Below are 55,681 nucleotides of genomic sequence, written 5' to 3' on the forward strand. Positions count from 1 at the left end.
CAGCACGCGGCGGCCCCACCAAGGGCCGCCGCGTTGCGTTTAGCGCAGGTACACCGCGTGAAACGTAGCCACCGGCTGGTCTGTGGTGGCCGCATCGTACAACCGCAGTGTATCCGCGACAACTCGGTAGCTCCGGGTGGCAGTGAGTGCCGCCAGGAAGCGGGTTTCTTCCGGCAGTCGGGGGCAGGCCATGCGCGTCGCTCCCATATTGGCAAAAACCAATTCTCCCGTAGTCGGAGTTTGGTATTGCCCAAAAATGGTGTTGCACCCCGCAAATCCTTCTACCCGCGACTCGGATTGCCGCAGCAATAGGTATTGCTCACGGGAGCCATCGGGTGTCCGTACGGGCTGTTGGCCAAGTTTTGTCAGCACCCAGCGGGTGTTGTCGAGTGGGGCTGGAGGCCGGGCGTTGGTTGGGGTCGTTGCCGAGGCTTGGGTGGTTGAATCTGTAGACCGGCACCCACCACAGCACATGGCCGTGAACAAAACAGAGGCAATGAGGCTGGCAAAACGTGACATGCGCTGCAACATGAAGTGATAAGCTGGAACCAGGAATACGTAAAGCACACAACCGCCGGCTGGCCTGGCCAGCGGCGGTTGTGTGCTTGTTTATGGAGCAGGAAGGGAAAAGGACTTGAAAACGCTAGCTACAGGCTGCTTGGGTAGTTGGCAGCCGAACCGGCATTGCGCCAAGACCGAGTGCGCCCAACCGGCATCTGCGGATAAGCCGGGCTGTACCGCTCTTTGGCCTGGCGGGCGGTTTCGGGGCGCACCGTCTGTTTCAACTGCCGCAACTGATCCGATTGCTCGTTGTATTGCTCCACCAAATGCGAGTAAGCCTGGGTAAGGGCCTGAATCTGATCCTTCAGCACTTGCATTTCGTTGGCCGAAGCGTAGCGCGGGTCCATCGTTTCCGGGTCGCCAAAGCCGGTGGTGGTGCGGACTACCGAGGTAGCCGGGGTGCCCGATTGAGCGTGAGTGGCGAAATGCCCGATGAGCAGCAGGACGAGCAGGACAAGGAAACGGAGGAAGGCGGAGCGGTTCATAGCAGGTTTGTGGAATGCGGCGAATGAGTGGGACAAAACTAAGTCTGTTGTCCTCCGCCCACAATCACACAAACATGTGGTAACCTTCCAGAGAGTCGCGCTGTGCTGGCAAATCGGCCGCTATTGCGGCAAACGGATGCTCACGCCGCCACCCAACGTGGTAAGGCTGGGACCACTCAGGCTCCGGCCGGCCGCTGCATCGATGCGCAGGCCGGGAAGGGGGCGCCAGTTGAGGCCTGCCGTGGCGCCGTAAGCGTAGGTGCCACGCCCAGAGCCGTAACCCTCCGCAAAAAAGCCAAATTTATTGCCCAGCGGGCCGTTCAACGCCAACGTGTAGAGAAACTGCCCAACTTTGGTATCGGCAGCGGTAAAGCCGCTTTGGGTAAAGCCCAGGTTGGCCTCCAAGCCGTACCGCGTCCCGATTTGCTGCGACACCAGCGCGCGGGCCGATGCTACCGGCTTGGCAATGTTCATCGATTTGTCACCGGTATTAGGCAACGTCAGCTCGGTGAGGAACACCACCTGGGAGCGAGAGTCCTGCTCCCGCGACGCCAGCCACTTGGCCCCCACAGTCAGCGGGGCCATGCCCGCTGCCGCAACCGGCGTGCTTTCCAGCACCGAACGCGGCTGCGCGGCCAAGTAATTTTGCGTCAGGCGCAGTTCCATGTGGTTCCAGAAACCCACGCGCAGCAGCCCAGTGGAGTAGGAAGTAGCGGGGCCGCTACCCGGCATCCGGCGCAGGGTGCCGGCCTCAATCTGAAACTGGCCGGGCCGCAGCATACTGGTGGTTACCGTCTGGCCGGGGCGGTCGGGCCGAATGTTGCGCACGAAGGGCGCATCAGTGTTTTCAGTGGGGTCGGTGGTTTGGGCCAAGGTGCGGCCGGTGACGCCCAGCACGAGGGCGGCGGTCAACAGAGTGGTCGTGCGCATGCCATACCGACAGCCTTTCGCCTGGTATAGTTCAAATGGCTGTGCAAAACGCTTTTTTACGGGGCTAGCTACCCAAAGGTTATAGTCCGGAGGGTTTGGGTTGGACGAAACTGGCTTAATCGTCTTCGTAATCAAGGCCCAGCAACTGATTCAACGCTCCTTGCAGTTCGGAAGCCGCGTGCATTTGCCCGGCTTTGCGAGCTACTAGCAAGCCTTTGCGGTACACCTGTTCAGCATGCTGAGCGTCGCCTTGCTCGGCCAGCAGCTTGCCCGCGTGGTAGTAAGTGCCTACATAATCAGGGTGTTTGTTGAGCAGTTCCTGGTAGTACAGCCACGCCTGCGGCTGATTGCCGGCCGAGCGGTATTCGGTAGCAATGGCGTACACCGTAAACGGGTCGGCGGGGTCTTCTTCGTAAAAGGCGAGCAGTTGCTGCAGGCGGGTTGGCGCGGTTTCCATCGGCGGTAGTTTTCCAGTATCTTCGGCCCGAAATTAGGGCCTAGCCCGCATCTTCTGACCCATACCACCTACGGATGAAGTTTCTGGTCTGCATTAGCAACGTGCCCGACACGACCACCAAAATCACCTTCACGCCCGATAACAAGGAGTTCAACAAGGCCGGCGTGCAATTCGTCATCAACCCCTGGGACGAATACGCCCTCACCCGCGCCATTGAGCTGAAAGAAGCCCAGGGCAGCGGCACCGTGACGGTGCTGAACGTGGGCGAAGCCGACACCGAACCCAACATCCGCAAGGCCCTGGCCATCGGGGCCGACGACGCCATCCGCGTAAACGCCGCGCCGAAAGACGCCTACTTCGTGGCCCAGCAGATTGCGCACTACGCCAAAGAAGGCGGCTACGACGTTATTCTGATGGGCAAGGAAAGCATTGATTACAACGGCTTTCAGGTGCACGGCATGGTGGGCGAACTGCTCGGCATTCCCACGGTAGCCCCGGCCATGAAGCTCGACATGAACGGCAACACCGCCACGTTGGAGCGCGAAATCGAAGGTGGCAAGGAAATCGTGGAAGTAAACGCACCGTTTGTGGCCTCGTGCCAGCAGCCGATGTGTGAGCCCCGCATCCCGAACATGCGCGGCATCATGACGGCCCGCACCAAGCCGCTGAAGGTAGTTGACGCCGTAGGCGAAGGTGCCGCTACCGAGGTAGCCGAATACCAACTGCCGCCCAAAAAGCAAGGCGTGAAGCTTATCCCGGCCGAGCAGGCCGGCGAGCTGATCAAGCTGCTGCGCAACGAAGCCAAAGTCATCTAATTCAGAACTGGGATGTTCGAGCGCAGAACTTAGCATGCCAATGCAGGTTCTTTGCTGTGAACGAGCAGGACGTAATCGGCTCATTCACAGTTCCAAGCTCTAGCTTCTAACCTCTCCGAAAATGTCAGTACTCGTAGTAGTCGAATGCGATAAGGGCGAAGTGAAAAAATCTTCGCTGGAAGTAGCCTCGTACGGGGCGCAAGTGGCCCAAATGCTGGGCACCACCGCCACGGCCGTAGCCGTGGGCGAAGCCTCGGAAGCCAACCTGGCCACGCTAGGCGAGCAGGGCATCACGAAAGTGCTGTTCGACGCCGAGCCGCGCCTGAAAGATTTTGTGAACGGCGCTTACACCAAGCTCATTGCCGCTGCCACCGAGCAGGAGCAAGCCAAGGTGATTGTGCTGGCCAACTCCAACATCGGTGCGGCCGTGGGCTCGCGCCTCGCCATTCGCCTCAAGGCCAGCCTGGCTACCAACGTGGTAGAGCTGCCCAAAGCCAACGGCAGCAGCTTTACGGTGAAGCGCGGCGCCTTCTCGGGCAAAGCCTTTGCCGATGTGGTGCTGTCGGGCGAGCGGAAAATTATTGCCGTGAAGAAAAACAGCATCGAAGCACTGCACAACGCCGGCCAAACGGCCCAAGTGCAGGCCTTCTCGGCGAGCCTCTCGGATGCCGACTTCGCCGATGCGCCCAAGCAAGTGGTGATGCAGGACCAGGCCGGCGGCATTCTGCTGCCCGAAGCCGACAAAGTGGTGTCGGGCGGCCGCGGCATGAAAGGCCCCGAAAACTGGCACCTCATCGAAGACCTCGCAAAGGCGCTGGGCGCGGCCACGGCCTGCTCCAAGCCGGTTTCCGACGTCGACTGGCGCCCCCACCACGAGCACGTGGGCCAAACGGGCATCACCGTATCGCCGAACCTGTATATTGCCTGCGGCATTTCGGGCGCCATTCAACACCTGGCCGGGGTCAACTCGTCGAAGGTGATTGTGGTTATCAACAAAGATCCGGAAGCTCCGTTCTTCAAAGCGGCCGATTACGGCATCGTGGGCGACGTTTTTGACGTATTGCCCAAGCTGACCCAAGCCGTGAAGGAACTGGGATAATGTGCAAAGGTGCTAATGTGGTTGAATGTGCTCATGAGCCTAGATTTAGCCAGTAGCTTGCGCTATACATTAGCACATGAGCACATGCAACCACATTAGAACATTGCGTTTTCCTCTGTGAAGAAACTACAGCTCGAAATCCTGGGCCTCTCGTCCAGCCAGTCGCAATCCGGCTCGTTTGCCCTGATTTTGGGTGAAAAGCACGGCAACCGCCGCCTGCCCATCATCATCGGCATGTTTGAGGCGCAAAGCATTGCCATTCAGATCGAGAAAATCAACCCCAACCGCCCGCTCACCCACGACTTGTTCAAGTCGTTTGCCGAGCAGGTGCACGTAACGGTGCTGGAAGTGCTGATTTCCGACCTCAAGGAAGGCGTGTTCTACTCCAAAATCGTGTGCTCCGACGGCGCCACGACTTTCGACCTCGACTCGCGCCCGTCCGACGCCATTGCCATCGGCCTGCGCTTCGGCGTGCCGATTTACACGGTGGAAAGCGTGATGAGCGAAGCCGGTATCATTCTCTCCGACCTCGACGACGCGGCCGATGCCGACGACGAGGACGACGATACCGACGAGGACGACGGCGGGGAAGAAACTACCGCCAAGCCCGCCGCCGAGCCCCGCGACCCAAGCGGGCAAGTGTCGGCCGAGGAGTTGTCGAAAATGCTGGCCCAGGCCCTGGAGCGCGAGGATTACGAGAAAGCCGCCAAGATTCGCGACGAATTGAACAAGCGCAACGGCAACAAGGAATAACCCTTGCTGCGTGTAATAACAACGGCCCGTTCCTGCTGCAGGAGCGGGCCGTTGCCATTGGTAGTCCAGTGCTTCCATGCGGCACAAACGCGTTACTTTGGCCTCCGAAACCACCTCAACTTCCTTCTTGAGCATGACTGCTGCCACCGCCGACGACACCCTGCGCTTTCCCATCGGCCACTACACGCTGCCCAGGCAGCCGCTTTCGGCCGACGAGCGGGCCGCCTATATCCAGCAGCTAATGCGGCTGCCCACCGAGCTGCGGCAAGCCCTCGACGGGCTCAACGAAATTCAGTTTGACACGCCCTACCGTCCCGGCGGCTGGACGGTGCGCCAGGTGCTGCACCACTTGCCCGACTCGCACCTGAACTCCTACGTGCGCTTCCGGCTGGCCCTGACCGAGGACAACCCCACCATCAAGCCCTACGACGAAGCCGGCTGGGCGCAACTGCCCGACGTGGCCATCGTGCCGCCCGACGTGTCGCTCATCCTGCTCGACGCTCTGCACGCCCGCTGGGTGGTGCTCTGCAGCCAGCTCACCGACGAGCAATGGGCGCGCACCTGGTACCACCCCGGCATGCAGCAAACGGTGCGCCTCGACCAAGCTCTGGTGATGTATGCCTGGCACGGCAAGCACCACGTGGCGCACATTACCAGTCTGCGGCAGCGCATGGGCTGGTAACATTATATCTGACGCCTTGAAAGAAAAAGGCCGCTTCCAAACCCTGGAAGCGGCCTTTTGTATGTAGCGGAAACAAGGGCTAGACCTCCCGAGCCGGCTCGTTGCGAATCTGGTCGAGGCTACCGCCCTCGTCCTCCACACGCTTGGCGGCGCGCACGAGGCTGCTGCTAAAGATGAACTCTTTCAGCTCGGGCACTTGGGCGTAGAGGATTTCGTCCTTGTTGCCGTCCCACAGCTTCTGGCCTTTGTGGAGGAAGATGATATGGTCGCCGATTTCAACCACCGAGTTCATGTCGTGGGTGATGACGACGGTGGTGATGCCGTACTCGTGGGTAATTTCGTAGATCAGCTCGTCGATTTTGATGCTGGTGGCGGGGTCGAGGCCGGAGTTGGGCTCGTCGCAGAAGAGGTAGGTACAGTTGGGCGCAATGGCGCGGGCAATGCCCACGCGCTTCTTCATGCCGCCGCTGATTTCGGACGGCATCTTGTTGCCCGCGTTTTCGAGGCCCACGCGCTTGAGGCAGAACTCAACCCGGTCGCGGCGCTCTTCCCGGCTCATGTTAGGCGTGAGCATCTTGAGCGGAAACTCGGTGTTTTCGGCCACGGTCATCGAGTCGAACAGGGCCCCGCCTTGGAACAGCATCCCGATCTGCCGCCGGATTTCCTGCCGGATGTCCACTTTGTTGTTGGTGAACATGGTGCCGTCGAAGGTGATGGAGCCGATGTCCGGCTTCATCAGCCCCACGATGCACTGCAGCAGCACCGATTTGCCGGTGCCCGAGCCGCCCAGCACGAGGTTGCACTTGCCGGTTTCGAAGATGCAGTTGACGCCCTTCAGCACCGGGTTGCCATTGAAGGCTTTATGAATGTTATGAACTTCAATCATGTTTTTGGCTATTGGCCTTCAGCTAGTGGCTGTTAGCTTTTAGAATGAGCCTTCTGCTGCTGACCACGCGCTTACAGCCAACAGCCCGCCGCTGCTTACAGAAGCGTTTGGGCCAGTACATAGTCGGCCAGCAGGATGGCAATGATGGAGTTGGTTACGGCCTTGGTGCTGGCGGCACCCACCTCCAGCGCCCCGCCGCGGGTGTAGTAGCCCTGATAGGCCGAAATGGTGGACACCAGAAACGCAAACACCACCGACTTGATGAGGGCAAAAGCAATGTTGTAGGGAATAAACGCGTCCCGAATGCCTTCGATGTATTCCTGGCCCGACAAGGCTCCTGACAGCGTACCGGCGAGGTAGCCGCCAAAGATGGACAGCATCATGGCCAGAATAACCAGCAGCGGGAAGGTGATGATGGCGCCCAGAATGCGCGGCAGCACCAAGTACGAAGCCGAGTTGATGCCCATTACTTCGAGGGCGTCAATCTGCTCGGTGATGCGCATGGTGCCCAGCCCACCGGCAATGCTGGAGCCAACTTTGCCGGCCAGTACAATGCTGGAAATGGTGGGAGCGAGTTCGAGAATTGTCATTTCGCGCACCATAAAGCCGATGGTCGACTTGGGAATGAGCGGGTTGGTGAGGTTGTAGGCAATCTGCACGCAGGTAACGGCCCCGATGAAGGCCGCCACGATGCTGACGATGAAAACCGAATCGACGCCGATGAGAATGGCTTCGTCGATGACGCGCTTCCAGAGTACTTTTATGCGCTCGGTGCGGACGAGCATGCTCTGCATAAACAGCAGAAACCGGCCGAAAACTTGAATCATACAGGCTGGGGGTGGGAGAGTATACGGCGGCCGCGCGGCTGTCGGCCCCTTCGTTGGCACATACGTACGCAACGGCGAAACAATCTTACGGCTTATGCAGAAAACAATTGTGGTAACGGGCGGCACCAAGGGAATTGGGCGCGCCATTCTGGTCCGGTTTGCCCAGGCGGGCTACCGCCTCATCACCTGTGCCCGCTCGGCCGAAGACCTTACCACGCTTAACCAGGAACTCGGCCGGCAGTTTTCCGGCGTGGCGTTGCACACCCTGCCCGCCGACCTCAGCCAGCCCGGTGATACCCGCCGGTTTGCCGAGTTCGTGCGCGGCCTCGGCGGCTCCCTCGATGTGCTGGTGAACAACACCGGCGCCTTTCAGCCCGGCAGCTTGCACACCGAGCCCGAAGGTCAGCTGCGCCAGATGATCGAAGTGAACCTCTACAGCGCCTACGACCTCACGCGGGCGCTCCTGCCAACCATGCTGCAGCAACGTGCGGGCCACGTGTTTACGATGTGCTCGGTGGCCAGCATCAAGGCCTACGCCAACGGCGGCGCCTACAGCGTGGCGAAATACGCGCTGTACGGCTTCACCAAAAACCTGCGCGAGGAGCTCAAGGAAACCGGTGTGCGGGTAACGGCCGTGCTGCCCGGCGCCACGCTCACCGCCAGCTGGGAAGGTGCCGGCTTCCCCGACGAGCGGTTCATTCGGGCCGAAGACGTGGCCGAAGCCGTGTTTGGTGCCCACAGCCTCTCGCCGCAGGCCGTGGTGGAGGAACTGCTTATCCGTCCGCAGCTGGGGGATATTTAAGTTGACAAACGACCAAGCCGGAAATTTCAGGTTTGGCTACTGGGCGGGCCGCATGAAGCGCGTGTAAATAAACACGAACACGAGTAGCCAGAACACGGCCGTGCCCAGCCCGAGCACGGCCGAAGCGTGGGGCAATTGCTCGACGGTGAGATAGACGCCCGCGCTGTAGGTAACCACCCACAACACTTTTAGCACGTCTTCCAACGACTTGCTTGGTTTGCGCACGAAGCGCACGGCGTAAAGCAATACTACAGCGGCGAGACTAACGGCCAGCAGCCACGAGGCCCCCGGCCAGTGCTGAATTTTCCAGAGCAAGCTCACCAGGAACCCGGCCACGGCCACTGCCAGCGGCACAAAGTAGCGCCGGTGCTGCAGCAAGGTGCTTTGGTACACCACAAACCCGAGTGCCGTGAGGCTGATGAGTTGAAACACCGTCCGAAACGCAGCCGGGTCGGCGGTGCCGCGGGCCAAGAGAGTAGCCGCGGCCAGGCAGGCCATGCCCAGCAGCAACGAAGCAGTGCGCTTGTCCATCGGGGCGTGGTTATTCGGCTACGGCCCGGCCGCTGCCACTCACGTTGATGTCTTTCTGCCGCGGCGAACCAGCGTAGAAGACCGTGCCGGGGCCGGCAATGTCGGCGCTCAGGTAGTCGGTGGTGGTGACGTGGGCGTTGCCGTCGCCGTTGTAGTTGAGCGTCACGTTGGTGCGGCGCGCGGTCAGCGGTTTGGCGTAGAGGCTGCCCAGGTCGCCCACGGTGGCCACGAAAGCGTCGGTGCGGCCGGAGAGGCGCATGTCGCCCAGCTCGTACAAATCGACCCACAGGTACTTGCTGTCGACGGCAAATTCGATGTCGCCGGCGCGGGAGAGGTGCAGAAAGAGCGTGTCCTGCTGAAAAGTGCCGGCCGTGCGAATGGTTTTTTCGCCGACGTTAAACACGTTTTTGAGGTGCGGCACGTGCAGCGTCACTTGCCGGGGCACGTCGTAGCGGCGTACCCAGTTGCAGCGGCTGGTGTTGTACACGCGCAGGGCGTCGTCGCGCACGTCCAGCATCAGATCCTCCTGAATGTTTTCGCCGGTGCGCACTTCGGCGTAGGTGCGTGCGTCCTGCACCACGGTCACCTCGATGTTGTCGAACACGCGCAGGGTAGTAAAATCGGCCAGCTCGCGGGTTTGGGTGGTCACCTTGCCGTTGCTTTTGAAACAGTCCAGCTCATGGTCTTTGCGGCAGGCGCCCAGCAGGAGCGGGGCAGCCAGCAAGGCCAGTCGTGCGTATGCCCGTAGGTGCCGGCGGCTATCTTGCGCGGCGTTTGAAGTTTGCAACATCACCCTTTTTTCCACCCAACAGATATGGATCTGAACGGCAAGGTAGCCATAGTTACGGGCGTCAGCAAAGGTATCGGGCTGGCCACCGCGCAGTTATTGCTGGCGCAGGGCGCCGTGGTAGCCGGCTGGGGCCGCCACGCCCCCGAGGGTCTGACGCACGAGCGGTTCCAGTTTTTCGCCTGCGACGTGCGCGACGAGGTGTCGGTAACCGAAGCCCTGACCAACACCCAGCGCGAGCTGGGCCAGGAAATTCACGTGCTCGTCAACAACGCCGGCTTGGGTATTTCGGGCGCCATCGATGGGTTTTCGTCGGAAGACTGGCACCGCATGTTCGACACCAACGTGCACGGCCTGTTCTATTGCACGCGCGCCGTTCTGCCGCAGATGAAGCGCCAGCAGCTGGGCCACATCATCAACATCTCGTCCATTGCCGGCCTCACCGGCATCGAAATGATGGCCGGCTACTGCGCCACCAAGTACGCCGTGCGCGGCTTCTCGCACTCGTTGTTCAAGGAAGTGCGCTCCGACGGCATCAAGGTCACTTGCATCTACCCCGGCTCCACCCAAACCAATTTCTTCGACGACATTCCCGGCACCACCGCCAACCCGTCGATGATGCAGCCCGAAGACATCGGCAGCGCCATCCTGTACGCCATCCAAACGCCGTTCAACTTCCACATCGTCGACGTGGAAATGCGGCCTTTGCAGCCCAAGCGCGGGTAGCGTGTCATGTGGCTGATCTGGGCCGGTTCGATTTGGCTGGTGTGGTACGCGGTGCGGCAATGGCGCACGGCCCGGCCGCAGCGCCGCCGCACCAAGGCGCTGTTCATGCTGCTGGCCATTATTTGGCTGGTGATGCTGGCGGTGTGGGTTATCGTGCCGCTCATTGCCTCGTGGGTCGGCGAAACCGTGTTGCTGCGGAAATGAGTTGCCTGCGTCAGTTGCATTCGGGGAATGAGCTTCTAACGCCGTACTTTCGCCCTTCCTATGGTTGAAATCCAACATTTAACCAAACTCTTCGGCCCCCAGGCCGCCGTCAACGACATTTCGTTCACGGCCGGTCGGGGCGAAATCCTGGGCTTCCTCGGCCCCAACGGCGCCGGCAAGTCCACCACCATGAAGATTGCCACCGGATACTTGCCGCCCAGCGCCGGCTCGGTGCGCGTGGCCGACTTCGACGTGGTGGAACACCCGCTGGAAGTGCGCCGCCGCGTTGGCTACTTGCCCGAGCACAACCCGCTTTACCTCGACATGTACGTGCACGAGTACCTCGATTTCATCGGGCGGGTGCATGGCCTGTCGGGCGGCAACTTGCGCAACCGTGTCCAGGAGTTGGTCGGTCGCGTGGGCCTCACGCGCGAGCAGAACAAGCAGATCGGGGCCCTCTCGAAAGGCTACCGGCAGCGCGTGGGCCTGGCCCAGGCCCTGGTGCACGACCCGCAAGTGCTCATCCTCGACGAGCCCACCACCGGCCTCGACCCCAACCAGATCGGCGAAATCCGCACGCTGATTAAGGAGCTGGGCCAGGACAAAACCGTCATCTTCTCGACCCACATCCTACCCGAAGTGCAGGCCCTCTGCGACCGGGTCGTCATCATCAGCCGCGGGCAACTGGTGGCCGATGCGCCCGTGCGTGAGCTAGCCGGCCTTACCAAGGGCGGTGCGGTCATTCGGGCCGAGTTCGAGGGCCAGATCGACCCGGCCCCGCTCTGGCAACTGCCCGGCGTGAAGGCCGTGGAGCAGGGGCAAGGCGGCGCCTGGATTATCCGTACCGAGGGCAAGGGCGACCAGCGCCGCGCTATTTCGCAGCTGGCTGCCCAGCAGGGTTGGCTGTTGCTCGGGCTACGCCAGGAAGAACAGTCCCTGGAGCAGGTATTCCAGGAGCTGACCACAAGCAAGAAATAAGAACGTCATGCAGAGCCATAGGCGAAGCATCTCGCGTGCTGATGGCAGCTAGCCATTCTACTAACCAGCTAAACACGCGAGATTCCTCGACTTCGCTCGGAATGACGTTCTGGTATTGATCCTTACATCCCCGCTACATTCCCTCGAATGTTCGCCATTCTCCGCAAAGAATTCAACGCCTTCCTCAACTCCCCGGTAGCCTACGTGGTGCTGGGCGTGTTTCTGGTGGCTATCGGCCTGTTCGTGTGGGTCTTCCCCGATAGCTCGGTGCTCGACTACGGCTTTGCCGACCTGCAGACGCTCTTCAACCTGGCCCCCTGGATTTTTCTGTTCCTGATTCCGGCCCTCACCATGCGCACCTTCGCGGAGGAGAAGAAGGCCGGGACCATCGAACTGCTGCTTACCCGCCCGCTCACCGACGGCCAGCTGGTAGGAGGGAAGTACCTCGCCTGCCTGCTGCTGGCCCTGCTGGCGCTGGTGCCCACGCTGCTTTACTACTACTCCGTCTACCAGCTGGGCTCCCCGCAGGGCAACATCGACTCGGCCGCCTTTGCCGGCTCGCTCCTCGGGTTGGCTTTGCTGGCCGCCGTGTTTGCCGCCATTGGCGTGCTGGCCTCGGCCCTCACGCGCGACCAGATCATTGCCTTTCTCGTCGCCGTCGTCGGCTGCTTCCTGGTGTACTCCGGATTCGATTCCCTCGCCTCGCTCTTCGACGGCGGCCCGGCCTACTACATCGGCCAGCTCGGTATTGCGGCCCACTACCGCGACCTGAGCAAGGGCCTCGTCGATTCGCGCGACGTGCTGTATTTCTTTTCCGTGGTGGCCGCTATGCTGCTCGCCACCCGCCTCGTGCTGCAAAGCCGCAACTGGTAACCCGGACCTTCTGACGCATGGAAACCACTCCCGCCGCCACGCCCGCCCCCGTTGCCCCCGCCGCCGCTACCCCGCGCAAGCAGCGCGACCTGCTCCGCTTCGGCCTCATCATCCTTGGCCTCGTGGTCCTGAACTTCGTCGCCCAGCAGTTCTTCTTCCGCCTCGACCTGACCCAGGACCAGCGCTACAGCATGTCGCCGGCCACCAAGCAGCTGCTGGAAACCATGCCTGAACCGGTGACCGTGACGGTGTACCTGGCCGGCGACTTCCCGCCCGCCTTCCGCCGCCTCTCGCAGGCCACCCGCGAAACCCTCGACGAAATGCAGGTGCACGCCGGCTCCAAGCTGCGCTACGTCTTCGTCGACCCCTCCGCCGCCACTTCCGAAGCCGACCGCAACAAGGAATACCAGCGCCTCATTCAGAAAGGCCTGCGCCCCACCAACCTCGGCGCCAACGAAGGCGGCAAGCGCGTCGAGAAAATCATCTTCCCCTGGGCCACCATTGCCGTGGGCAACAAGGAGGAAAACGTGCTGCTGCTGCGCGGCAACCAGGCCGCGCCGCCCGACGTGCGCCTCAACCAAAGCATCGAAGGTCTCGAATACGAGCTGGCCGCGGCCGTGCGTCGCCTGCAGCCCACCAAGCGCCAGCTCATCGGCATCGTGGAAGGCCACGGCGAGCCCGACAACCTGCACTTGGCCGACCTCATCGGCACGCTGCAGCGCGACTACAACATCTACCGCATCGACCTCAACAAGGTCAAGGACCAGGACATGAAGTCCCTCGCGGCCGTCATCGTGGCCAAGCCCGAGCGCGCCTTCACCGACCCCGAGAAGTTCAAGCTCGACGAGTTCATCACCCAGGGCGGCCGCGCCCTGTTCTTCGTCGATGCCATGCGCGTGAACCTCGACAGCGCCAACCGCGGCGGCATGCTCTCGTTCCCGCTCGATTTGAACCTGACCGACCTGCTCTTCACCTACGGCGCCCGCCTCAACGGCGACCTGCTGCTCGACGTCAACTCCGGCCTCATCCCCCTCGTGACCGGCAGCACCGGCGATAAGCCTCAGGTGCAGCCCATGCCGTGGCCGTTCTACCCGCTCGTCAACAACTTCAGTCCGCACCCCATCACCCGCAACCTCGACGCGGTTTACCTCAAGTTCGTGGGCACCATCGACACGGTGAAGGCCGCCGGCATTCGCAAAACCCCACTCATGTTCACCTCGCGCTACACCCGCGTGCTGCCCGCCCCGGTGCCCATCAACCTCAACGACGCCCGCCTGCCGCCCGACCCCAAGCTTTACAAAAGCGGCCCGAAGCCCGTGGGCTACCTGCTCGAAGGCCAGTTCCGCTCCCTGTTTGCCAACCGCGCCAAGCCCGGCACCACCCAGTTCCTGCCCGCCCAAAGCCCGCTCGCCAAACCCAGTAAAATCCTCGTTGTGTCCGACGGCGACTTCGTGCGCAACGACGTGGACCCCAAAACCAACCGCCCTCTGCGCCTGGGCTTCGACCGCCTCGCCACCACCGAATTCGCCAACCGCGAGCTGGTGCAGAACGCCGTCGACTACCTCCTCGACGAAACTGGCCTGATAGACGTGCGCAGCAAGCAAATCACCCTCCGCCCCCTCGACAAGGTGAAAATCAACGCCGAAAAGCGCCAGTGGCAGCTCCTGAACCTCGGCGCCCCGCTGGCCCTGCTGGCCGTGTTCGGCCTGGTGCGGGCCTGGCTGCGGAAGCGGAAGTATGCGTCGTTTGGGGTAGAGTAGTCGATAAAATGTCCATAATAGTCTATGGTATTTAAGCTTCTATCATTTTTTGCGAAGGCGTTGCATAAGGTTGGTGCTCCGACTCCGATGAGTGGTTCGGTGGCGCTGTTCACCACCATGCAAATGTTTAGCGGCATTGCCCTAATAGTAGTTATCATGATGATAGGTCCCATTCCCTTCAACGATGCTTCCCTGCTTTGCCTGCTTGTTATCAATGGCGTGTTTAATCAATTCTTCTTCCTTGCAAAAAGCAGGTATAGAAAAATAGCCACCAGCTACACCGGGCCAATGGAAACAAGAGAATTGACCTTGGCATTTTGCATATGGTTTTCTTTTACGATTGGGCCTCTGATTGCGCTCTGGGCATTTTTCAAGGTGTTTGACCCTGTTTATAATTGAGCTAACTCTCTTCGACTGGCGCGGGTGTGGCGTGACTTGTGACCAACCCATACCGTGGAGTCGCTCCAGCGCCAAGAGCGAACCGAACCCCTCAACGGTCGGCGCCATCCTCCCGAAACCGCGCATAGTTCCCCAGCAGCCCCCGGATATTAGCCGCCCCCACGGGATTGGCCGAATGCACGTTGAAGCGCGGCACCAGCAGTTCCTGCTCCACCAGCCACTTGGCGCAGTCGTAGCCGCTTTTTCGCTCGCAGTTCAGCACCTCGTCCCAACCCAGGTCGTGGTCGAAGGAAATTTCCTCGGGCACGCCCAGTCGCTTAATAGTAGCCACGAACTCCTCGAAGCTGCGCACCACCACCCAGCCGCTGCTGCGGGGTGTGCGTAGGTCGTCGAGGTAGAGCTTGTAGGGAGCAGGCGTAGGTAGGAGAAGGACGGTTGTAGTGACGCCTATTTGCGTCTTGCTGTTGAAAGACAGCTGCCAATCACAAGGTCGGTACCTGCCATTGCAGGTTCAGCAGCACTCATTACAAGCATGTCAGCAGTCGTTGCAAGCTCGACACTGAGCATAACATGCTCGACAGAAGTCTTTACAAGCCCAACACGCTTACCACCGGGCGTTACAAGGTGTCTGGAGGACATTACACCCCTAGCATCTTCGGCCGCAACTGACTACTGCGCTGTATCGAAACCAACTGCCCGATTTGGCAATAGCGCCCCGAAAGCAGCACAAACAGCCTCCTATCAAGCGCCGGCGGTGTGGCATGAGGCTAGTGCGTTCAGGGCTTTAATTCCTCGCTCCACGCCCTGGTTCGATGCTCGTTGAATCCCCCACGTAAATCAATTGCAGGATTTTGCGGCCCACAAGCGGACGGTAGTGCGACTCTTCGTAGTAATGCCCTGGGTATTTGGTCAGCTCGTTTACCCCACTGAAATTATGAATATATCCCCGCCCGAACGTGCGCACCAAGTAGGCCTCGTCGGCGGGGTTCAGGCGTTCCTGTGCATAGAGCGGGCTGATGACAAAATGGAAATTGGTGTGGTTACGCTCCAGAATGCTGCGGATGGCTACCAACTGCTGTTGGGCTTCCGGCCCAATAACCGCCTTGCTCACCGGCTGCCGGGCCGGGCGCGGCGGCAGGCCTGGGTTGTGCGCATAAAAGCCCACTGAGTCGGCGGCAATCAGTTGCTCGACCTCGGGCAGGAGCATGTCGTTGGTGACGGGGGCAAAGCTCCCGCCCCGCGTGTTGAACATCCCTTCCATACCCGGCGTTACTGCGCCCGTCGCCTTTAGCTTCCAGTAGTGGAAAAAGAAGAAATTGCTGAGGTACGCCTTGAAAAACGAGAGCTGAAAGCGGAATGGCAATTCCCCGGTCAGGCGCGGGTCTTTGCGGAACAGGTGTGCGTCGATATCCCGGGTTTCCGAAAGCAGTTGCTGGTCGCAGATAATGAGCACATGCCGGAGCCTGGCGCCCTGGTCTTCTAGAAACTGTAGCTTCTTCCACACGCCATACAGCGACTCCGCCATGGCATCGTAATGGAAACCGAGTGGGTCGTGGGTGTATTTCGCCCAGTCGCTTACCAAGAAAGCCAGCGTGCGTGAGTTGCCGAGGATAAAGGACTGGTAAGGATGCTGCGGGTAGTTGTTCACAAACGTCTGGGTACTGACGTAGTCCCGGTTGGGAATCACCTGCGTGGTAAAGGCATCGTAGTGGTAGAGTACCTGAAACGGGTCCAGAATAAAGTAGCTGCCAACGACTGTGCTAAAGGGCAGGCTGAGCAGGAAGGCTTTGAGCAGCAGCTTGCCCGCGCCGCGCGTGGGCGGCCGGTGCGGGGGCACTGGCGTGGTCGTAACCGTTGGCATTGGGGTGAATTAAAACTGGAAGTAGATAAACTGCACGTGCTCGAACGTGCCGAGCAGCGCAATGAACAGCACGATACCGTAGTACAGCGCCCAGCGTACCGGCGTCTGCTGCCGGGCCACCCAGTTGCCCACGGCTACCCGCAGCTGCGCCGATTCTACCACCCCAAGCACCAACAGCGCCCAGGCCAGGGTCAGCCACTCGTAGCGTTGGTAGAACACCTTCACCGACGACAGTCCGTGGAAGAGCGTGCCCGCGCGCAGCGTCTGGCTCGCGTCGAACAGGTGCCCGACGACGTAGAGCGCGTCGTGCACGGTGTTGGCACGGAAGAAAACCCAGGCGAAGGTTACTAACGCGTACGTCAGCGCCACGTTGAGCACCGCGTTGCTCAACAGGGGCAGGCGCTTAATCAATCGGTTGCGGCCGTTACGCGTGAGTATCCTCACAACCAAGTATACCCCATGCAAGGCACCCCAGATGATGAACGTCCAGCTGGCGCCGTGCCACAGGCCACTTACCAGGAACACGAAAAACAGGTTGAAGCAAGCCCGCGGCAGCGCCACCCGGCTGCCGCCCAGCGGAATGTAGAGGTAGTCGCGAAACCAGGTGGAGAGGGAAATGTGCCAGCGGCTCCAGAACTCCTGAATGCTCCTGGAAAAATAAGGCCGATTGAAATTCGGCATCAGCTCGAAGCCCATCACGCGGGCGCTGCCCAAGGCAATATCCGAATAGCCCGAAAAGTCGCAGTAAATCTGGACGGAAAAGAAAACAGTGGCCACCAGCAGCGGCAGACCGCGGTAGTCGGTCGGTGTGTTGTACACGTCGTTCACCAGCAGGGCCAGCCGGTCGGCAATGACCATTTTCTTGAACAGCCCCCAGGCCATTAGCCGCAGCCCGCTCACCACGCGGTCGTAGTTGAAATACTGCCTCCGGTGAAACTGCGGCAGCATGTTTTGGGGCCGCTCGATGGGCCCGGCTACCAGCTGCGGGTAAAACATAACGTAAAGCGCGTAGAGGCCTAGATGCCGCTCGGCTGGATAATTCCCCCGGTACACCTCGATGGTGTAGCTCATGGCCTGGAACGTGTGAAACGAGAGGCCAATGGGCAGAATAAGGCTCAGGTACGGCAGTTCGTAGCGCGTCACGTGCAGCGCGTCGAGCAGGGCATTGACGTTGTCGATGAAGAAGTTGTAATACTTGAAAACGGCCAACACGCCGATGTTGGCCACCAAACTCATGGCCAAATAAAACCGGCGCTGCACTCCCTGCGCGTCTTCAATGAGTATCCCGGCGCAATAGTCAATGACAATGGTAAAGAGCAGGATCAGGATGTAAACCGGAATGAAGGCCATGTAAAACCCACAACTCGCCACCAATAGCAGTAGCCACCGAAATCGGTGCGGCAGTACGAAGAACACAATCGTTACGAGCGGAAAGAAAACGAGGAATTGTAACGAGTTAAAAAGCATGCAGCGGCGGTTACGGTCGAGCTAAACACGAATGCGTAACGGCAAACGTACTTGGATTTTAATGGATGTTTCACATTCAATCCGCTGACCTGTCGGCTCGTGTCTGCCGCTGGGTCCGACGTTTGGACCTGTTGCCTGTCTACTCATAGCACCACAGCGGGTGTAGCAAGGCACGCCGGGCTATCCGCTGATTTTACGGACTCAGTCAGCCCGCCGGGTAATGGCCAGTAGCTCGCTGCGGCAGAAGCGTTGTCTACCTGCTAAAGCCGTCAAGCCGGTGGCACAGCGCATCCGGTGCTTGAAAAAGCACCCTGCAACTTCGCGCTTTTGGGCAGGGCTAAGCGCGCGAAGTTGGCATAGCTGGAACACGCGCCCAACCATGAGGTGGAGACTAGGGTATTGCTGCCGCTTCAGTAGCAACGTGTAGCGAGTTTCTCTTCGCTCGCCACTTCTGCACTGACCTTTGATTCAGTATCAGTCTGCATCACAACCCTAGAACCGACCGTCGGTACATCGGCATTGCCCGTTGTGCCCATCATTGCCTAACGGCCAGCTATTTCCCCACGGCGTACTTAATGCCGCCCATCACGTGCTGCATAAACAGCGGCTCGGCGTAGCTCTCGTCGGTGTGGCCGCCCGCCGTGTAAAACGCCCGGCCGCCGTCGTAGGCGTGGTACCACGCAATGGGGTGCGTGGCGCCCATCGTGCCGCCGGAGTAGGTGCTTTCGTCCAGCGTGGCCAGCACCGTCAGGCCGGGGTACAGGTCGCGGAAGTTATACCACTCGTCTTCCCGCACCCAGGCCGCGGGCAGCATGCTGGTAGAGGCGTGGGTGGTGTTGCTCACCCGCACGGTAGCCCGCTGAATGTTCGGGTGCCCGAAGAAGTATGCGCCCACCAGCCCGTTGTACCACGGCCAGTCGTACTCGGTGTCGGTGGCCGCGTGAATGCCCACAAAGCCCTTCCCCCCGCGGATGTAGCCCTCGAACGCAGTTTGCTGCGTGGGGTTCAGCACGTCCCCGGTCGTGCTCAGAAACACCACGGCCGCGTACGGCTTCAGGCCCTCGGTCGTAAAGCGGCCGGCGTTGTTGGTCGTGTCCACCACCATATTCTCGGCCGCGCTGCGCTGCTGAATGGCCTGCATAGCCACCGGAATAGAGCCGTGGCGGAACCCCGTGGTTTTGTAGAAAACCAGAACGCGGGGCGTCTCCGCGGGCTTGTCGTCGGGCTTCGGGTCGGGGTCGTCGCAGGCTACGCAACCGATCAGGGCGAGCAGGAGCAGTTTGTTCATGGCCGGGGGTGGTTGGGGTGAAATGCGGCACGGCGGCTGGCGCAAGGCCTACAGCCGAATGGTTTCGTGGTGTACGAAAGTGCTGAGCACTTCGTGCAGGGAATCGGGCGCGGCGTCGGCATCGTGCAAGCCGTACTCCTGGCTGTGCGGGTCGACATAGCCGGCCAAAGAGCGGTATTTCTCCGGGGCCACCGCCGCAAACCCCATCGACCACGCCGAAAACAGCCGGTGTTCAATGGGCCCGTCGGCCAGCTTCACCACGTGCTGGTGGCGAACGTCCCGGAAAATGCGGGCGAAGATGTACTGCACTTCGGCCTCGGAGCCCTCCAGCACCTGCAAAATGTCGCCGTCGCTGTAGAGCAGCACCCCCGTCAGGCCGTGGGCCGTGTTCCAAGCTCTCGATTGGGTGAGCAGCGCCTGCAAGTCCGGCTCATGCAGGGGCTTGGTCACCGTGCTTTGGTACACCAAATGGTAGAGGGTAGAAGCAGTCATACAAAGAAAGGAGGGATAGGCGGGAAGCGCGGCGGCCGTAACCTACTAAGAAAGCCGAAAAAGTCCACCGCGGGGTAGCAGAAATGCCACGGCGAAACCCGCCCAGCGGCTTCGCCATAGCACTTTGGGAATCCTGCGCCGGCCCGCCCCGGCAGGCCTAGAAACTCCCCGCTAGCTCCCTATCTTTGCTGACCACAATCCGCAACCCTTCCTTCTCCGATATGAAGTTTATTGTCTCGTCTTCGGCGCTGCTCAAACAGCTCCAGAGCATCAACGGCGTGGTTACCAACAACCCCGTCGTCCCCATTCTGGAGAACTTCCTGTTTGAAATCGAGAACGGCAAGCTGACGATTACCGCCTCCGACCTCGAGACGAGCATGATAACCGAGCTGCCCGTGGAAGCCCGCGAAAGCGGCCGCATTGCCGCTCCCGCCCGAATCCTGCTCGACACGCTCAAGAACCTGCCCGACCAGCCCGTCACCTTCACCCTCGACGAGGAAACCTACGGCATCGAAATCAGCTCGGCCAACGGCCGCTACAAGCTGGCCGGCGAAAACGCCACCGATTTCCCCCGTGTGCCGGTGGTAAAAGGCTCCTCGCCGGTGGAAATTCCGTCGTCGTCGCTGCAGCGCGCCATCAACAAAACCATCTTTGCCGTCAGCACCGACGAGTTGCGCCCGGCCATGACCGGCATCCTCGTGCAGCTGGCCGACAACCAGGCCACCTTCGTGGCCACCGACGGCCACCGCCTGCTGCGCTACCGTCGCGCCGATGTGGCGGCCGGCCAGACGGCTAACCTCATCATCCCGCGCAAGGCCTTCAACTTGCTCAAAGGCGCCTTGCCCTCCGAGGCCACGCCCGTGCGCATGGAGTTCAACCAGTCGAACGCGTTTTTCTCCTTCAACCAGATGCGCCTCGTGTGCCGCCTCATCGACGAGCGGTACCCCGACTACGAGAACGTAATTCCCGTCTCGAACCCCAACAAGCTCATCATCGACCGTTCCCAGCTGCTGAACTCGGTGAAGCGCATAGCCATCTACTCCAACAAAACCACCCACCAGGTGCGCCTGCGCCTCGCGGGTTCGGAGCTGACGATTTCGGCCGAAGACCTCGACTTCTCGAACGAAGCCAACGAAAAGCTGCCCTGCCAGTACGACGGCGAAGACATGGAAATCGGCTTCAACGCCCGCTTCCTCACCGAAATGCTCTCCAACATCGACTCCGAGGAAATTACCCTGGAGCTGAGCACCCCCAACCGCGCCGGTCTGCTGATGCCCACCCTCGCCGAGGAAAACGAAAGCATCCTGATGCTGGTCATGCCGGTGATGCTCAACAACTACGTGTAAATTGCTCGACGGCTAACTGGTTAAATGGCTGGTCGTTCTCGCGGCCGGCCATTTCGCTTATCTGCCCATCACCCTTTCCAGCTGCTTGGCACTGAACGGTCAGCCATGCAGCCATTCACCCATTTGACCATTCGTCAAGATGAAAAAATCCGAAATCCGCTTCAGCATTGCCCTCGACGACCAGAAGATTCCCGAGGCCATCAGCTGGAGCGCCACCGATGCCGGCCCCGATATCCACTTCGCCAAGGCCATGAACATCAGCATCTGGGACCGGGAGCAAACCGGCACCATGAAGATTGACCTCTGGACCAAAGACATGCCCGTCGACGAGATGAAGCGCTTCTACGTGGACATGATCGGCTCGATGGCCGAAAGCATCATCAACGCCACCAGCGACGAGTTTATGGGCGCCAAGCTGCGCGCCGTGGGCCGTGAGCTGGCCCAGCACCTGGAGCGCGAAGAGCAGGAGCGCAAATAGCCTAGCTCCGAGTCCATAGAAAAAGCCCGCCCTGCAACTGTGCAGGGCGGGCTTCTTTGGTATTGCAGTAAAACCTAGCGGCTGCTGCCGCCCGATTTTGTGACTTCTTTCGTCTGGCCGATGGTAGCGCCCTTGGCCGAGGCCGGGAGCGGGTTTTGCACCGACTTCACGAGCATAATGTCGCTGGACTGCAGGGCGTAGTTCTTATCGTAGGCGTAATAGTTGGCGCGGTTGCCGAAGTATGCGCTGTACTGCTCGGTGGTCAGCACGTTGCGCAACTCCCGGTCACGCTCTTTGCATACCCCCAGGCACTGCTCGTCGATGAGCTTGGCGTTGCCGGCGTTTTTGGCCTCAATAGCTGCCATCTTCGCCACTTTGTCTTCGTTGATGGCGCGCAGCTTGGTGGTCTGGTAGTTGTTGAGGCGCAGCTCGCGGGCCATTTGGTTCGACAGACGGTCGGCGCGCTGCTGCACGGCGGCTTTCTTAACGGGAGCTTGTTGGGCCTGGGTGCCGAAAGCGACGCTCGCCGCCAGCACAGCCGTTGCAATTATCTTTTTCATCGTCGTCAGGGCAAGTATGGTTGAGGGCCGAAGCCACGAAATCAAACGGTGGGGCTGCCGAAGCAACCAACGCCTTCCCTAACGAAAAAGTGTGCCAAGTGGTTCGGCGCCACCTGCCTTGGGGCTTTAAGTTGGGCTAGTCTATATAGTGACTACCAGTTGTTTTTCCACATCATCGATTCCACCGGTTTGTCGGTCCGCTCGTTGTATTTCGCGTTCGACTTGCGGTTGTAGTAGTTCTCGATGGCGCCTTCGACGGTGAAGTAAATGAGTTGCCCGATGGGCATGCCGTGGTAGATGCGCACGGGCTGCGTAACGGAAATTTCCAGCGTCCAGGTGTTGCAGAAACCGACGTCGCCTTTGCCGGCGGTGGCGTGAATATCGATGCCGAGGCGGCCGACCGAGCTCTTGCCTTCGAGGAAGGGCACGTGGGCGTGGGTTTCGGTGTATTCCTCGGTTACGCCCAGGTACAGCGTTTCGGGCGACAACACGAAGCCCTCCGCGGGTATTTCGAACACGTCGATTTCGTTGTGCTTGCGCGCGTCCAGAATATGGTCGCGGTAGGTGGCCAGGTAGCGGCCCAGGTGCACGTCGTAGGAGTTGGTGCCGAGGCAAGCGCGGTCGTACGGCTCAATGAGGATGGTGCCGCGCTCAATCTCGGCCAGAATTTGCTTGTCGGTGAGAATCATAGAAAAAAGCAGGGGCGGCCGCTGGGCCGCCCGTGGGTGTCAGAAAAGTAGGTTAGGCTTCGTCGTCTTCGTATCGGTCGGCGGGGAGGCCGGCTGGCGCGCGTTGTTTTGCGGTGGGCGTTTCCGCCGCTAGTTCCTCTTCCTCGGGCTCGGCCGTGAGGTTGTTGATTTGGGTGCGCAGGCTGGGAATAACCGAAAGCGTGAGGTAGAGCACCAGCGCCAGCGAAGCCACGGAGCTGAGCAGCAGGGTGTAATCGAGCCAGTCGTGGTGCGTGGGCGCGTTGTACTCGCCCAACGAGCGGGTTTGCGGCGCGGCGGGCGTTGCCAAGTCGTCGGGGGCAGCGGCTTCGGGCTGTTCAGGGGCTTCTTCGGCGGGCTTGGTAATGGGTTCCTCGGGCTGGGCGTCTACGTCGGCGGGAGGCACGGCGGCGCCATCGGCCAGCAGTTCCTCGGTTACTTTGTCCTCGGAGGCGTTGTACTGCGCCCCGGCTTGCTTGATGTAGCGCTGCAGGGAGTGAATGAGGTCGGCGCGCTCGTCGCGGGGCAATACCCGGATGAAGAACTCGAAGTTGGCGTCGACCAGGATGCTGTTGAGCTGCCGGTCGAACTCTTCGAGGTCGGTGCGGCCTTTGCCGAAGCGGTTTTTGTAGCGCTCGGCTACGCCGTTGTAGTTCAGAAACAGCTTCTTGATGTCGTCGCGGCCGGGGAAGTCGGTAAAGCCGCGGCGGGCTTTGGCGGTACGCAGCGTGACGGGAAACTTGCGTCGGGTGAAGAGCTTGTCGTAGACCGTCTCCATCGTGCGGAAGTTGATTTCGTCGACGGCGCGGTCGTAGAGCTGCTTGTTTTGGGCGGCAGTGGCCGATTGCGCTGACCCGGCCTGGGGAGCGGTCAGCAGCAGTAGCAGCAGGCTCCAGAAGCCAACATGAAAGCGGTAGGGCATGGGAGCAGGAAGGCGGTTGCGGGGCAAAGATAAACCGCAGATGTTGCAGATGGGCTTTGGCTGCTATTGAAGCGGATGGAAAACCGCAATGCGCGGTCCGAAAGCAGGTCATTCTTTATCTGTCATCCTGAGCAGAGACGAAGGACCTTCTCACCGCTGAACGAGTCATTGCAGCGACATTCGTTCTGGCGTGAAAAGGTCCTTCGTCTCTGCTTGATGCGCAGAATGCTCAGGATGACAGGGAAGTTTAGCTGAGACCTCTACAAACCGTGCGCCTCGCGCATCGATTCGCGGCAGGCCGTCAAGTAGAGGTCTACCAAGTCGTCGGTCATGGCGGTGCTGATGAACACGGCCTCGTACTGCGAGGGAGCAAGGTACATGCCGCGGTGCAACATGGCGCGGAAATAGCGGCCGAAGGCTTCGAGGTCGGAAGTTTTGGCGGAGGCCAGGTCCGTTACGGGCTGAGCGGTGAAGAACACGTTCCACATCGAGCCGACGCGGTTGACGGTGTAGTTCAGGCCCAGTTCGGCGGCAATCTGGCGGGTGCCGTCGGCGAGGCGGGCGCTTATGCGGTCCAACTCTTGGTACAGCTCGGGGTGCTCCTGCAAGTAGCGCAGCTGGGCGAGGCCGGCGGCGGTGGCAATGGGGTTACCGGAGAGCGTGCCGGCCTGGTAGACTTTGCCGGCTGGGGCCACCTGGTCCATGATGTCGCGGCGGCCACCATAGGCGCCCACGGGCATGCCGCCGCCGATGATTTTGCCGAGCGTGGTGAGGTCGGGCAGCACGCCGAACAGCTCCTGGGCGCCGCCGCGGGCGAGACGGAAGCCGGTCATTACTTCGTCGAAGATGAACACGATGCCGTGCTGGGTGCACAACTCGCGCAAACCCTGGAGGAAACCTTCGGCGGGCGGCACGAGGCCGATGTTGCCCACCACGGGCTCGATAATCATGGCCGCAATCTGGCCGGGGTTGGCTTCGAGGATCTGGCGGGTGGCGGCTAGGTCGTTGTAGGGGGCGGTGAGGGTGTCCTGGGCCACGCCCTGGGTAACACCGGGCGAATCGGGCGTGCCGAGGGTGAGGGCCCCGGAGCCGGCCGAAATCAGGAACGAGTCGCCGTGGCCGTGGTAACAGCCTTCGAACTTGAGAATCTTGGCGCGGCCGGTGTAGCCGCGCGCCACGCGGATGGCCGACATGGTGGCCTCGGTGCCGGAGTTGACGAGGCGAACTTTCTCCACGCTCGGCACCATTTCGCAGATCAACTCGGCCATTTCTACCTCGCGGCGGGTGGGGGCGCCAAAGGAAAGCGAGTCAGGCAGGGCGTGTTGTACGGCATCTAGCACAACTTGCGGTGCGTGGCCCAAAATCATTGGTCCCCAAGAGTTAATAAAATCGAGGTAGCGGTTGCCGTCGACGTCGGTGAGCCAGGCCCCCTGGGCCGATTTCATGAAAACCGGGTGGCCGCCCACGGCGCGGAAGGCGCGCACGGGGGAGTTGACGCCACCGGGCATGAGGTCTTTGGCGCGGGTGAAAAGCTGGTCGCTGGTGGAGAGGTTCAGGTCGGGCATAGGTCAGGAGGAAAATGGCAGGGCAAAGATAGGGAGCAGGTGCTGGCAGGAGCCTGCGGTGAGGCGGTAAGTACTGTCTGAATGGTAGTAGGTGCTTGCGGGTTGAGGAGAGGCCGCAGCTGTTCGGGCGACGGTCAACCACTCCTAGTCTCTCCTCAGATGAGCAGGCAAACCAACCCGTAGCTCTATGGCTTCGGCGCAGCCTCCCAACTCCTCAAAACCCCTTCGGCAGGTCGATGCCGCGGATGGTGCGGAAGAGGCTGAGGGCGTTTTGGTCGGTGAGGGCGCCCACGTAATCGGTGAGCAAGATGATTTGCTCGAAGGCAGAGAGGCCGGCCTGGGGGCCGACGGCGCGGAACTGCGCGGGTATCAGTTGCTGGAGCTTGCGGGCCCGGGGGCTGGCCGTGGAGTCGAAGGTGGCGTGCAGGAAGGCGTCGAGCAGGCCGCCGAGGACCTCGAAGCCGGCGGCTTCGATTTGGAGCACGGGGCGGCTGCGGTAGAGGCGTTCGACGGACAGCAGCTGTACTTGTTGCAACTCGTGCCAGCAGCTGAGCTCCTGGATAAGCGGGGCGTCGTATTCGCCGCGCAGGATGGCGGGGGCATGGCTGGCGAAGAGGGCGGCGGTTTCGGCCACAAGCTTGCCGATGAGGCGGGCGCGAACGTAGCCCAGCTCTTCGCGCCAGTCGAGCCACTGCACGGTGCGGGGGCGGGTGGGGTCGTCGGCGAGCATCTGGCGCAGCAGGTGCAGGCCCTCGGCGTGGTCGATGAGGCCGAGCTTAACGCCGTCTTCGAAGTCGATGATGCGGTAGCAGAGGTCGTCGGCAGCTTCCACGAGCAGGGCCAGCGGGTGGCGGTGGTAGAAGCCGTGGGCCGGGTCGCCTTTGGGCAGCAAGCCGAGGTCGTTGGCCACGTGGCGGAAGCGGTCGGCCTCGGTCTGGAAGTAGCCGAACTTCTTCTCGCTGATGCCGCCCGTTTTGTCGTCGTCGTCGACCACCGAGGGCTTGGGGTACTTGCTGAACGCGCCGAGGGTGGCGTAGGTGAGGCCCAGGCCGGCGGTGCCGCTGCTGTGAGCGGGGTAGGTATGGGTGAGCACCCGGAAGCCAGCGGCGTTGCCCTCGAAGCGCTGCAAATCGGCGCGCTGGGCGGGGCTGAGCACGCGCACGAAGGGCTCGGCGGCGGGGCTCTGGAAGTAAGCCGAAATGGCGTCTTCGCCGGAGTGGCCGAAGGGCGGGTTGCCAATGTCGTGGGCGAGGCAGGCGGCGGCCACGATGTCACCGCAGTCGGCGTCGAAGTAGGGCAGCTGCTGGCTTAGCTCGTCGTCGGCCTCCATGAGCAGGCGGCCCGACAGGCGGCCGAGGGAGCGGCCCACGCAGGCGGTTTCGAGGGAGTGGGTGAGGCGGGTGTGCACAAAGTCCGTCTCGGGCAGGGGCATGACCTGGGTTTTGCGCTGCAGCCGGCGAAATGCGGAGCTGAACACCACGCGGTCGTAGTCCTGCACGAAGGCGCCGCGCACGGGCGGGGCATCGGAAACGACGTGGAGCTGGGGTTGCTCGGGGTAGCGGCGGCGCGAAAGCAGCCGGTCCCAGGTCATGGGGGCAAGGGAGGGGGAGATGCGCATGCGACGGGCAAGATAGGCAATGAGGCCGCATCCTGGCAGGTAGGCGCAGCGTGGCTTACTTGGTGCGCACCAGCTCGAACGTGTTGGGCAGGGTGAAGCGGGCGGGGCGGTTGTCGTTGATGCGTACGGTTTCGAGGGCGTATTCGCGCGTCCAGACGAGCACATCGGGCTGACCGGGCTTGAACTGCAGCGAAACACGGGCGTGGTTGAGGCCCAGCTGATCTTGAAAGACCACCGACAGGCGGGTTTCGTAGCCGGGCTTGAGCATGCCGAACGGGGCCACGTAGCGCGACTTCTCGGAAAACGTCTCTTCCACCACTCGGCCGTTTCGGCTGAAGCTGTAGCTGCCCAGCACCACGTCGCTGACCTTCTGGTTAGGCATCTGAAAGTTGCGCTTTTCGCGCAGCTGCACCCGAAACAGGGTAGAGTCGGTGCGGTATTCCCACATGCCCACGTAGGGGTTGGGGGCGGGGGCAGGCCGGGCGGCGGCCGGTCCGAAGAACGGCAGCACCAGCCCCAACAAGAGCAGCAGGGAAGGCATGGGGAAAGGGAGAGGCCCGTGCTGGTGTGTGGCAACGGGGTAGAGCGTAGACAATTAACTGGACGACCGTACCTGTGCAGAATTGGACAATGCAAGCAGGTAGCTAATCCGTAAGGTATTTAAGTACTATGAATACACCAAATAAGTCCAAGGCATAAAGCAGATGCCGGAGCAGACCGTAGGCTAAAACGGGCTGCCCAACGGTGAAGCTAGGGCAAAGAATCAGGTGCCAGGCCAGCAGCCCAACGAATGGCGGCTTGGGTTTGGGCGTACTTGGCCTGGTACTCGGCCAGCTTGAGGCGCGTGCTGAGCAGGGCCGCTTCGCGGGCGTTGAGCAAGAACACCGAGCTTTCGCCGTTTTCGAACCGGGCTTGCTCCCCATCGCGCAGGCGCTGGGCATTGGCAACCAGCTGTTGCTGCACCCCCAACTGCTGAAACAGGCCCTGTTGCTCGTTGGCCGTCTGGCGCAACCCGGTATCGATGTCGCGGGTAGATTGTGCCAGACTCAACGAAGCTTCGCGAATTTTCAGGCGCGCCAGCTGCTGCTTGCTCCGCTCCTGGCGCAGCAGCAGCGGGTAGGCGAAGCTCAGGCCCAGCTTGTAGTTGTATTGGTACAGCGGGGCCGGCCCATACGCTACTTCCGGTTGGTACGGGCGGCCGCGGAGCAGCAGGTTGTAGTCGACGGAAAGCTTGGGCAGCAGCTTGTTGCGCACCAAGCGCTGCTCCACGTCGAGTTGGGCGAGCTTGGCGCGGGTCTTGAGCAGGTCGGGGTGTTGCTGGCGGGCTTGGCTCACCAACTGCTCGAGGGGCACTGCGGGCCCGGCCTGCCACGCGGCGGGCGGCGGCAGCGGCTGGGGCTGCGCACTGGCCGGCAGCTCGCGGGGGCGTTGTTGCGGGTCCCATAGGTAATTGCTGAGGCTCAAGGTGGCGTTTTGCCACTCCACTACGGCCTGCAACTGCTGGGCCTGCCGGTTTTGCAGCTCGGTCAAGGCTTCTACCGAGTCGATGGCGGCCATGTCGCCTTGGCGGACCCGCTCGCGCACGGCGCGGTAGCGCACCTCGGCCAAGCGGTAGTTGGCTTGTAGAAGCCGCAGCCGCTCGTGCGCCAAGGCCCAGCTCCAGTAGTCCTTGGCCGCGCTCAGCAGTAGTTTGTTGAGGGCCGCTACGCGCTCGGCTTCCGCCAATCCTCGCAAGGCCTGCGCCTGGCGCACGGCGGCGCGGCGCTCGTCGAAAAGCAAGCCCTGGGCCAGCGGAACCGACAAACCAACGTAGCTCAGGCCCGCGGTAGGCGTGGCATCCTGTTCGCTCATGCGCGGGCCCACATTACGCTCGTAGCCCAGGCGCAGATCGGGGCCGTACCAGAGCGGCAGGCGCAGCGTGTTGTCCCACCGGTTCCAGTATTCCTGGCCGCCAAACTCTTTTCGGTAAAACTTGCTCTCGGCCAGCGGGTCGAACAACGCGCGGGCCAAGCGCACTTCTTGCTGGGCGCGCTCGGGCAGCAGCGCCGCCTGGCGGGCAACGGGGTGGTTTTCGCCCACCAAGGTCAGCAGATCGGCCAAGGCGAACAGGCTGTCGTTGGCCGCAGCGGGTAGGGCAGAAGGCCCCGGAACGGAGTGTGAGGCTGCACCCGCAGCACCTCCCGAGGAGCCGGCCAGGTACGCAACGGGTGCCTGTGCATTGGCGTGTTGAGGCACGGGCAAGCACAGCAGCGCCCAAAGACCGAGCACGCCCAGGCGTGGGGACATCAATGACCGGAGGCTCATAGCTCGGTGTCGTCGGCTGTGGGTTCGGCGGCTTTCTTATCCGGTTTGTCGGGGCTGCCTTTTTGGTAGCCCACAAAATTGGGCGGGAAGCCGTTGAGCTGGCGCCAGAGCTCATACCAGATGGGTACGTCGTCGAGCAGGGCCCAGCCGTACACCCCCGAACCCACCCGCAGGGGCTGCGGCCAGGGCTCAGACCCCGGTTCGGGCGTTACCAAAATGCGGTAGCGGCCTTTGGAATCGAGGTTGTCGATAACGGCCACGCGGCCGGCAAACGTGCCGAAGCTGGTGCCGGGCCAGCCCGAAAACACCAGCGCCGGCCAGCCGTCGAACTGCAGGCGCACGCGGCGGCCCACGGCCAGCAGCGGTATGTCCATGGGCTGCACGTAAAGCTCGGCGGCCAGCTGCGGCCGGTGGGGCATCACCGTCACCACGGCTTCGCCTTCTTTCACCATTTCGCCCAGGCCAGCTTTGAGGGTGCGCACCACGTAGCCGTCCTGCGGGGCCGTAATGCGGTAGTAGCCGCTGCGAATGCGCAGGTTGGCGTACTCGTTGCGCATCTTGGCGAGCTGTCCTTCAGCATCGTACTGGTAAGCCTGCGTGGCCCGCCGGTCCGATTCTGACTTGGCCAGTTTGTCCTGGTATTCGGCCTGCAGCGAGTTCAGTTCGAGCCGGCTGTTGAGCAGCTCCTGCCGGCTGCTGCCCAACTTGCTTTCCACGGCTTGCAGCTTGGCGGTGGCTTCCTGCAGCTTCAGGCGGCGGCTTTCCAGCTCGGTCAGCGACTTCAGCCCTTGGTTGTACAAGGTTTGCTGGCGGGTTAGCTGGGCTTGGGCAACAGATTGGTCGGTGCGCGCCGCCACCAGCTCCGCCGAATCGGCGCGCACCTTCAAGGCCGTTTGGCGCACTTTGTTGCGGGCTTTGTTTAAGCTCACCTGCAGGCCCGCCCGCAAGGCGGCCTGTTGCGTACCGAGGGCCTGGGCTTTGGCGGCGTTTTCGCGCAGCGTGCCGGCCTTGGCAGCCAGCTGTTCGCGGGTGCGGGCCAACAGGTTGGGGTCGAAATACTTGTCCTTGGTTTCGGCAATGTCCAGGAGCGTGTCGCCACGGCGCACCAGCTGGCCCTCCCGCACGTGCCACCGCTCGATGCGGCCGGCAATGGTGCTGGGAACGGTTTGCGGGCGGTCCTGGGGGCGCAGGGTGGTGAGGGTGCCCTCGGAGCGGATGTTTTGCGTCCAGGGCAGAAACCCCGCCAGCAGGAGCAGCCCACCCAGCGCGGCGCACCACCGGGCCAGCGTGCGGCCGGCGCGCGGCGTATGCACCTGCTCGAAGGACCGAAAACCCGCTTTGTCGGGGTGCGTTTCGGCTAAGGGATGCGCGGCAAAAGGCATGGTCTGTAGAGGGAATTAACGGGTTGCGGGCAGCAAACGAGCGGCGCGTTGCGAGGTACTGCATCTTCCCAACCAGCGCCGCTACCGGCAGCAGCGGGTTTGCTGGGGGCTAGATCAGGCGAAAAAAGCAGCTAGTTCAGGCTGACGGGCTATTTCGGCGTAAGGCCCATCGGCAACCAGGCGGCCGTCGCGCAGCAGCGCCGTGCGCGGGCACAGGGCCAGCACCCGCGGGTCGTTGGAGGCGAGCAGCACCGTCCAGGGCTGGTGGGGTGCCAGCAGCTGGCGCAGAATGCGCAGGCGTTCGGCCGGCTCCACGCCGGGCAGAAAGTGGTCGAGTAGCAGCAGGCGCGGCCGGCGCACCAGGGCCCGGGCCAACAGTAGTTTCTGCTGCACGTGGTCGGAGTGCGGAATGCCGGGGCCCAACAGCGTGGCCAAACCCAGGGGCTGCGCCGCGAAATAGTCGCTCAACCCCACCAGGCCAAGGGCCCAGCTTACGTCGCCGGGGGCAATGTCGGGCTGATCGAGGGTGAGGTTTTCGAGTACCGTGCCGGCGAACAGGTGCTGGTGGGAAATGTTGTCGCCCACGGCCGCCGCCAGGGCCGCCGGCGACAGGTCGCGCAGGGCTACCCCGTTGTAGCTGATGATGCCGGTGTAGTCGGGCAGCAGACCGGCCAGCACCCGCAGCAGCGTGGTTTTGCCGGAGCCATCGTAGCCGGCCAGGCCCAGGTGCTGGCCAGCGGGTACCAGCAGCGCCACCTCGGCCAGCGTGGGCGCGGCCGCGCCGGGGTAGCGGTACTGCAGCCCCCGCAGCTCCACCGTCAAGCCCGTGGAAGCCGCGGGCAACTCCAGCGCCGCGCCGGGCGTGTCGGGTAGCACCGGCAGATCGAGCACGTGCCCCAGCTTGTCGATGGCCGTGAGGGCGTCGTAGACCACATCGAGCTTGAGCAGCACCTTTTCCACGGCTCCGATGGTGAGAATAATGACGATTTCGGCCGCCACAAACTGCCCGATGTTGAGCTGTTTGCTGAGCAGCAGCCAGCACCCGATGATGAGCAGCGCCGCAGTAATGAGGGTTTTGAACGCCACAAACCCCGCGTATTGGGTGAGCAGCACCCGGAAATGCCCGCGCCGCGCCGTGAGGTAACCTGTTACCAACTCGTCGGTGCGGTCGAGCACCAGGGGGCGCCGCGGGGCCAGCCGAAACGTGTGCACGGTGCGGGCCACGTCTTCGAGCCAGGCCACCAGCCGGTACTTGTATTTCGATTCGGTGAGTGAGGTGCTGAGGCCGCGCGGCCCGGTAGCCCACAGCAGCGCACCCAACAAGCCCACCAGCACCGCGCCAAAACCAATAAACACCGGGTGGTAGAAGGCCAGCAGCACCAGCCCAAACACCAACTGCAGCCCCGCGGCGCTGAATTCAAGCAGCAGCGTGGCCAGCCCCTTCTGAAGCGTGGGCGCGTCGAGCAGGCGGTTCATCAGCTCAGGCAAATACTGTCCGCCCAAGGCTTCGGTGCGCACCCGCGGCAGGCGTACGGCAAAATCGAAGGCCACGCGGGCAAACAAGCGCTGCTGCACAAATTCCACCAGGTATACCTGCATGATTTGCAGTCCGCCCACCAGCAACGTGCCCACCACAATGAACCCGATGAGAACCACCAACGAGGTGCTGACGGCGCCACTCGACACGAAGCCGATAACCGACTGCACCCCCAGCGGCAGCGACAGGTTGATGAGCCCGGCCAGCGCGGCATACACATAGAGGTAGGCAATGTCACGACGCTCGGCCCCTAGCAGCCGCCACAGGCGTTGGCCGGGACTTAGGGAAGCAACGGAAGAAGTATCAGCCATTTTCGGTAAGAAGTAGCTTGGGTGGTCAGGCATGAAACGGGCCGGGGGCACGAGGCCGTGGCGGGGCAGGTTTGCCGGCCGGCTTCACTCAATTCGTCAGGACTGCGAAAACCAGGTGGTTGAGGAAAAGCAGCACGCTGTCTTCGGCCTTGGCCTTGTCGGGGGCATCGGCCAGGGAGGGGAGGTGCTGCGCAAAGAAGAGCTGCTTGCGGGCCGACTCCAGCACGGTGCTGACCAAGGCGTGGGGGTAGGGAAACGCGGGGTTGATTTCCAGCACCACCGCCACCATATCGGCCGCCAGCAGCTTGTACTCGCGGTAAAACCCGTCGCGGTTCACCGCGTCGACCTCGCGGGTGAGGTAGGTTTTGGAAGCCTCGGCTACCACAATGCGGTACAGGGCAGCTTCGTCGAGGTGGGTGGTGGCGGCGTGGTCCTGGTGGGCCCGCGTGACAATGCCCAGCATCGTGCGCAGGCGCACGGCGGGGTCGGGCACGTTGTGGGTGTGGTACTGAATCTGGTAGCGCAGCCACGCCCAGTGCCACGACACCAGGTACACCAGCAAGCGGTGCTTGTTCTCAAAATACCGGTACAGCGACGCCTCCGTGGAGCCAATGTGCTGGGCCAGCTTCTTGAACGTGAACTGCTCGAAACCCACCTCGTCGATCAGGCGCACACTCTCCCCGATGATTTTGCGCCCGAGGTCGGTGGCTTGCGGGTCGCGCAGGTAAAGCTTGTCGTTGAGTTCGGGGCGGAGGGTGCTTTGCATGATCAGCCGCAAAAGGGAAGACGATGCGAAGTACCTACTTTTATAAATGATAGTTTTACTATTAAAGAAAATTAATGTGTACTGCTGCTTGCCAGCCTGCGTATGGCGGCCTGTAGGGCTTGCGTACCTTTGCCAATCCGGCCTGTGAACAGCCGCCGGCTTTCAGCTTTTTTGCCTTTTGCTATGCGGTTACTGTACTTTGGTTGGGTTGTGGGAAGTTTGCTAACTGGGGCAGCTACGGCTCAGCAAGTGCCAGCCCGGCGCCCAGCGGCATCCGTTCCTGCCAAAGCTGTGCCGGCCGCACCCGCCAAAACGCCCCCAGCCGCGGCCAAACCAGCCAAGCCCGGTGCCACTCCCGCGGCCCCCGCGCCGAAGACGGGCGCCACCCCGGTAAAAGCTACCGCCACTGCTGCCAAACCCGCTGTTGCCAAGCCCGCCCCAACCGTCGTTCCCGCGCCCAAACCGGCGGCCAAGTCTGCCCCGCCGCTGCCCGCCAACCTTGGGTCGCAGGACCCCGACACGCGCTACCGCAACGGCAAAACCCTCATCGACCAAGCGCGCTACGACCTGGCCATGCAGGAGCTGCAGCCACTGACGGGCCCGGCCGCCAAATACAGCCGCGCCCCCGAAGCGGCTTATTTGTATGCCGTGGCCACCAGCCGCGCCAAGAAATGGGCCGAGGCCGAGCAGATGCTGAACCTGCTGCGCACCGAGTACCCGCAGTGGCCGAGCCTGGCCGAGGCCATGTTCCTGCAAGCCCAGGCCTCGTTTGAGCAGGGCGACACCGACAACGCCCTGCGCGTGCTCGAGCAAATGCCACTCACCCAGCTGCGCGCCCAGAAGGCTGCCATGAAAGCCACGTACTTCGCCCGGCTGCGCGACAAAGCCCTCTGGCAAAACCTGCTGCGCCGCCACCCGCAGGACACGGCGCTGGCCCGGGGCTACGCCGAGCAGCTGGTGTTCGGCGGCCTCTATACCGAAGCCGACAAGGCCCAACTCGATCAGGTAGTCACGCAGTTTGGCCTCGACCGCACCCGCTACACACCACGCCCTCGCCCGGCCAAAAAAAGCAGCTACAACGTGGCCGTGCTGCTGCCCTTCGAGTTCGACGACCCGAGCTGGGAAACGCGCCGCCGCCTGCAGTTCGTCAACGACCTGTACGCGGGGCTGAAGCTGGCGCAGGACTCCCTGCAGCGCGAAGGCCGCCCGCTGAACCTCTACGCCTACGATACCGGGGCCGACACGCTGCAGCTCAAGCAACTGCTGCAACAGCCCGAGCTGGCCAGCATGGATTTGATTGTGGGCCCGGTGTACAAGTCGGGCAGCAAGATTCTGGCCCGTTTCGCCCGCGAAAAGCAGATCATCACCGTCAACCCCCTCTCGCAGGACGGCGACTTGGTGCTGGACAACCTCTGGCACTACCTGTACGAGCCCAGCACCGCCACCCAGGGCCGGCAGGCAGCCGAGTTTGCCTACCGCGCTTTCGGCGGCGGCCCGGCCGTGGTAATCCACGAAGACTCCAAAGACGAAACCGCCTTCGGACAAGCCTACAAAACCGCCTACGAAGCCCTCGGCGGCAAGGTGCTGGCCCTGCGCCGCGTCGATTCGGAAGTGCCCGACGCCATAGCATCGGCCTTTGGCGGCTACGACGTGAAAAGCGCCGGCCACGTGGTAGTGGCCTCCGACAGCAAGAAAGCCGGCCCCGCCACCCTCAATGCCCTGAGTGCCCAGGGCCTGCGCGTGCCGTTGCTGACTTTCGCCTCGTGGCTGGAAAACTCCAGCGTCAGCCTCGGCCAGCTCGATCAACGGGAAGTGTTTTTCATTCATCCCAAGTACCTCGACGCGACTTTGCCGGGCGTGCGCCGCTTCCGGCAGCTTTACACCCAGCAGCAGAACATTCCGCCGTCGGTGTTTGCCTTCACCGGCTTCGAGCTGCTGTATTACTTCGGCACGCAGCTGCACCAGAACGGCCCAGCGTTTCAGCAGGCCTTGGCCAACTCCGGGCCGGTGTCGGGCATGGTGTTCCAGGGCATCGGCTACCCCAACCAGGCCCACGACAACCAGTACGTGCCCATCACCAAGCTGGAGCGCCTTGAAATTGAGGTGCAAAACCCGGTGGGCATGCGGTAGACCACGGGTTCGAGCGGATTCAACGGATTTCGCGGATTTTGTGGACGATTACCGAGCCGAAGCCCCGAGGCTTCGGATTTTTTCGTAGTAGGCGCCGCAGTGTGGTCAGCAGAAGCATAAAAGCAAACAGCCCGACCGCAAGGCCGGGCTGTTTTGTCAGGGTGACAATCTTCCACAAAATCCACGGAATCCGCTCGAATCCGTGGTCCTTATTCCCACTCAATCGTTGCGGGCGGCTTCGACGAAATGTCGTACACCACGCGGTTGATGCCGCGCACCTGATTGATGATTTTGTTCGATACGTCAGCCAGAAAGTCGTAGGGCAGGTGGGCCCAGTCGGCCGTCATGCCGTCCACGCTCGTTACGGCGCGCAGGGCTACCACCCGCTCGTAGGTGCGTTCGTCGCCCATCACGCCCACGCTTTGCACGGGCAGCAGCATGGCGCCGGCTTGCCACACCTTGCTGTAGAGGCCGGTTTGGTGCAGCGCATCAATAAACACGGCATCGGCGCGCTGGAGCAGGTCTACTTTCTCGGGCGTGATGTCGCCCAGAATGCGGATGCCCAGGCCGGGGCCGGGGAAGGGGTGGCGGTGCAGGATGTTGTGCGGCAGACCCAGGGTTTCGCCCACTTCGCGCACTTCGTCTTTGAACAACATGCGCAGCGGCTCCACCACCTGCAGCTTCATGTGCTCGGGCAGGCCGCCCACGTTGTGGTGGCTCTTGATGGTGACGGCCGGACCCTTCACCGACACCGACTCGATGACGTCGGGGTAGATGGTGCCTTGCGCCAGCCACCGGGCGCCTTCCACCTTGTGGGCTTCGCGGTCGAACACCTCGATGAAGGTGCGGCCGATGGCCTTGCGCTTCTGCTCAGGGTCGGTGAGGCCGGCCAGGGCAGTGTAGAATTCCTGGGCGGCATCCACGCCGGTCACGTTCAGGCCGAGGCCTTGGTAGGAGTGGAGCACGCTCGCAAATTCCTCCTTGCGCAGCAGGCCGTTGTTGACGAAAATGCCGTGCAGCCGCGGCCCAATGGCGCGGTGCAGCAGCAGCGCCGCCACCGAGGAGTCGACGCCGCCCGACAGACCCAGAATGACCTGGTCCGTCTCGCCAATGGTGCGCTGCAGGCTGGCCACCATTGAATCGACGAAGTGCTCCGGCGTCCACGACTGGTCGCACTGGCAGATGTCGACCACAAAGTTGCGCAGCAGCTGCTTGCCTTGGGTGGAGTGCGTCACTTCGGGGTGAAACTGAATGCCGTAGGTGGGTTGCCCGGCAATGTGGTATGCTGCTACCTCGACTTCGGGCGTGCTGGCAATGATGTCGAAGCCTGCGGGCAGCGCCTTAATCGTGTCGCCGTGCGACATCCACACCTGCGAGTCGAGGCTCAGGCCCTGCATCAGCGGCGACTCGGTGTTGATGTGGTGCAGGCGGGCCCGGCCGTACTCGCGGATGGTGGCCGGCAGCACCTCGCCGCCGCCTTGCTGGGCCAGCAGCTGCGCCCCGTAGCACACGCCCAGCACCGGCACGCGGCCCAGGTACTGCGAGAGGTCGGGGTTGGGCGCTTCCGGGTCGCGCACCGAACAGGGGGAGCCCGAAAGCACGACGCCCCGGATATCCTCAGTGAGGTCCGGGGCGTGGTTATACGGGTGGATTTCGCAGAAGACGTTCAGCTCGCGGATGCGCCGCGCAATGAGCTGGGTGTACTGCGACCCAAAATCTAGAATGAGAATCTGTTGAGGCATGGCCGCAAAGGTAATTGGCGCGAGCGGGTCAACTGCTGCCGACGGGCAATAATTATGTTGCCGGAGCACCGCACGTGGGCCCCGGTGCCGTAGCAAAAATTACCTGGAAGTGGGTATTTCAGCGGTGAGCAGAAGCGCCTAATTTTGTGCAGTTTGGCCTGTGCCAAGTTTCACGCTCCACCTGCATGCTTACACCTCTACCTACTCGCCCGGCCACTTGGTGGCTGATGCTGCCCTTGTTCCTGCTGTTTTTCTTCGCCAGCAGCTGTGAGAAAAAAACCGTGGAGCCCGACGTGCCCGAAAACACCGGCACCGTGACGCTCAACAAAACCACCGCCGTGCCCGGCGACGTGGTGACGCTGACCTCCACCAACACCTTGGACAACAAGCCCGGCTGGGAGGTAACCCTGGGAGGGCAAAAGGTGGCGTTGGCCCGGGTTAGCGACACACAAGCTGCCTTTATTGTGCCGGTAGTTTCCAGCGGTGCCAAGAGCCTCGACCTGGCTGCCCTAGGTTTCAAAAGCACGCTAACGTTAACCATCGGGCAGTACGCCGCTATTCAGGACCCGGCCGCGGTGTTTGCCGATTTTCAGAGCCGCCTAGCTGTAGCCGTGGCCTACACCGAAGGACTAACGACGGCTAGTACCTATCCGCTGCCGGCCCAAAACCTTGCGGTGCTTAAGAACCTGCAACAAAGCCTACCGGCTATGTACGCCAACGCGACGGCGGCCCAAAAACTGGAAGTGGCGTACCTGATGCGTCAGATGGCCTTTGCCCAAGTTGATTTCGGGACGCTTGGCGACAAAGCCACCGCCAACGACGACCCCGCTGACCGGCTCAGCAAAATGGTTTCCCCTTACGCTTTAGCGCGAATAAAGCTGGTTTTTTTCGTTGGGACTATGGCCGTGGGCGGCTATGTGGCCAGCCCCTTGGTGATGTTGGTGGGGTCAGTAGGCATGTTGTACCAGCTAAACCAGACGCTGGTGATTCAGCAAGACATTCTGAACACGACGGGCATTGCCATGAGCATCAACGACTACAGCAACCGCCCCGCCGAGGGCAACGGCGGCACCTTGAAGCTGTTTAAGGACACTCCCAAGGGGATTCAAGTAGAGGCCACGTACCGCACTGTGCAAGCCAGCGACGCCCAAGCCGGGCCGGAACTGGCGAAGCAAATACTCAGCGGGGTAGAGGAAGTCCGCGGTTTTCATACTCGGATAAACGCGGTGCTCTTGCAACTCAAGCAGTGGCTCGCCGGCAGTGCCACCTCCCTGAGCCCGTTCGTGGGAGCCAAAACCCAAGGCACTACCAAAACCATGAACATCCCGGCCCGCCGCTTGCAGGTCCGAAACATATTCACCTCGGGCATTACCGTCACAGGAACGGCCCCTGCCACCGGAGATGTGCTTACCCTCAAGGCAACCAGCAACACATTCAATGCAGTAACGCCATTCACCTTTGAGCTGGCCTATGATTATCCCACGTTGAGCGTAAGTGTGAAAAAGACCGTCACGGCGGAGTACAGCCCGGTAATGCCCGGCTATACGGTGGAAGTGTTAAGCTACGACATGATCAACAACGTGGGGCACATTTACGGGGAAGCTGATCCAGCAACTTTTTCTGTTGAACAAGTGCTGCAGCCCAACGATGCGTTCAAAGCGCCTTCCCAATCGCTCCATTACTACCGTCTGAAATACAACGGGCAGTACGTACAGGTCAAGCAACCTACCTTCAATGGGACCACGCCGGGCACGTATAGCACTTTTGCGGTGTCGAGTACAGCCCCGCCCCAAAGCGCCGATGTGAATGCGGGTAGCTACCTGTTGTCGTTGTATGATGAGACCAACAGCCGGGCTGTGCTATTTCCAGTCAATCTCACCTTCAACAACGAACTCTACCGCAAAGTTGTGGGCCGCACTATCCGAACAAGTTTCCCCTCTAATCCCGGCTACTTCACCGAAGTGCGGGTAAAAGCTGACGGCACCCACGATTACTATACCAACTCCGCCCTGCGCAACGTGGGAACCTGGAGCATCTCAGCCGGCCGCATGTATTATTCGACCAGATGTGCCAGTGGAGCCAAAGTAAGGCGTAAATCATTGGGTTTCATGCGTTTCACCGGGCCTATCGCGGCGCAGGAGTACAGCCCGTTTGAATCTAACGTGATAGAGGTTTATGAGGACGGAACAGTTAACGGTACGGGAGGCGGCTTCTGTAATTCGGGCCAATCCATTATTCAATAATAACCGCGGGTTCCGTTTTGGCCCTTGTGCACTGCGCAATAACCCCTTTGTTCTGGTGTGCAAGGGCCAAAATCAAGAAAAGACTTGCGGCAGTGCGTTTCCCCTGCTTACCTTTGCCCCGGCGAATCAGTACGACCAGCTCCCGCTGAACTCCCCCAGGACCGGAAGGTAGCAAGGGCAGGCGGTAGAGCGGTGCGATACTGGTTCGCTTTTTTTTGCCCCTGCCCCAAGGCCAATTGCCGCCCGAGGTTCGTCACCTTCGCCCGCAAACGGTTAGCTTTGGGGCAGTTTTCGTTTCAAGCGTTTCCCATTCGAATGAAGTTTTTCATTGACACCGCCAACCTGAAGGACATTCAGGAAGCCGTGGAGCTCGGCGTGCTCGACGGCGTTACCACCAACCCGTCCCTGATGGCCAAAGAAGGCATCAAAGGAACCGATGCGGTGATGGCGCACTACCGCCAGATCTGCGAAATCGTGGACGGCGACGTGTCGGCCGAAGTTATTGCCGTGGATTTCGACGGCATGGTGACCGAAGGCGAGGCCCTGGCCGAGCTGCACCCCAACATTGTGGTGAAAGTGCCCATGACCCGCGACGGCGTGAAGGCCATCAAGTATTTCTCCGAGAAAGGCATCAAAACCAACTGCACGCTGGTATTCACCGCCGGGCAGGCCCTGCTGGCCGCCAAAGCCGGCGCTACCTACGTGTCGCCTTTCGTGGGTCGTCTCGACGACATCGGTCACGACGGCGTGCAGCTCATCGAGCAAATCGTGCAGATTTTCTCCAACTACGGCTACCCCACGCAAGTGCTGGCCGCCTCGGTGCGCCACGTGCCGCACCTCATTCAGTGCGCCGAAATTGGCGCCGACGTGGTAACGTGCCCGCTGAACGTCATTACCGGCCTGCTCAACCACCCGCTGACCGACAAAGGCCTGGCCCAGTTCCTGGCCGACCACAAGAAGGTCAACGCGTAACTTGTTTAATGTGCTGATGTGAGAATGTGCTGATGTGCCAATGCCCGGGAAAGCCTAAACTTTATCCGCGCGTTGCCATTAGCACATCAGCACATTCTTCCACATTCGCACATTAACCAGATGTACATCATAAAAGTCAAAGGCAAGGCCAAGATTCCGGACTACATCCAACTCCGCGACAACGACTTTGTGCTCATTGCTTATTTCCGCGCCGACCGCCCGCTGAAGGACCTGCACCGTTACGGCCTCGAAGGGAAAGAAACCGAGCTGGCGGCCGTTATCGAGCAGTTGGAATTCGGCAAACTGCAGCCGCTGGCTATTTAGGTAGTAGGGGCTTGGGGCATAGCACACGGCGCAGCCCAACCTACTGCCAAGCTTCGACGCGCATCAAGCCCGAAAACCTAGTTGCCAAGCTCACACCTCTAAGCTCCTAAGACCTACTCGCATGGAATCTGCTGCCCCGGCCGTTATCGAGCTGCGCGACGCCTACATTATGCAGGACGTGAACACCGTGCTGCAAAACGTGTCGTTTGCGGTGGGCAAGGGCGAGTTTGTGTACTTGGTGGGCCGTACCGGCTCGGGTAAAAGCTCGTTGCTGAAGACGCTCTACGCCGATTTGCCGCTGCCCGAGGGCATGGGCACGGTGGTGGGCTATCCGCTGCGCAAGCTCTCCACCGACAAGGTGCCGTACCTGCGCCGCAAGCTGGGCATCGTGTTCCAGGATTTTCAGTTGCTCTACGACCGCACCGTGGCCCAAAACCTGCTCTTTGTGCTGCAGGCCACGGGCTGGGGCGACAAGGCGAAGATGAAAAACCGGGTGCAGGACGTGCTGATGCGCGTGGGCCTGAGCGGTGTGGCCGGCAAGATGCCGCACCAGCTTTCGGGCGGCGAGCAGCAACGCGTGGTTATTGCCCGCGCCCTGCTCAACGAACCCCTGCTGCTGCTGGCCGACGAACCCACCGGCAACCTCGACCCCGACGTGACCGACGGCATCATGCGCCTGTTCATGGAAATCAACAACGCGGGCACGGCTGTGCTCATGGCCACCCACAACTACGAGCTGATTCGGCGCTACCCCAAGCGGGTGCTCAAGTGCGAGAAGGGTCAGCTGCTCGATTCGGCCACCACCAACATTTCGTACACCGAGGTATAATGATGGCCGCCGAGGGCTTGTCGGTGCTGATTCCGGTGTACAACCGGGATGTGCGCGAGCTGACTCAGCAGCTGGTGGCGCAGCTGCCGGCCTGGCCCGGTTCTGCCGAAATTTGCCTGCTCGACGACGGCTCTACTACATACAAAGAGCAAAACCGCCGGCTGGCGCAACTGCCCGGTGTTCGGTACGAAGAACTGCCCCGCAACGTAGGCCGCGCCGCTGTGCGCAACCGCCTCGTGGCGCAGGCACAGCAGCCGTGGCTCCTGCTGCTCGACAACGACAGCTACCTACCCGACGACCAGTTCCTGACCCGCTACGCGGCCGCGCGCAGCCAAGCCAACGTGCTCATCGGCGGCACGTGCTACGATGCCGCGCCGCCCGCCGACCCCGCGCTGTACCTGCGCTGGTACTACGGCCGCCGGCGCGAAGCCCGCCCCGCCGCCGTGCGCCAGGCCGAGCCCTACGGCCAGATTACCATCAACAACCTGCTCATTCGGGCCGATGTATTCCGCCGGTTCGGCCTCGACGAAAGCCTGGCGCGCTACGGGCACGAAGACACGAAATTCGGTTGGCGCCTGCGCGAGGCCGCCGTGCCTATCCTGCACCTCAACAACCCCGTGCGTCACGACGGCCTGGAGCCAGCCGCGGTGTTCCTCGAAAAGTCACGCGACGCGGTGCGCAACCTGGCCGCGCTCTACCGCGCCGAAGGGCTGGGTGCCGACACCAAGCTGGTGCAAACGGCCGTGCGGCTGCAACAGCTGGGCTTGGCCCCTGCCGCCCGCTTGGCCTTGCAAGCCGCTGTACCGCAGTTGCGGCGCAACTTGCTTTCGACCCAACCCCGGCTGCGCGCCTTCGATGCGCTGAAGCTGTACTGGTTACTTGAAGAGTGGCGTTAACGACCAAGTAGGTAGGCAGGGGAGGATTTCGGCTGAAAAAAAGAATGGTGCCGCGGCTCAGAGCTGCGGCACCATTCTTTTTAGTCGTTCACAAAATCCGTGAAATCCGAGACGATTCGTAGAAATCCGTGGTCTTAGTCGTTGTCGGTATTCTTGACTTCCGACTTCACTTCCTTGTAGCCTTCTTTGGTTTTTTCGCCAACTTTCTTGGCGGCATTGCCAATTTTCTGACCCACCGACTTGCCGGCGTCTTTCACGTCGGCAGCCGTGTTGGAAGCGGCGCTTTTCACTTCGGCGCGCTCGTCGCGGGTGCCGGCTTCGGCGTTGGCGGTGCCGCGCTCTACGGCATCAGCGCCTTCGGCCACGCGGGCCTCCGACTTATCGAACGACTTAAAGGCGGCGTATTTCAGCTTTTCCTTTTGGATTTCGGCCAGGTCGTTGGCCGGAATGTCGCCTTTCACGCGGTCGTAGGCCTCATCCAGGGCACGCCACTCGGCATTCACGTTGCGCCAGTCGTCGATGTCGTAGCGGTCCTCGTTCTGCTTCACCATCTTCACGAAGTCCTCGTAGGTCTGGCGGGCGTTGGCGGCGGTGAGAGCCTGCGAAGGCGTGGTGGCGGCGGGTTTGTAGTACTTGCCCAGCTTGGCGGGGGCGCCGCTGGCGTCCATGCCGCCCGAGCTGGCACTGCTGCGGTAGGCGGCTTCACGGGCGTCGTAGGCAGTGGTGTAGCGGGTTTTCAGCTGTTCGTATTCCGCCTTGCGGGCGTCGTCCCAGCTGCTCATGTTGGCTTCGGCGGCGGCCACTTTGGCGTCGTAATCAGCCTTGAGCTGTGTGGTTTCCTGGTCCCACTCGGCCTGCGTTTTGTTGCCCACGTTCTGGGCGCTGGCCTCGGTGTTGGCCACGAAGGTCTTGAAGTCGGAGTAGGCCGCGTCGGTGTCGGCAGCGGCTTCCTGACGGTCGGCGCGGTTGCAGCTGGCGGTGGTGAAGGCCATGCCGCCGCCGAGCAGCAGCAGGGCCAGGGCTTGGGTGGTGAGTGTTTTCTTGAACATGATTCGAGGTGGTTCAGGGATTGGGAAGGATACCCCGCCGCGGCATGGGCGAGGCGTTTGGCCCGATAAACGGACGGTAGACATAGCGGGTTGCGAATGTCTGTCGTTATGGTGGCCCGGCCTGGCCCGCGGCCCGCTACACTTTGGCGGCCGCACCGCTGCCGCTGTATCTTTAAGCCGTCTTTTCGTCTCCGCTTTGCTCGTTCCCACGCCCACCGCGCCCATTCGCCTGCTCGACCTGCCCGCCCAGCACGCCGCCATCCAAGCCGAACTCGATGCTGCCCTGCAGCGCGTGCTCCGGGAAGGCGCTTTCATCCAAGGCCCCGATGTGCAACAATTCGCCGACGAGTTGGGGCAGTACCTTGGCGGCGCCCACGTAATTCCCTGTGCCAACGGCACCGACGCCCTGCAATTGGCCTTGATGGCGCTGGACCTGCAGCCCGGCGACGAGGTCATCGTGCCGGCCTTCACCTACGTGGCTACTGCCGAAGCCGCCGCCATTCTCGGCCTGAAACCGGTGCTGGCCGACGTCGACCCGCACACTTTCTGCCTCGATGCCGCCGCCGCCGAAGCCGCCCTCACGCCGCGCACCCGCGCCATCATGGCCGTGCATCTCTACGGGCAGTGCGCCGACCTCACGGCCCTACGCGCCGTGGCCGACAAGCACCACCTGGCCCTCATCGAAGACAATGCCCAGGCCATTGGGGCTACCTGGCAGCTCCCCGACGGCACGCTACTGCCCGCCGGTACGGTAGGCGAGATGGGTACTACCTCGTTTTTCCCTTCCAAAAACCTCGGCGCGTTGGGCGACGGCGGCGCCCTGCTCACCCGTTCCGAGACCCGTGCCGCGCAGCTCTATGAGCTGGCGAATCACGGTCAGCAGCGCGGCAAAAAGTACGTGCACCAGCGCATCGGCCTCAATTCCCGCCTCGATACGCTGCAAGCCGCCCTGCTGCGGGTGAAGCTGCGACACCTCGCGGCCTGGACCTCTGCCCGTCAGCAGGCCGCCGCCCACTACGATGCCGCGCTGGCTGCTGTGCCGGGCCTACGCACGCCCGCACGCCAGCCCGGCAGCACCCACGTCTTCCACCAGTATACCATCACGCTGGATTCCGAAGTCCGGCGCGACGGCCTGCAGCAGCACCTGCAGGCGCATGGCATTCCGTCGGTGGTGTACTACCCGGTGCCGGTGCACACGCAGCCGGCCTACCAGTACCTGGGCTACCGCGCGGGGCAGTTTCCGGTGGCCGAAAGGCTGTGCCGCACCGTGTTGTCGCTGCCCATTCACCCGGGCCTCACCGCCGAGCAAATCGACTACGTGGCCGAGGCAGTGCGGGCGTTTGGCGCCCAAGCCTGCTGATGCGCTACATTCGCCCTTTGTGAGTAACTCTTCCCCCGCCGTCCGTTTTGCCATTTGTGGCGTAGGCCACATCGGCCGCCGCCACGCAGCCCTTGTGGCGCGTCACGCCGGTGCCGGCCTCGCGGCGCTCATCGATGTGCGCGCCGAGCTGCAGCCCGAGCTGGCCGCCGAATTTCCTGGCGTGCCTTTTTTCGCCTCGCTAGAGGAATACCTCACGGCCGTTTCACCCGATAGCCCCGCCGCGGCCGACGTGCTGACGGTGGCCACGCCCAACTACCTGCACGCCCCGCAGGCCATTTTGGGGCTGCGCGCCGGGCTGCACGTGGTGGTCGAAAAGCCCATTGCCCTGCGCAAGCGCGACGCTGAGGACATCATTCACGTGGCGCTGCAAACCGGCCGGCTGGTGTTTGGGGTGATGCAGAACCGCTACTCGCCGCCGTCGCAGTGGCTTAAGGAGCTGGTCGATTCCGGCCGCCTGGGGCAGACTTACTTGGTGCAGATCAATTGCTTCTGGAACCGCGACGCGCGTTACTACCGGGGCGGCCCTTCTTGGAAGGGCCGCCGCGACCAGGATGGCGGCACCTTGTTCACGCAGTTCAGCCACTTCGTCGATTTGCTCTACTGGGTGTTTGGCGACATCGAGAACATCCGGGCCCGCTTCTTCGATTTCAACCACGCCACCCTCACCGATTTTGAGGACTCCGGCCTGGTGAGCTTCGACCTAGTGCGCGGCGGCGCGGGCACGCTGCAGTACAGCACCAGCGTGTGGGACCGGAACCTGGAAAGCTCCCTCACCGTGGTGGCCGAGCGCGGCAGCCTGCGCATTGCCGGCCAGTACATGGACAAGGTAGAGTACTGCCACGTCGAAGGCTACCAGCTGCCCGAACTGGCGCCCACTAACCCCGCCAACGACTACGGGCCGTACCAGGGCTCGGCCGCCAACCACGTGCAGGTGATAGAAAATGTGGTGGATACGGTGCAGAAACGCGGCTTTGCTACCACCAATGCCTTGGAGGGGATGAAGGTGGTGGAGATGATTGAGCGGATCTATAACATGAAGCCGGATTAATTATATGATACACTTCAAGAGCAGAGTTAAGACGCTATATACACTGCTGATAGCTTTGGTATTTCTATTCTGTGCGAATTTTCTTTGGTTATTCTCAGATCAGGTAAGGGGAATACTTTTCTTAAATAATTTAGGTGAGAAGGGGTTTCTGATACTATTATTTGGAGTATTTGCATTGGCCGGATTGTGGTCGTTTAGCGAACTGTTATTTTTTCGTCAGGTAGCGCTGGAAGACGGATATTTGGTTATCAGGCGTGGGCTTATGGTTGTGCATATGATTTCGTACGAAGCCATTACGCGCTTGCAGGCTACAACTGAGCAAATGGAGCGAAATCAAACTGGTCTATTGCGCAATGCTGTGTGGTACAGAGGAGAGAAGCTAATAATACGGGTAGGCGAAAAGGAGGTGGTTCTTCGTTCTATTTACATAAATGATTATGATAAATTTAAGCAGAAATTGGTGCGGCTGGCTATTAATGCCAAACTGTTTGGTCCCGCAAAATTTCACGAGCAGACCCAATATGGCTTCTTGATTATTGTCAGCTTGTTTGTTCTGCTTATGATCTACATAAACCTGTTTGGCCGAACTTGATCCTGAAAGCGGCGATTTCCTGTCCATGCATCTCCTCGACCCTCAAGCCCAAGCCGAACTGAGCGCCTGGCAGCAGAAGATGCAGCGGCCGCCCTCGACGCTGAACCGCTTTACCCGCCACCTGCAAACGCGCTTCAATGCCTTGCTACCGGAGAAGGTGCACCTAGCCATTACCGCCGCCATCAAGCAAATGGTGCGCGGGGTGCTGTTCGGCTCGACCTACACCACCGGCCGGCCCCGGCTGAACCTGCCGCTAGCCGAGCGCGAAGCGGCCGTGCGCACCCGCATTCGGTACTACCGCGCCACGGCCACCGTGGAAGGCGCCGCTACCGGCGCGGCCGGCTTCCTCGTTGGCCTCACCGATTTTCCGCTGCTGCTCGGCCTCAAGCTCAAGCTGCTCTTCGATATTGCGGCCCTTTACGGCTACGACGTGAAGGACTACACCGAGCGGCTGTTTCTGCTGCACATCTTCCAGCTGGCCTTCAGCAGCCAGCACACCCGCAACGAGGTCTACCGCCGCGTGGCTGACTGGGAAACCTACCGCCACACCCTGCCCACCGACGTGCACCAGTTCGACTGGCGCACCTTCCAGCAGGAGTACCGTGACTACATCGACTTGGCCAAAATGGCCCAACTGGTGCCCGTCATCGGTGCGGCCGTGGGGGCGGTGGCCAACTACAAGCTCATCGAGCAGCTCGGCGACACGGCCATGAACTGCTACCGCCTGCGCCAGCTGGCAGGCAGCTGAGGCAGGCGGTAGCACGGTAAGCAGGGCGTTTCTCAGGCTTTATTCGCTGAATTCGCTGCGGATCCAAGCCAGCAGGGACTGTTGCACGCGCGGCGACATGATGGCCCGCACTTCTCCGCTGATGACGGGCCACTCGGCCATGGGTGCTTGAAACTGGTGGTTGACGCCCTCAAAGCGGCGCGACTCCACGCGGTTGTTGGAGCGCAGCCCTTTTTCCAGCTGGGCCAAGTTGCCGATGTTCACTTGCGCATCGGTGGTGCCGTGGAGCAGCAGCACCGCGCAATTTACCTTGCCAAGCTCGGCAAGCGGGTTGAAATCGAGGTAGTAGCGGTACCAGCGCGAGGTCATTTGGGCGGCGCGGGTCTGGGCCCCACCGGCCGGCAATCCGGGGTTGAACTGCCCGATCATATTCGTGAGAATGGCTTGGGCCTGCGCGTTGTCGGGTGTTTGCCGCACCACTTCCAGCAGGGCGCGTTGGTGTTTCACTACGGCTTCCTGGCGTTTGCGGTCGGCGGCGCGCTGGCGCATTTGCTGCTGGGCCAGATAGGTGTCGATTTGGGCCGCGTTGGCACCTTTGGCCCGCAGCTCCTCGGTTTTCTGGGCGGCCGCCTGCTGCGCCAGAAACTGAATGCGGTCTTGCCGGTCTTGCGCCGTGTCGGCTTCGCCGGCGGGCAGAAAGCCGCCGGGGCGCTGCTGCATCAACTCGCGCCCCACCGAACCGGAGGCCGCCAGCGTGATGACGAAAGCCGGCGGTAGCGGTTGGGCCGCAGTCAGCAAAGCCACGTTGCCGCCCTCGCCGTGCCCAATCAACCCGAGTCGGGCAAAATCAATGAGCGGCCGGGTGCGCATGAAGTTGAGGGCTACCTGCGCGTCGTACACCAGTTCGGCCGTGGTTACGGCCGTGAAAGTGCCAGCCGACTGGCCCACGCCACGGTCGTCGAGGCGCAGCACGGCCACGCCGTGGCGGGTGAGGTAGTCGGCCAGGGAACCGAAGAGCTTGTAGTCGCCGCGGGTGGCGTCGCGGTCCTGCGGGCCCATGTCGGAGAGCAGTACGGCGGCGGGAAAAGGACCCTTGCCGGCAGGAATGGTGAGCGTGCCGCTGAGCTTGGTGTTGTCGCGCGAGTTGGTAAAGCTGACTTCTTCGACGCGGTAGGGCGGGGGAAACTTAAAGCTCTTGGGCGGCGCGGCGGGCAAGGCTTCGAAGGTGAGCGTGAGCGGCGTCTGGTAGCCTTGCTGTTTCCATTGGCCCACCAGTTGTTTGCCGTCGGGCGTGCGGGTGCAGATGTAGCTGCAGCCCAGCTCGCGGGTATCGAACTCAATGGTGTCGGCTTTCAAATCGACCGTCATCAGGGCGCGGTTGATGCGCTGGGCGGGCACGTCGAGCACGGCAAAGCGGGTGCCGTTGGCCAATTCGGTAACGGTGATGGTCAGCGGCAGGCTGCCACCGGGCATGGTCAGGCCACCTTTCCATTGACCTTCGAGGGTGGCTTTGGCAGCCGAAACCGGCGCGGTGGGCTGGGCCAGGGCCAGCAGCGGTACCAGGGTCGTAAAAAGCCAAAGCCAGCCCCGCAGGAGGCCGGTAAACGTGTAGTTCATAAAGGTGAGCGGAGTGGAGCCGGTGCCCGCCCCGTATGGAACAGCGCGAGTGCCGGGAGCAGGAAGGTGTGAAAAGGCAGGTATAAAGGAGCAGAACAGCCCAGAAGAGCCAATGCCGCCCCAACTGGGCTGTTGGGGCTGACAAGGTAAAGAAGAACGCGGGTAATCAGCTAGTTACGGCAGCAATACTTTGTCGATGACGTGGACTACGCCGTTGGTGCATTGCACGTCGGGAATGACCATGTTGGCCGTAGCGGTGCCGTTGCCGGTGCTGCGTACGGGGAGCGTGCCGTTGGTGAAAGCGCCGAATGTGAGGGTGCCACCGCCCAGAGAAGTATTGGTGCCGCCTTCCGGCAACTCGGAGGTGAACTTGCCGCCGGCTACCACGTGATTCAGCAGTACCGCCGTAACGGTAGCTTTGGGCAGCAGGCGAATGTCGGCCGGCGAGGTAGAGGGGCGCCCCAACAGCTGGGCCAGCAGGTTTTTGAACGCCTGGTCGGTGGGGGCATACACTGTGAGCGGGGCACTGCCGGGCGTGGCCGTCAGCGCCGGGGCCAGGTCGCAATAGAGCACGGCCTCCACCAGATACGTCAGCTCGGGCTGCACAAACACCTGGGCCGATGCCAAGGCCACGGCCGACTGCACGATGTCGGCATTGGTAGCCAGCAGCACCTTGTCGATGATATGGATGGTGCCGTTGGAGGCCTTCACATCGGTGAGCAAAATGCGGGACCCATTGACGTAGAGGTAGCCGCCGCGGTTGATGATGCGCCGTGTGACGCCCTTAAATGCCGAAGCCGACGTGCTGTTGGGCAGCAGGTTGGGCGCGGCCAGGGTGCCGTTGGCCACGTGGTAGAGCAGCGTGCTGGTCAGGAAATCTTTCTGCAGGCTGTTCAGGTCGTCGGCCGTGTTCAGGCCCAGGCGCGAAAAGGCCGCGTTGTTCGGCGCGAAGACGGTGAAGTTGCCGGCCGGGTCGTCGGGGTTTTTGTTGGTTAGCACCTCCACCACGCCTCCGCGCACGGCCGCGTTTTCAAGGGTGCTGAAATCGGGGTTGGCAACGGCAATACCGGCAATGGAAGGGTCGGCTTCGGATTTTTTGTCGCAGCTGGTCAGCAGGAGGCAGCTGGCAACCAAACCGAGGAAACAATGGCGTAAAACGTGTGGCATGGGCAGTAGCGGGCAAAAAGAACAGGGTCGGCGCCGGTTGTCGCCGGCGAAGCCGGAGTACAAACGGAGCCCGTAGCGCGAGTGGATTTACCGATTTGGGAATTTTTTTCAATGTGGGAATCCAAGGGGCCAGTTCCCGCCGTAGGTGCCCGCGCAGCGGTCCACTCCGGTGCGGTGGAAATGCGCTTGCGTAGTTCCGGCCGGTTTCGCTCTTGTTCTTTTCGTTCTGCGTGGTATGCAACACACCTACTTCAAACGTTTTTCTTTTCTGGCAGCCCTGCTGCTCATCGGTTCCTACTCGCAGGCCCAGAGCCTGGTCAGCGGCTTTATGGTGGGCAAAGGCCACGGCTCGGTGTCGTTTACGGGTACGGCCGAGAAATACCGCAACGTCTATCTGGTACCCGAAAAAGTGAAGGACGTGCCCATTTTCAACGAAATTCGGGTGTCGTCGGTGAGCGTGTATGCCAACTATGGCATCAGCAACAAGGTAGAAGCGGTGGTAAGCCTGCCCTACATTCGCTCCGAAGGCAAGGCCACCGACAAAGTTCTGCAGGATTTGGGCTACACCAACGTGCGCCAGGGTTTGCAGGACTTGTCGGTGCTGTTCAAGTTCAAAACGGCGACCGTGGAAGTGGGCAGCAGCGTGCTCGATCTGCTGGGCGTGGTGGGGGCCAGCACGCCGGCCAGCAACTACCAGTCGAACACCGGCCTGGAATACATCATTGCCATCGGCAACCGCGCTACCAAGCTCAATACCTTAGGCATTGCGCACCTGAAAACGCCCTCCGGCGTGTTTCTGACGGGGCAAGCCGGCTATAGCGTGCGTACCGGGCTCGTGCCCAACGCCTTCATTGCCGATGCCAAAGTGGGCTACGCCGGCCTCAAGCTCTACGCCGAAGGGTGGGCCTCGTTCCAGCAGTCGGCCAGCAGCGGCACCGACATTCTGCTGACGGGCTTCGACGGCAATTTCACCGCTACCCGCGTCAACTACACCCGCATTGGGGCCAGCGTATTCAAGCCGATAGCCCAAGGGTTTGGCGTGGTGCTGGGCGGCAGCCAGTACATTTCGGGCCGCAACCTGGGCAAATCGACCGGTGTGTCGTTGGGCGTTTCTTACAACTACTAAGGCCCTTGTACCGGCATTTTGGCCGGTACAAGAGCTTCGAACGGCCGGACTGGGCACTTGCCCGGTTCGGCCTTTTTTTACGCCCCGACACTCAGCAGCGGCCGGCCACATGAGCCAAACCCAGGACCCGGCTTGCAGATGCGGCGAGGCAGGGGCTACCTTTGCCCCGTCAATTCTTTACCTGCTGAAGGATTGTTTTTATACAGAGGCGTGGAGAGACTGGCTCCGTGAAGCGCCGGCAACCCCCCGGAACATCCGGAACGGTGCCAAGTCCAGACCATATAAAAACAAGTTGCTGTGGGCGCTTTCTCTCCCTCGTGTGCTGCTCTCTACCGCCTGCGGGCGGCGTTTTGTTCGTCTGCTGGCCTGGCGCCGGCGGGCTGCTCTATGGGCGGGCGCTGCTGTTGTTGCTGAGTAAGCGCGGCTGCTAAAAGCCAGCGCCGAGCGGGCCGCGTGTGGCTTGGTTTCGGTTAGCCATTCCCTTCGTTTTCTTTTCTGCTCACCGCCAGCCCGGCGTGCACATCCTGTGCTGCACGGGCTTGGGCGGCGGTTTTTGCCGCTGCGCGTGCGGCCGGTCGGGTGAGCTTCACTTGCGGTGCGTGGCCATTGGGCGGCGCGCCACCCTTTGTTATATGCTTAAAAAATCATTGGAACTGCTGCGGCTGGAAGCCGCGGAGACAGGCACGCACACGCTTAAGCGGAGCTTGGGGCCCATCAACCTCATTGCCATCGGCGTGGGCGTCATCATTGGGGCGGGGCTGTTCTCGCTCACCGGCATTGCGGCGGCCAACCACACCGGGCCGGCCGTTACGCTCTCGTTTGTGGTGGCGGCCATCGGCTGCGCGTTTTCGGCCCTGTGCTACGCCGAGTTTGCCTCGATGGTGCCGGTGGCCGGCTCGGCCTACACCTACTCGTATGCCACGATGGGGGAGCTGTTTGCCTGGATTATCGGCTGGGACTTGGTGCTGGAATACTCGGTGGGGGCGGCTACGGTGGCCATCAGCTGGTCGCAGTACCTGGTGAAATTTCTGGGCAAGTACGGGCTGCACCTGCCGCCGCAGCTGGTGATGTCGCCGTGGGAAACGAGCCAACTGGCCGACGGCAGCACGGTGCACGGGCTCATCAATTTGCCGGCTATTCTGGTGGTGCTGGCTATTACGGCCATTATTATTCGGGGCACGCAGGGCTCGGCGTGGTTCAACGCCACGGTGGTAGCCCTGAAAGTGTCGGTGGTGCTGGTGTTCATTGCTTTGGGGTGGAAATACATCGACCCAGCCAACTACCAGCCCTACATCCCGGCCAACACGGGGCACTTCGGCGAGTTTGGCTGGAGCGGCATTCTGCGCGGGGCGGGCGTGGTGTTTTTCGTCTTCATTGGCTTCGATATCGTGGCCACCATGGCCCAGGAGGCCAAAAATCCACAGCGCAACATGCCCATCGGCATCATCGGTTCGTTGCTGGTGTGCACGGTGCTCTTCATTGCCTTCGGGCACGTGATGACCGGGCTGGCGCACTACACCGAGTTCAAGAACAGCGCGGCGCCGGTGGCCATTGCCATCGAAAAAACGCCCTACGGCTGGCTGAGCTCGGCCGTCATTCTGGCCATTCTCATCGGCTACACCTCGGTTATTCTGGTCGATTTGCTGGGCCAGAGCCGGGTATTTTTCTCCATGAGCCGCGACGGGCTGCTGCCGCGGGTATTCTCGCAGATTCACCCGCGCTTTCAAACGCCCCACCGCTCAAACCTGCTGCTGGGCGTGTTTATCAGCTTGTTTGCCGGGCTGGTGCCCATCCGGGTGGTGGGCGAAATGTGCAGCATTGGTACGCTGCTGGCCTTTGTGATGGTGTGCGTGGGTGTGCTCATCATGCGCAAGCGGGAGCCGAACGCCCCACGCTCTTTCCGCACGCCGTGGGTGCCGGTGGTACCCATTCTGGGTATCGTCACGTGCCTGGTAATGATGTTCTCGCTGCCCGGCGACACGTGGCTGCGCCTGTTTGTGTGGCTGGCCATTGGGCTGGTTATCTACTTCAGCTACGGCAAAAAGCACAGCAAGCTGCGGCAGGGCGTGGTGGTCGACGATACGGTGGAGGCCGTGGGCAGCCGGGTGGGGTAGTTGTTGCCAGCTGCGGGCGGTTTTCGTCGGCCAGCTGAATAAAGCATGGCAAATAACAACCGGGCTCCGATCAATCGGAGCCCGGTTGTTATTTGCCCCTGGGCTAGGAATAGATGGAACCGAGCTTTGAAAGACTGCGCCCGAGCGTTTAGTGGTTGGGGCGAGGCATTGGAGATTTGGGCAAAAAACCGCGCAAATCGGGCTCGACTCTCAGTAAAAAACACGCTATGCAACCCCTGGTGCTGGCATTACCGGCGCAGGCGCTTGGTGGCTTGCTGCCAGAGGGCCGTGGCTTCGGGCAAGGCGCCGGTGAGCAGAATGAGCAGGCCGTAGAGGACCGTCAGAAGCGCGGAGCGGAGCAGCATAGTCACCAACACTGACTCAACCGCCGGTACCAACCAAGCCGCCAGCCCGGCCACTGCCGCAATGCCCAGCAGCAGCGGCACGCGCCGGTCGAAGGGCTGCAGGCCGAAGCTGCGCCACACAAACCAGGTGCGGGCCACGTTGATTACGAACAGGGCCGTAGCGGCTGCTACGGCTGCCCCCGTCAGGCCCAGGCGCGGGATGAAAAACAGGTTCATCAAAATGGTGGCCACGGCCAGCGACACGTTGAAGAGCAGGTCGTAGCGGTAGCGCGGGGAGGTTACCACAATCAGCCCGTTGACGCCCGTGATGCCGTCGAACAAGCGGCCGGCGAGCAGGATGAGCACGGCCGTGGCGCCGGCGGCGTAGGCGGGCTTCATCTGGGCGTAGATAAAGTCGAGATTCAGGCCGATGCCCAGGGCCAGATAGCAGCCCAGGGCGGTATTGAGGCGGGTGGTGCGCTGGTAGAAATCGGCCATGCGCGGCAAATCCTGGTCTTTCCAGTACTGCGCCAGCAGCGGAAACGCCACCTTGTAGAGGGCCCGAAAGGGCAGCACCAGCGCCGTGCTGATGTAAAACGCCGTGCCGTAGATGCCGGCCCCGTCGAAATTGACCTTAGCCCCCACCATAATGGCGTCAATTTGCTGAATGATAACGCCCGACACGTTACCCAGCAATGCAAAGCCCGCGAAGCTGAGCATTTCGCCCAAGGGCCGCACCTGTAAGGCCGCCCGCGTAGGCCGCAGGTGCAACTCGCCAATAGCGGCCGTGTACACCGTGAGCAGCAGCGCAATGCCGCTGTTGACGCCCACGTACCAGAGCACGTAGCCTTGGAAACTGAGGTAGCCGCTGCCGAACAACACGGCCCCGCCCGTGATGAGCAGCCGGAGTACAATTTCCTGCGTGAACGACGAAAACGCGGTGTGAAACAAGCCTTTCAGGTAGGCATCCTGCAAGTTGAGCAGCAGCGTGAACAGCGCCAGCACCAGCCCCCACACGTAATACTCGCTCAGCAGTTGGGCATCGTCGGGCTTGTAGAAGCCCAGCACCAGCGGCTTCCCTACCAAGTAAACCAGTGCCACCAGCGCAAAACCCAGCAGCGGCACGCCCAGCAGAAAAGGCAGAAAGCCATGGTGCCCGGCTTCGCGCTGCCGGAAATACGGGAAGACGCGCACCCCCATGTTGGCAAACCCGAAAGCCGACACCTGGGCAAACACGGTTGCCAACGCCACCAGCACGCTGGTGAGGCCAATTTGAGCCGGCTCCAGCAGCTTGGGCAGCACCAGCACGGTGTTTACGAAGCCCAGGCCCAGCCCGAAGTAGGAAATAATGGTGTTGCGCAGCCCCTGCCGCTGAACGATACCCAAAATCAGTTGTCTGTGGTCAGTTGCCCGTGTTCGGTGCGGGCTGCTTCATGGCAGCGACAATAGCGTGGCCCGTTACGAAGGCCGCGCCGCGGCTGCGAAGGTACTCCATGATGCCGTGGAACTGCACCGGGCCGGTCACGGTGTTGGCCGGGTCGAAGTGGTCGTTGTGCCAGAGTAGGGTGCACACGCCCCCGAACCGCTCGATTTCGCGGAGCATGGGTTGGAGCGCGGGCAGAATGTCGTCGGGGCCGAGCTGAAGGTAGAGAGGGTGGTGGAGCGTGGCGTCCATCACGTTGAGTGGAATTTCGAGGAAACGGCTGGAGCGGTTTTGGTCGAAATTGAAGGGGTAGAACGGCAGACAGTAGCTGTGGCGGAAGCCAAAATGCTCAGCGAAGCCCAGAGTCGAATCGTAGTCGTACCCCAACGAGTCGAGGATAGTGGGCGTAATGCGAGGCTCCCATTGGAGGTAATGAAATCGGATGCCGTAGGCCTTCTGGCCCTTACGCAAACTCTGCAGCCGGTGCTCTTCTTCTTTTAATTGACCGCCGTGTCGAGCCGTACCCAGACTGGCGTGCAACCCTACTTCCGCAGAGCCGATTGCCCGCGCTAGTTTGGGCCATTCTCGTCGAATATTGTAATCCGCATTGGGCGTTCCGCCGGGACCGGGGCGGTGGTTAGGCAGCAAAAAAAACGTACTGACTGCTCCGTATTTCGCCGCCGCCTGCCTCACCAATTCGAGGTTGTCCCAGGCGTCGCGGTGCAAAAAGCGGCGAGTGGCCAGGGCCAGAAACCGGTCGATGCGGCCGCTTTTCAACGCTGCTTTGGCCGGGGCTTT

54 protein-coding genes, 1 other RNA gene and 1 riboswitch (1 of these 56 cut by a window edge) are annotated in these 55,681 nt (G+C 61.6%); of the genes, 26 read left to right on the forward strand and 29 right to left on the reverse strand.

From position 1 onward, the window contains the following. Positions 1–39: 39 nt before the first annotated feature. From F0P96_RS21405 to F0P96_RS01960, 4 genes are all read right to left on the reverse strand, one after another. Entirely contained in the window at positions 40–531 is a 492-nt protein-coding gene (locus F0P96_RS21405) for an META domain-containing protein (RefSeq protein ID WP_420840941.1), read from the reverse strand. 116 nt (positions 532–647) lie between these two features. Next, on the reverse strand, positions 648–1,046 hold the full coding sequence (locus F0P96_RS01950) for a hypothetical protein (RefSeq protein ID WP_151077055.1): 399 nt from the start codon (positions 1,044–1,046) through the stop codon (positions 648–650). Between the two features lie 120 nt (positions 1,047–1,166). Then, positions 1,167–1,976, reverse strand: coding sequence for a transporter (locus tag F0P96_RS01955; protein ID WP_151077056.1), 810 nt, complete (start codon positions 1,974–1,976; stop codon positions 1,167–1,169). 115 nt (positions 1,977–2,091) lie between these two features. After that, positions 2,092–2,433 (reverse strand): tetratricopeptide repeat protein, encoded by a 342-nt coding sequence (locus F0P96_RS01960; protein ID WP_151077057.1) that lies wholly within the window; start codon positions 2,431–2,433, stop codon positions 2,092–2,094. A 74-nt stretch (positions 2,434–2,507) separates the two neighbouring features. Here F0P96_RS01960 and F0P96_RS01965 point away from each other — a divergent pair, with 74 nt between their 5' ends. The 4 genes from F0P96_RS01965 (at position 2,508) to F0P96_RS01980 (ending at position 5,782) form a co-directional block, all read left to right on the forward strand. Next, positions 2,508–3,248: an electron transfer flavoprotein subunit beta/FixA family protein gene (locus F0P96_RS01965; protein WP_151077058.1), complete on the forward strand. Its 741-nt coding sequence runs from the start codon at positions 2,508–2,510 to the stop codon at positions 3,246–3,248. Positions 3,249–3,369: 121 nt separating this feature from the next. Then, positions 3,370–4,347: an electron transfer flavoprotein subunit alpha/FixB family protein gene (locus F0P96_RS01970; protein WP_151077059.1), complete on the forward strand. Its 978-nt coding sequence runs from the start codon at positions 3,370–3,372 to the stop codon at positions 4,345–4,347. Between the two features lie 117 nt (positions 4,348–4,464). Beyond that, the gene (locus tag F0P96_RS01975; protein ID WP_151077060.1) at positions 4,465–5,100 is read left to right on the forward strand and encodes a bifunctional nuclease family protein; all 636 of its coding nucleotides are present in this window, start codon (positions 4,465–4,467) and stop codon (positions 5,098–5,100) included. Between the two features lie 133 nt (positions 5,101–5,233). Beyond that, complete coding sequence (locus F0P96_RS01980) at positions 5,234–5,782, forward strand: YfiT family bacillithiol transferase (RefSeq protein WP_151077061.1); 549 nt, start codon at positions 5,234–5,236, stop codon at positions 5,780–5,782. Between the two features lie 79 nt (positions 5,783–5,861). Here the strand turns inward: F0P96_RS01980 and F0P96_RS01985 are convergent, their stop codons facing one another. Both F0P96_RS01985 and F0P96_RS01990 read right to left on the reverse strand, forming a co-directional pair. Next, on the reverse strand, positions 5,862–6,668 hold the full coding sequence (locus tag F0P96_RS01985; protein ID WP_151077062.1) for an ABC transporter ATP-binding protein: 807 nt from the start codon (positions 6,666–6,668) through the stop codon (positions 5,862–5,864). A gap of 95 nt (positions 6,669–6,763) precedes the next feature. Further along, positions 6,764–7,495: an MlaE family ABC transporter permease gene (locus tag F0P96_RS01990; protein ID WP_201743888.1), complete on the reverse strand. Its 732-nt coding sequence runs from the start codon at positions 7,493–7,495 to the stop codon at positions 6,764–6,766. A 94-nt stretch (positions 7,496–7,589) separates the two neighbouring features. Between F0P96_RS01990 and F0P96_RS01995 the strand changes: the two genes are divergently transcribed. Beyond that, positions 7,590–8,297, forward strand: coding sequence for an SDR family oxidoreductase (locus F0P96_RS01995; RefSeq protein WP_151077063.1), 708 nt, complete (start codon positions 7,590–7,592; stop codon positions 8,295–8,297). A 36-nt stretch (positions 8,298–8,333) separates the two neighbouring features. Here the strand turns inward: F0P96_RS01995 and F0P96_RS02000 are convergent, their stop codons facing one another. Next, positions 8,334–8,828 (reverse strand): hypothetical protein, encoded by a 495-nt coding sequence (locus F0P96_RS02000; RefSeq protein ID WP_151077064.1) that lies wholly within the window; start codon positions 8,826–8,828, stop codon positions 8,334–8,336. Between the two features lie 10 nt (positions 8,829–8,838). After that, entirely contained in the window at positions 8,839–9,552 is a 714-nt protein-coding gene (locus tag F0P96_RS02005) for a head GIN domain-containing protein (protein WP_160620026.1), read from the reverse strand. A 90-nt stretch (positions 9,553–9,642) separates the two neighbouring features. Between F0P96_RS02005 and F0P96_RS02010 the strand changes: the two genes are divergently transcribed. From F0P96_RS02010 to F0P96_RS02035, 6 genes are all read left to right on the forward strand, one after another. Next, positions 9,643–10,341 carry an SDR family oxidoreductase gene (locus F0P96_RS02010; protein WP_151077066.1) on the forward strand — a complete coding sequence of 233 codons (699 nt, stop codon included), beginning with the start codon at positions 9,643–9,645 and terminating at the stop codon, positions 10,339–10,341. 6 nt (positions 10,342–10,347) lie between these two features. Beyond that, a complete protein-coding gene (locus F0P96_RS02015) occupies positions 10,348–10,545 on the forward strand; it encodes a hypothetical protein (protein ID WP_151077067.1) in 198 nt (65 codons plus the stop codon). A gap of 60 nt (positions 10,546–10,605) precedes the next feature. Then, on the forward strand, positions 10,606–11,523 hold the full coding sequence (gene gldA / locus F0P96_RS02020; protein WP_151077068.1) for a gliding motility-associated ABC transporter ATP-binding subunit GldA: 918 nt from the start codon (positions 10,606–10,608) through the stop codon (positions 11,521–11,523). Positions 11,524–11,670: 147 nt separating this feature from the next. Further along, a complete protein-coding gene (gene gldF / locus F0P96_RS02025; protein ID WP_151077069.1) occupies positions 11,671–12,396 on the forward strand; it encodes a gliding motility-associated ABC transporter permease subunit GldF in 726 nt (241 codons plus the stop codon). A 17-nt stretch (positions 12,397–12,413) separates the two neighbouring features. Further along, entirely contained in the window at positions 12,414–14,156 is a 1,743-nt protein-coding gene (gene gldG, locus F0P96_RS02030; protein ID WP_151077070.1) for a gliding motility-associated ABC transporter substrate-binding protein GldG, read from the forward strand. 24 nt (positions 14,157–14,180) lie between these two features. Further along, the gene (locus F0P96_RS02035; RefSeq protein WP_151077071.1) at positions 14,181–14,555 is read left to right on the forward strand and encodes a hypothetical protein; all 375 of its coding nucleotides are present in this window, start codon (positions 14,181–14,183) and stop codon (positions 14,553–14,555) included. A gap of 91 nt (positions 14,556–14,646) precedes the next feature. Here the strand turns inward: F0P96_RS02035 and F0P96_RS21365 are convergent, their stop codons facing one another. The 5 genes from F0P96_RS21365 to F0P96_RS02060 all read right to left on the reverse strand — a co-directional run bounded on the left by F0P96_RS21365 (position 14,647) and on the right by F0P96_RS02060 (position 19,663). Continuing rightward, positions 14,647–15,030 carry a cyclic-phosphate processing receiver domain-containing protein gene (locus tag F0P96_RS21365; protein WP_338074385.1) on the reverse strand — a complete coding sequence of 128 codons (384 nt, stop codon included), beginning with the start codon at positions 15,028–15,030 and terminating at the stop codon, positions 14,647–14,649. Between the two features lie 309 nt (positions 15,031–15,339). Then, complete coding sequence (locus F0P96_RS02045; protein WP_151077073.1) at positions 15,340–16,416, reverse strand: hypothetical protein; 1,077 nt, start codon at positions 16,414–16,416, stop codon at positions 15,340–15,342. 9 nt (positions 16,417–16,425) lie between these two features. Continuing rightward, positions 16,426–17,766 carry an MBOAT family O-acyltransferase gene (locus F0P96_RS02050; RefSeq protein ID WP_338074381.1) on the reverse strand — a complete coding sequence of 447 codons (1,341 nt, stop codon included), beginning with the start codon at positions 17,764–17,766 and terminating at the stop codon, positions 16,426–16,428. 670 nt (positions 17,767–18,436) lie between these two features. Continuing rightward, positions 18,437–19,171 carry a ThuA domain-containing protein gene (locus tag F0P96_RS02055; protein ID WP_151077075.1) on the reverse strand — a complete coding sequence of 245 codons (735 nt, stop codon included), beginning with the start codon at positions 19,169–19,171 and terminating at the stop codon, positions 18,437–18,439. A gap of 48 nt (positions 19,172–19,219) precedes the next feature. Then, entirely contained in the window at positions 19,220–19,663 is a 444-nt protein-coding gene (locus F0P96_RS02060; RefSeq protein ID WP_151077076.1) for a BLUF domain-containing protein, read from the reverse strand. A 221-nt stretch (positions 19,664–19,884) separates the two neighbouring features. Here F0P96_RS02060 and dnaN point away from each other — a divergent pair, with 221 nt between their 5' ends. Together dnaN and gldC are read left to right on the forward strand one after the other, a co-directional pair. Further along, a complete protein-coding gene (dnaN, locus tag F0P96_RS02065) occupies positions 19,885–21,009 on the forward strand; it encodes a DNA polymerase III subunit beta (protein WP_151077077.1) in 1,125 nt (374 codons plus the stop codon). Positions 21,010–21,148: 139 nt separating this feature from the next. After that, on the forward strand, positions 21,149–21,487 hold the full coding sequence (gldC, locus tag F0P96_RS02070; protein WP_151077078.1) for a gliding motility protein GldC: 339 nt from the start codon (positions 21,149–21,151) through the stop codon (positions 21,485–21,487). 74 nt (positions 21,488–21,561) lie between these two features. Here the strand turns inward: gldC and F0P96_RS02075 are convergent, their stop codons facing one another. The 10 genes from F0P96_RS02075 to F0P96_RS02120 all read right to left on the reverse strand — a co-directional run bounded on the left by F0P96_RS02075 (position 21,562) and on the right by F0P96_RS02120 (position 33,159). Further along, the gene (locus tag F0P96_RS02075; protein WP_151077079.1) at positions 21,562–22,047 is read right to left on the reverse strand and encodes a hypothetical protein; all 486 of its coding nucleotides are present in this window, start codon (positions 22,045–22,047) and stop codon (positions 21,562–21,564) included. Positions 22,048–22,199: 152 nt separating this feature from the next. Further along, complete coding sequence (gene dcd / locus F0P96_RS02080; RefSeq protein WP_151077080.1) at positions 22,200–22,736, reverse strand: dCTP deaminase; 537 nt, start codon at positions 22,734–22,736, stop codon at positions 22,200–22,202. Positions 22,737–22,788: 52 nt separating this feature from the next. After that, positions 22,789–23,676 carry a hypothetical protein gene (locus F0P96_RS02085; protein ID WP_151077081.1) on the reverse strand — a complete coding sequence of 296 codons (888 nt, stop codon included), beginning with the start codon at positions 23,674–23,676 and terminating at the stop codon, positions 22,789–22,791. A 260-nt stretch (positions 23,677–23,936) separates the two neighbouring features. Next, on the reverse strand, positions 23,937–25,241 hold the full coding sequence (hemL, locus tag F0P96_RS02090; RefSeq protein WP_151077082.1) for a glutamate-1-semialdehyde 2,1-aminomutase: 1,305 nt from the start codon (positions 25,239–25,241) through the stop codon (positions 23,937–23,939). 214 nt (positions 25,242–25,455) lie between these two features. Further along, complete coding sequence (dgt, locus tag F0P96_RS02095; RefSeq protein WP_151077083.1) at positions 25,456–26,859, reverse strand: dGTP triphosphohydrolase; 1,404 nt, start codon at positions 26,857–26,859, stop codon at positions 25,456–25,458. A 55-nt stretch (positions 26,860–26,914) separates the two neighbouring features. Next, on the reverse strand, positions 26,915–27,400 hold the full coding sequence (locus tag F0P96_RS02100; RefSeq protein WP_151077084.1) for a DUF6705 family protein: 486 nt from the start codon (positions 27,398–27,400) through the stop codon (positions 26,915–26,917). 209 nt (positions 27,401–27,609) lie between these two features. Continuing rightward, positions 27,610–28,959, reverse strand: coding sequence for a TolC family protein (locus tag F0P96_RS02105; protein ID WP_167291143.1), 1,350 nt, complete (start codon positions 28,957–28,959; stop codon positions 27,610–27,612). 200 nt (positions 28,960–29,159) lie between these two features. Beyond that, positions 29,160–30,545 carry an HlyD family secretion protein gene (locus F0P96_RS02110; RefSeq protein WP_151077086.1) on the reverse strand — a complete coding sequence of 462 codons (1,386 nt, stop codon included), beginning with the start codon at positions 30,543–30,545 and terminating at the stop codon, positions 29,160–29,162. A gap of 114 nt (positions 30,546–30,659) precedes the next feature. Continuing rightward, a complete protein-coding gene (locus F0P96_RS02115) occupies positions 30,660–32,393 on the reverse strand; it encodes a peptidase domain-containing ABC transporter (protein WP_151077087.1) in 1,734 nt (577 codons plus the stop codon). 88 nt (positions 32,394–32,481) lie between these two features. After that, a complete protein-coding gene (locus F0P96_RS02120; RefSeq protein ID WP_151077088.1) occupies positions 32,482–33,159 on the reverse strand; it encodes a TetR/AcrR family transcriptional regulator in 678 nt (225 codons plus the stop codon). Positions 33,160–33,450: 291 nt separating this feature from the next. Between F0P96_RS02120 and F0P96_RS02125 the strand changes: the two genes are divergently transcribed. Beyond that, positions 33,451–35,289, forward strand: coding sequence for an ABC transporter substrate-binding protein (locus F0P96_RS02125; protein ID WP_151077089.1), 1,839 nt, complete (start codon positions 33,451–33,453; stop codon positions 35,287–35,289). Positions 35,290–35,498: 209 nt separating this feature from the next. Here F0P96_RS02125 and guaA read toward each other — a convergent pair whose 3' ends face one another. Next, positions 35,499–37,031: a glutamine-hydrolyzing GMP synthase gene (gene guaA / locus F0P96_RS02130; RefSeq protein WP_151077090.1), complete on the reverse strand. Its 1,533-nt coding sequence runs from the start codon at positions 37,029–37,031 to the stop codon at positions 35,499–35,501. 293 nt (positions 37,032–37,324) lie between these two features. Here guaA and F0P96_RS02135 point away from each other — a divergent pair, with 293 nt between their 5' ends. From F0P96_RS02135 to F0P96_RS02160, 6 genes are all read left to right on the forward strand, one after another. Continuing rightward, positions 37,325–39,274 carry a hypothetical protein gene (locus tag F0P96_RS02135; RefSeq protein ID WP_151077091.1) on the forward strand — a complete coding sequence of 650 codons (1,950 nt, stop codon included), beginning with the start codon at positions 37,325–37,327 and terminating at the stop codon, positions 39,272–39,274. Positions 39,275–39,392: 118 nt separating this feature from the next. After that, an RNA gene (ffs, locus tag F0P96_RS02140) (signal recognition particle sRNA small type) lies at positions 39,393–39,489 on the forward strand. Positions 39,490–39,589: 100 nt separating this feature from the next. Next, a complete protein-coding gene (gene fsa, locus F0P96_RS02145) occupies positions 39,590–40,246 on the forward strand; it encodes a fructose-6-phosphate aldolase (RefSeq protein WP_151077092.1) in 657 nt (218 codons plus the stop codon). Positions 40,247–40,366: 120 nt separating this feature from the next. Beyond that, positions 40,367–40,570, forward strand: coding sequence for a fructose-6-phosphate aldolase (locus tag F0P96_RS02150; protein ID WP_151077093.1), 204 nt, complete (start codon positions 40,367–40,369; stop codon positions 40,568–40,570). 121 nt (positions 40,571–40,691) lie between these two features. Further along, on the forward strand, positions 40,692–41,399 hold the full coding sequence (locus F0P96_RS02155) for a cell division ATP-binding protein FtsE (protein WP_151077094.1): 708 nt from the start codon (positions 40,692–40,694) through the stop codon (positions 41,397–41,399). Next, the gene (locus F0P96_RS02160) at positions 41,399–42,295 is read left to right on the forward strand and encodes a glycosyltransferase family 2 protein (RefSeq protein WP_151077095.1); all 897 of its coding nucleotides are present in this window, start codon (positions 41,399–41,401) and stop codon (positions 42,293–42,295) included. The genes F0P96_RS02155 and F0P96_RS02160 overlap by 1 nt, the downstream gene beginning before the upstream one ends. Positions 42,296–42,429: 134 nt before the next feature. Here F0P96_RS02160 and F0P96_RS02165 read toward each other — a convergent pair whose 3' ends face one another. After that, positions 42,430–43,344 carry a hypothetical protein gene (locus F0P96_RS02165; RefSeq protein ID WP_151077096.1) on the reverse strand — a complete coding sequence of 305 codons (915 nt, stop codon included), beginning with the start codon at positions 43,342–43,344 and terminating at the stop codon, positions 42,430–42,432. A 196-nt stretch (positions 43,345–43,540) separates the two neighbouring features. Between F0P96_RS02165 and F0P96_RS02170 the strand changes: the two genes are divergently transcribed. From F0P96_RS02170 to F0P96_RS02185, 4 genes are read left to right on the forward strand one after another with little or no spacing between them, the layout of a single operon-like run. Next, positions 43,541–44,704 carry a DegT/DnrJ/EryC1/StrS family aminotransferase gene (locus F0P96_RS02170; RefSeq protein ID WP_235917349.1) on the forward strand — a complete coding sequence of 388 codons (1,164 nt, stop codon included), beginning with the start codon at positions 43,541–43,543 and terminating at the stop codon, positions 44,702–44,704. Between the two features lie 19 nt (positions 44,705–44,723). Next, on the forward strand, positions 44,724–45,773 hold the full coding sequence (locus tag F0P96_RS02175) for a Gfo/Idh/MocA family protein (RefSeq protein WP_151077098.1): 1,050 nt from the start codon (positions 44,724–44,726) through the stop codon (positions 45,771–45,773). Between the two features lie 4 nt (positions 45,774–45,777). Then, the gene (locus tag F0P96_RS02180; protein ID WP_151077099.1) at positions 45,778–46,365 is read left to right on the forward strand and encodes a hypothetical protein; all 588 of its coding nucleotides are present in this window, start codon (positions 45,778–45,780) and stop codon (positions 46,363–46,365) included. A 25-nt stretch (positions 46,366–46,390) separates the two neighbouring features. Further along, complete coding sequence (locus F0P96_RS02185) at positions 46,391–47,113, forward strand: EcsC family protein (RefSeq protein WP_151077100.1); 723 nt, start codon at positions 46,391–46,393, stop codon at positions 47,111–47,113. Between the two features lie 39 nt (positions 47,114–47,152). Here F0P96_RS02185 and F0P96_RS02190 read toward each other — a convergent pair whose 3' ends face one another. Together F0P96_RS02190 and F0P96_RS02195 are read right to left on the reverse strand one after the other, a co-directional pair. Next, complete coding sequence (locus F0P96_RS02190) at positions 47,153–48,709, reverse strand: alpha/beta hydrolase family protein (RefSeq protein ID WP_151077101.1); 1,557 nt, start codon at positions 48,707–48,709, stop codon at positions 47,153–47,155. Positions 48,710–48,883: 174 nt separating this feature from the next. Then, positions 48,884–49,876, reverse strand: coding sequence for a fasciclin domain-containing protein (locus F0P96_RS02195; protein WP_151077102.1), 993 nt, complete (start codon positions 49,874–49,876; stop codon positions 48,884–48,886). Between the two features lie 235 nt (positions 49,877–50,111). Between F0P96_RS02195 and F0P96_RS02200 the strand changes: the two genes are divergently transcribed. Next, entirely contained in the window at positions 50,112–51,002 is an 891-nt protein-coding gene (locus F0P96_RS02200; protein ID WP_151077103.1) for a hypothetical protein, read from the forward strand. Positions 51,003–51,197: 195 nt separating this feature from the next. Then, a riboswitch (SAM riboswitch) is annotated at positions 51,198–51,290 on the forward strand. Between the two features lie 344 nt (positions 51,291–51,634). After that, positions 51,635–53,116 carry an amino acid permease gene (locus F0P96_RS02205; RefSeq protein WP_151077104.1) on the forward strand — a complete coding sequence of 494 codons (1,482 nt, stop codon included), beginning with the start codon at positions 51,635–51,637 and terminating at the stop codon, positions 53,114–53,116. Between the two features lie 248 nt (positions 53,117–53,364). Here the strand turns inward: F0P96_RS02205 and F0P96_RS02210 are convergent, their stop codons facing one another. Next, positions 53,365–54,846, reverse strand: coding sequence for a lipopolysaccharide biosynthesis protein (locus F0P96_RS02210; RefSeq protein WP_151077105.1), 1,482 nt, complete (start codon positions 54,844–54,846; stop codon positions 53,365–53,367). A gap of 16 nt (positions 54,847–54,862) precedes the next feature. Further along, positions 54,863–55,681, reverse strand: the 3' portion of a protein-coding gene (locus tag F0P96_RS02215) for a DUF7033 domain-containing protein (protein ID WP_151077106.1). It continues 576 nt past the right edge of the window; 819 of the gene's 1,395 nt are visible here — the last part of the coding sequence; its start codon lies beyond the right edge, outside the window — the gene reads right to left on this strand; the stop codon is at positions 54,863–54,865.

Origin of the sequence: Hymenobacter busanensis, assembly GCF_008727865.1 — a bacterium.
GTDB classification, from domain to species: domain Bacteria; phylum Bacteroidota; class Bacteroidia; order Cytophagales; family Hymenobacteraceae; genus Solirubrum; species Solirubrum busanense.

What these genes read in the sequence shown, in the direction of transcription:
- F0P96_RS21405 (WP_420840941.1), bottom strand. Translation starts at nt 531, where the DNA reads ATGTTGCAGCGCATGTCACGTTTTGCCAGCCTCATTGCCTCTGTTTTG.
- F0P96_RS01950 (WP_151077055.1), bottom strand. Translation starts at nt 1,046, where the DNA reads ATGAACCGCTCCGCCTTCCTCCGTTTCCTTGTCCTGCTCGTCCTGCTG.
- F0P96_RS01955 (WP_151077056.1), bottom strand. Translation starts at nt 1,976, where the DNA reads ATGCGCACGACCACTCTGTTGACCGCCGCCCTCGTGCTGGGCGTCACC.
- F0P96_RS01960 (WP_151077057.1), bottom strand. Translation starts at nt 2,433, where the DNA reads ATGGAAACCGCGCCAACCCGCCTGCAGCAACTGCTCGCCTTTTACGAA.
- F0P96_RS01965 (WP_151077058.1), top strand. Translation starts at nt 2,508, where the DNA reads ATGAAGTTTCTGGTCTGCATTAGCAACGTGCCCGACACGACCACCAAA.
- F0P96_RS01970 (WP_151077059.1), top strand. Translation starts at nt 3,370, where the DNA reads ATGTCAGTACTCGTAGTAGTCGAATGCGATAAGGGCGAAGTGAAAAAA.
- F0P96_RS01980 (WP_151077061.1), top strand. Translation starts at nt 5,234, where the DNA reads ATGACTGCTGCCACCGCCGACGACACCCTGCGCTTTCCCATCGGCCAC.
- F0P96_RS01985 (WP_151077062.1), bottom strand. Translation starts at nt 6,668, where the DNA reads ATGATTGAAGTTCATAACATTCATAAAGCCTTCAATGGCAACCCGGTG.
- F0P96_RS01990 (WP_201743888.1), bottom strand. Translation starts at nt 7,495, where the DNA reads ATGATTCAAGTTTTCGGCCGGTTTCTGCTGTTTATGCAGAGCATGCTC.
- F0P96_RS01995 (WP_151077063.1), top strand. Translation starts at nt 7,590, where the DNA reads ATGCAGAAAACAATTGTGGTAACGGGCGGCACCAAGGGAATTGGGCGC.
- F0P96_RS02000 (WP_151077064.1), bottom strand. Translation starts at nt 8,828, where the DNA reads ATGGACAAGCGCACTGCTTCGTTGCTGCTGGGCATGGCCTGCCTGGCC.
- F0P96_RS02010 (WP_151077066.1), top strand. Translation starts at nt 9,643, where the DNA reads ATGGATCTGAACGGCAAGGTAGCCATAGTTACGGGCGTCAGCAAAGGT.
- F0P96_RS02015 (WP_151077067.1), top strand. Translation starts at nt 10,348, where the DNA reads ATGTGGCTGATCTGGGCCGGTTCGATTTGGCTGGTGTGGTACGCGGTG.
- gldA (WP_151077068.1), top strand. Translation starts at nt 10,606, where the DNA reads ATGGTTGAAATCCAACATTTAACCAAACTCTTCGGCCCCCAGGCCGCC.
- gldF (WP_151077069.1), top strand. Translation starts at nt 11,671, where the DNA reads ATGTTCGCCATTCTCCGCAAAGAATTCAACGCCTTCCTCAACTCCCCG.
- gldG (WP_151077070.1), top strand. Translation starts at nt 12,414, where the DNA reads ATGGAAACCACTCCCGCCGCCACGCCCGCCCCCGTTGCCCCCGCCGCC.
- F0P96_RS02035 (WP_151077071.1), top strand. Translation starts at nt 14,181, where the DNA reads ATGGTATTTAAGCTTCTATCATTTTTTGCGAAGGCGTTGCATAAGGTT.
- F0P96_RS02045 (WP_151077073.1), bottom strand. Translation starts at nt 16,416, where the DNA reads ATGCCAACGGTTACGACCACGCCAGTGCCCCCGCACCGGCCGCCCACG.
- F0P96_RS02050 (WP_338074381.1), bottom strand. Translation starts at nt 17,766, where the DNA reads ATGGCCTTCATTCCGGTTTACATCCTGATCCTGCTCTTTACCATTGTC.
- F0P96_RS02055 (WP_151077075.1), bottom strand. Translation starts at nt 19,171, where the DNA reads ATGAACAAACTGCTCCTGCTCGCCCTGATCGGTTGCGTAGCCTGCGAC.
- F0P96_RS02060 (WP_151077076.1), bottom strand. Translation starts at nt 19,663, where the DNA reads ATGACTGCTTCTACCCTCTACCATTTGGTGTACCAAAGCACGGTGACC.
- dnaN (WP_151077077.1), top strand. Translation starts at nt 19,885, where the DNA reads ATGAAGTTTATTGTCTCGTCTTCGGCGCTGCTCAAACAGCTCCAGAGC.
- gldC (WP_151077078.1), top strand. Translation starts at nt 21,149, where the DNA reads ATGAAAAAATCCGAAATCCGCTTCAGCATTGCCCTCGACGACCAGAAG.
- F0P96_RS02075 (WP_151077079.1), bottom strand. Translation starts at nt 22,047, where the DNA reads ATGAAAAAGATAATTGCAACGGCTGTGCTGGCGGCGAGCGTCGCTTTC.
- dcd (WP_151077080.1), bottom strand. Translation starts at nt 22,736, where the DNA reads ATGATTCTCACCGACAAGCAAATTCTGGCCGAGATTGAGCGCGGCACC.
- F0P96_RS02085 (WP_151077081.1), bottom strand. Translation starts at nt 23,676, where the DNA reads ATGCCCTACCGCTTTCATGTTGGCTTCTGGAGCCTGCTGCTACTGCTG.
- hemL (WP_151077082.1), bottom strand. Translation starts at nt 25,241, where the DNA reads ATGCCCGACCTGAACCTCTCCACCAGCGACCAGCTTTTCACCCGCGCC.
- dgt (WP_151077083.1), bottom strand. Translation starts at nt 26,859, where the DNA reads ATGCGCATCTCCCCCTCCCTTGCCCCCATGACCTGGGACCGGCTGCTT.
- F0P96_RS02100 (WP_151077084.1), bottom strand. Translation starts at nt 27,400, where the DNA reads ATGCCTTCCCTGCTGCTCTTGTTGGGGCTGGTGCTGCCGTTCTTCGGA.
- F0P96_RS02110 (WP_151077086.1), bottom strand. Translation starts at nt 30,545, where the DNA reads ATGCCTTTTGCCGCGCATCCCTTAGCCGAAACGCACCCCGACAAAGCG.
- F0P96_RS02115 (WP_151077087.1), bottom strand. Translation starts at nt 32,393, where the DNA reads ATGGCTGATACTTCTTCCGTTGCTTCCCTAAGTCCCGGCCAACGCCTG.
- F0P96_RS02120 (WP_151077088.1), bottom strand. Translation starts at nt 33,159, where the DNA reads ATGCAAAGCACCCTCCGCCCCGAACTCAACGACAAGCTTTACCTGCGC.
- guaA (WP_151077090.1), bottom strand. Translation starts at nt 37,031, where the DNA reads ATGCCTCAACAGATTCTCATTCTAGATTTTGGGTCGCAGTACACCCAG.
- fsa (WP_151077092.1), top strand. Translation starts at nt 39,590, where the DNA reads ATGAAGTTTTTCATTGACACCGCCAACCTGAAGGACATTCAGGAAGCC.
- F0P96_RS02150 (WP_151077093.1), top strand. Translation starts at nt 40,367, where the DNA reads ATGTACATCATAAAAGTCAAAGGCAAGGCCAAGATTCCGGACTACATC.
- F0P96_RS02155 (WP_151077094.1), top strand. Translation starts at nt 40,692, where the DNA reads ATGGAATCTGCTGCCCCGGCCGTTATCGAGCTGCGCGACGCCTACATT.
- F0P96_RS02160 (WP_151077095.1), top strand. Translation starts at nt 41,399, where the DNA reads ATGATGGCCGCCGAGGGCTTGTCGGTGCTGATTCCGGTGTACAACCGG.
- F0P96_RS02165 (WP_151077096.1), bottom strand. Translation starts at nt 43,344, where the DNA reads ATGTTCAAGAAAACACTCACCACCCAAGCCCTGGCCCTGCTGCTGCTC.
- F0P96_RS02180 (WP_151077099.1), top strand. Translation starts at nt 45,778, where the DNA reads ATGATACACTTCAAGAGCAGAGTTAAGACGCTATATACACTGCTGATA.
- F0P96_RS02185 (WP_151077100.1), top strand. Translation starts at nt 46,391, where the DNA reads ATGCATCTCCTCGACCCTCAAGCCCAAGCCGAACTGAGCGCCTGGCAG.
- F0P96_RS02190 (WP_151077101.1), bottom strand. Translation starts at nt 48,709, where the DNA reads ATGAACTACACGTTTACCGGCCTCCTGCGGGGCTGGCTTTGGCTTTTT.
- F0P96_RS02195 (WP_151077102.1), bottom strand. Translation starts at nt 49,876, where the DNA reads ATGCCACACGTTTTACGCCATTGTTTCCTCGGTTTGGTTGCCAGCTGC.
- F0P96_RS02200 (WP_151077103.1), top strand. Translation starts at nt 50,112, where the DNA reads ATGCAACACACCTACTTCAAACGTTTTTCTTTTCTGGCAGCCCTGCTG.
- F0P96_RS02205 (WP_151077104.1), top strand. Translation starts at nt 51,635, where the DNA reads ATGCTTAAAAAATCATTGGAACTGCTGCGGCTGGAAGCCGCGGAGACA.